The 56,536-nt window shown below is 68.2% G+C and carries 52 protein-coding genes and 1 riboswitch (1 of these 53 running past the window's edge); of the genes, 27 read left to right on the top strand and 25 right to left on the bottom strand.

Annotated elements, in window-relative coordinates; translation table 11 throughout:
* A protein-coding gene (locus ABD225_RS08675; protein ID WP_344083613.1) for a hypothetical protein crosses the window boundary here: on the bottom strand, positions 1-55 show its beginning. The gene continues 401 nt to the left of window position 1, outside the view; only the first 55 of its 456 coding nucleotides appear in the window; it begins with the start codon at positions 53-55; its stop codon lies off the left edge, out of view.
* A 75-nt stretch (positions 56-130) separates the two neighbouring features.
* Between ABD225_RS08675 and ABD225_RS08670 the strand changes: the two genes are divergently transcribed.
* Both ABD225_RS08670 and ABD225_RS08665 read left to right on the top strand, forming a co-directional pair.
* Positions 131-829, top strand: coding sequence for an HAD-IA family hydrolase (locus ABD225_RS08670; protein ID WP_344083610.1), 699 nt, complete (start codon positions 131-133; stop codon positions 827-829).
* 32 nt (positions 830-861) lie between these two features.
* Positions 862-2,523, top strand: coding sequence for an FAD-binding dehydrogenase (locus ABD225_RS08665; RefSeq protein ID WP_344083607.1), 1,662 nt, complete (start codon positions 862-864; stop codon positions 2,521-2,523).
* Between the two features lie 113 nt (positions 2,524-2,636).
* Here ABD225_RS08665 and ABD225_RS08660 read toward each other — a convergent pair whose 3' ends face one another.
* The 5 genes from ABD225_RS08660 to ABD225_RS08640 form a co-directional block, all read right to left on the bottom strand.
* Positions 2,637-3,218 carry a bacterial proteasome activator family protein gene (locus ABD225_RS08660; RefSeq protein WP_344083604.1) on the bottom strand — a complete coding sequence of 194 codons (582 nt, stop codon included), beginning with the start codon at positions 3,216-3,218 and terminating at the stop codon, positions 2,637-2,639.
* A 168-nt stretch (positions 3,219-3,386) separates the two neighbouring features.
* Complete coding sequence (locus tag ABD225_RS08655; RefSeq protein WP_344083601.1) at positions 3,387-4,325, bottom strand: acyl-ACP desaturase; 939 nt, start codon at positions 4,323-4,325, stop codon at positions 3,387-3,389.
* 163 nt (positions 4,326-4,488) lie between these two features.
* On the bottom strand, positions 4,489-7,332 hold the full coding sequence (locus ABD225_RS08650) for an FtsX-like permease family protein (protein WP_344083598.1): 2,844 nt from the start codon (positions 7,330-7,332) through the stop codon (positions 4,489-4,491).
* A gap of 2 nt (positions 7,333-7,334) precedes the next feature.
* On the bottom strand, positions 7,335-8,060 hold the full coding sequence (locus ABD225_RS08645) for an ABC transporter ATP-binding protein (protein WP_344083595.1): 726 nt from the start codon (positions 8,058-8,060) through the stop codon (positions 7,335-7,337).
* Complete coding sequence (locus tag ABD225_RS08640; protein ID WP_344083592.1) at positions 8,057-8,707, bottom strand: PadR family transcriptional regulator; 651 nt, start codon at positions 8,705-8,707, stop codon at positions 8,057-8,059. Before ABD225_RS08640 ends, ABD225_RS08645 begins: the two co-directional genes overlap by 4 nt.
* Positions 8,708-8,883: 176 nt before the next feature.
* On the opposite strand from ABD225_RS08640, the gene ABD225_RS08635 reads away from it, so the two are divergent.
* Positions 8,884-9,390, top strand: coding sequence for a SigE family RNA polymerase sigma factor (locus ABD225_RS08635; protein WP_344083589.1), 507 nt, complete (start codon positions 8,884-8,886; stop codon positions 9,388-9,390).
* Between the two features lie 1,049 nt (positions 9,391-10,439).
* Here ABD225_RS08635 and ABD225_RS08630 read toward each other — a convergent pair.
* Positions 10,440-11,417: an NAD(P)H-quinone oxidoreductase gene (locus ABD225_RS08630; RefSeq protein WP_344083586.1), complete on the bottom strand. Its 978-nt coding sequence runs from the start codon at positions 11,415-11,417 to the stop codon at positions 10,440-10,442.
* A 55-nt stretch (positions 11,418-11,472) separates the two neighbouring features.
* Between ABD225_RS08630 and ABD225_RS08625 the strand changes: the two genes are divergently transcribed.
* Complete coding sequence (locus tag ABD225_RS08625) at positions 11,473-12,390, top strand: DMT family transporter (protein ID WP_344083583.1); 918 nt, start codon at positions 11,473-11,475, stop codon at positions 12,388-12,390.
* Positions 12,391-12,480: 90 nt separating this feature from the next.
* On the opposite strand, the gene ABD225_RS08620 is transcribed toward ABD225_RS08625, so the two are convergent.
* Entirely contained in the window at positions 12,481-13,080 is a 600-nt protein-coding gene (locus ABD225_RS08620) for a TetR/AcrR family transcriptional regulator (RefSeq protein WP_344083580.1), read from the bottom strand.
* A 40-nt stretch (positions 13,081-13,120) separates the two neighbouring features.
* Between ABD225_RS08620 and ABD225_RS08615 the strand changes: the two genes are divergently transcribed.
* The 6 genes from ABD225_RS08615 to ABD225_RS08590 are packed head-to-tail and all read left to right on the top strand — an operon-like array spanning position 13,121 to position 18,269.
* Positions 13,121-14,401, top strand: a complete 1,281-nt coding sequence (locus ABD225_RS08615; protein ID WP_344083577.1) for an acyl-CoA dehydrogenase family protein — start codon at positions 13,121-13,123, stop codon at positions 14,399-14,401.
* Complete coding sequence (locus tag ABD225_RS08610) at positions 14,398-15,183, top strand: SDR family NAD(P)-dependent oxidoreductase (protein ID WP_344083574.1); 786 nt, start codon at positions 14,398-14,400, stop codon at positions 15,181-15,183. Before ABD225_RS08615 ends, ABD225_RS08610 begins: the two co-directional genes overlap by 4 nt.
* Positions 15,180-16,256 carry a phosphotransferase family protein gene (locus ABD225_RS08605; RefSeq protein ID WP_344083571.1) on the top strand — a complete coding sequence of 359 codons (1,077 nt, stop codon included), beginning with the start codon at positions 15,180-15,182 and terminating at the stop codon, positions 16,254-16,256. Before ABD225_RS08610 ends, ABD225_RS08605 begins: the two co-directional genes overlap by 4 nt.
* Positions 16,253-16,912, top strand: coding sequence for a histidine phosphatase family protein (locus tag ABD225_RS08600; RefSeq protein ID WP_344083568.1), 660 nt, complete (start codon positions 16,253-16,255; stop codon positions 16,910-16,912). Before ABD225_RS08605 ends, ABD225_RS08600 begins: the two co-directional genes overlap by 4 nt.
* 10 nt (positions 16,913-16,922) lie before the next feature.
* A complete protein-coding gene (locus tag ABD225_RS08595; protein WP_425564367.1) occupies positions 16,923-17,678 on the top strand; it encodes an SDR family oxidoreductase in 756 nt (251 codons plus the stop codon).
* 51 nt (positions 17,679-17,729) lie between these two features.
* The gene (locus tag ABD225_RS08590; protein WP_344083565.1) at positions 17,730-18,269 is read left to right on the top strand and encodes a mycothiol transferase; all 540 of its coding nucleotides are present in this window, start codon (positions 17,730-17,732) and stop codon (positions 18,267-18,269) included.
* A gap of 28 nt (positions 18,270-18,297) precedes the next feature.
* On the opposite strand, the gene ABD225_RS08585 is transcribed toward ABD225_RS08590, so the two are convergent.
* The 3 genes from ABD225_RS08585 to ABD225_RS08575 all read right to left on the bottom strand — a co-directional run bounded on the left by ABD225_RS08585 (position 18,298) and on the right by ABD225_RS08575 (position 20,559).
* Positions 18,298-19,047 (bottom strand): HNH endonuclease signature motif containing protein, encoded by a 750-nt coding sequence (locus ABD225_RS08585; protein WP_344083563.1) that lies wholly within the window; start codon positions 19,045-19,047, stop codon positions 18,298-18,300.
* Positions 18,978-19,568, bottom strand: a complete 591-nt coding sequence (locus ABD225_RS08580) for a 13E12 repeat family protein (protein WP_344083560.1) — start codon at positions 19,566-19,568, stop codon at positions 18,978-18,980. Before ABD225_RS08580 ends, ABD225_RS08585 begins: the two co-directional genes overlap by 70 nt.
* A 364-nt stretch (positions 19,569-19,932) precedes the next feature.
* On the bottom strand, positions 19,933-20,559 hold the full coding sequence (locus ABD225_RS08575; protein WP_344083557.1) for a hemerythrin domain-containing protein: 627 nt from the start codon (positions 20,557-20,559) through the stop codon (positions 19,933-19,935).
* Between the two features lie 76 nt (positions 20,560-20,635).
* Here ABD225_RS08575 and hutH point away from each other — a divergent pair, with 76 nt between their 5' ends.
* The 8 genes from hutH (at position 20,636) to hutI (ending at position 30,199) form a co-directional block, all read left to right on the top strand.
* Positions 20,636-22,222: a histidine ammonia-lyase gene (gene hutH, locus ABD225_RS08570; protein WP_344083554.1), complete on the top strand. Its 1,587-nt coding sequence runs from the start codon at positions 20,636-20,638 to the stop codon at positions 22,220-22,222.
* Positions 22,223-22,276: 54 nt separating this feature from the next.
* Positions 22,277-23,422: a type IV toxin-antitoxin system AbiEi family antitoxin gene (locus tag ABD225_RS08565; protein WP_344083551.1), complete on the top strand. Its 1,146-nt coding sequence runs from the start codon at positions 22,277-22,279 to the stop codon at positions 23,420-23,422.
* Positions 23,400-24,188, top strand: a complete 789-nt coding sequence (locus ABD225_RS08560; RefSeq protein ID WP_344083548.1) for a nucleotidyl transferase AbiEii/AbiGii toxin family protein — start codon at positions 23,400-23,402, stop codon at positions 24,186-24,188. The genes ABD225_RS08565 and ABD225_RS08560 overlap by 23 nt, the downstream gene beginning before the upstream one ends.
* A 119-nt stretch (positions 24,189-24,307) precedes the next feature.
* Positions 24,308-24,640: a hypothetical protein gene (locus tag ABD225_RS08555; RefSeq protein WP_344083545.1), complete on the top strand. Its 333-nt coding sequence runs from the start codon at positions 24,308-24,310 to the stop codon at positions 24,638-24,640.
* 83 nt (positions 24,641-24,723) lie between these two features.
* Positions 24,724-26,376 carry a urocanate hydratase gene (gene hutU, locus ABD225_RS08550; protein WP_344083542.1) on the top strand — a complete coding sequence of 551 codons (1,653 nt, stop codon included), beginning with the start codon at positions 24,724-24,726 and terminating at the stop codon, positions 26,374-26,376.
* Positions 26,377-26,511: 135 nt separating this feature from the next.
* Complete coding sequence (locus tag ABD225_RS08545; protein ID WP_344083539.1) at positions 26,512-27,717, top strand: allantoate amidohydrolase; 1,206 nt, start codon at positions 26,512-26,514, stop codon at positions 27,715-27,717.
* Positions 27,714-29,036, top strand: coding sequence for a formimidoylglutamate deiminase (locus ABD225_RS08540; RefSeq protein ID WP_344083536.1), 1,323 nt, complete (start codon positions 27,714-27,716; stop codon positions 29,034-29,036). Before ABD225_RS08545 ends, ABD225_RS08540 begins: the two co-directional genes overlap by 4 nt.
* Positions 29,033-30,199: an imidazolonepropionase gene (hutI, locus tag ABD225_RS08535; protein ID WP_344083533.1), complete on the top strand. Its 1,167-nt coding sequence runs from the start codon at positions 29,033-29,035 to the stop codon at positions 30,197-30,199. Before ABD225_RS08540 ends, hutI begins: the two co-directional genes overlap by 4 nt.
* Positions 30,200-30,290: 91 nt before the next feature.
* On the opposite strand, the gene ABD225_RS08530 is transcribed toward hutI, so the two are convergent.
* Positions 30,291-30,578 carry a DUF4235 domain-containing protein gene (locus ABD225_RS08530; RefSeq protein WP_344083530.1) on the bottom strand — a complete coding sequence of 96 codons (288 nt, stop codon included), beginning with the start codon at positions 30,576-30,578 and terminating at the stop codon, positions 30,291-30,293.
* A gap of 22 nt (positions 30,579-30,600) precedes the next feature.
* Here ABD225_RS08530 and ABD225_RS08525 point away from each other — a divergent pair, with 22 nt between their 5' ends.
* The 6 genes from ABD225_RS08525 to ABD225_RS08500 all read left to right on the top strand — a co-directional run bounded on the left by ABD225_RS08525 (position 30,601) and on the right by ABD225_RS08500 (position 38,769).
* A complete protein-coding gene (locus ABD225_RS08525; protein ID WP_344083527.1) occupies positions 30,601-31,260 on the top strand; it encodes a SanA/YdcF family protein in 660 nt (219 codons plus the stop codon).
* A gap of 171 nt (positions 31,261-31,431) precedes the next feature.
* Entirely contained in the window at positions 31,432-32,979 is a 1,548-nt protein-coding gene (gene mmsA / locus ABD225_RS08520; protein ID WP_344083524.1) for a multiple monosaccharide ABC transporter ATP-binding protein, read from the top strand.
* A gap of 27 nt (positions 32,980-33,006) precedes the next feature.
* The gene (mmsB, locus tag ABD225_RS08515; RefSeq protein ID WP_344083521.1) at positions 33,007-34,287 is read left to right on the top strand and encodes a multiple monosaccharide ABC transporter permease; all 1,281 of its coding nucleotides are present in this window, start codon (positions 33,007-33,009) and stop codon (positions 34,285-34,287) included.
* Positions 34,288-34,370: 83 nt separating this feature from the next.
* Positions 34,371-35,501, top strand: a complete 1,131-nt coding sequence (locus tag ABD225_RS08510; protein WP_344083519.1) for a substrate-binding domain-containing protein — start codon at positions 34,371-34,373, stop codon at positions 35,499-35,501.
* Between the two features lie 125 nt (positions 35,502-35,626).
* Positions 35,627-37,708: an elongation factor G-like protein EF-G2 gene (locus ABD225_RS08505; protein ID WP_344083516.1), complete on the top strand. Its 2,082-nt coding sequence runs from the start codon at positions 35,627-35,629 to the stop codon at positions 37,706-37,708.
* A gap of 8 nt (positions 37,709-37,716) precedes the next feature.
* The gene (locus tag ABD225_RS08500) at positions 37,717-38,769 is read left to right on the top strand and encodes a hypothetical protein (protein ID WP_344083513.1); all 1,053 of its coding nucleotides are present in this window, start codon (positions 37,717-37,719) and stop codon (positions 38,767-38,769) included.
* Between the two features lie 113 nt (positions 38,770-38,882).
* On the opposite strand, the gene ABD225_RS08495 is transcribed toward ABD225_RS08500, so the two are convergent.
* Genes ABD225_RS08495 through ABD225_RS08475 form a run of 5 tightly spaced genes read right to left on the bottom strand, consistent with a single transcriptional unit; the run spans position 38,883 to position 42,852 of the window.
* Positions 38,883-39,638 carry a trimeric intracellular cation channel family protein gene (locus tag ABD225_RS08495; RefSeq protein ID WP_344083510.1) on the bottom strand — a complete coding sequence of 252 codons (756 nt, stop codon included), beginning with the start codon at positions 39,636-39,638 and terminating at the stop codon, positions 38,883-38,885.
* Positions 39,639-39,657: 19 nt separating this feature from the next.
* Positions 39,658-40,779 (bottom strand): ABC transporter ATP-binding protein, encoded by a 1,122-nt coding sequence (locus ABD225_RS08490; protein ID WP_344083507.1) that lies wholly within the window; start codon positions 40,777-40,779, stop codon positions 39,658-39,660.
* A complete protein-coding gene (locus ABD225_RS08485) occupies positions 40,776-41,621 on the bottom strand; it encodes an ABC transporter permease (RefSeq protein ID WP_344083504.1) in 846 nt (281 codons plus the stop codon). The genes ABD225_RS08490 and ABD225_RS08485 overlap by 4 nt, the downstream gene beginning before the upstream one ends.
* A complete protein-coding gene (gene modA, locus ABD225_RS08480) occupies positions 41,621-42,445 on the bottom strand; it encodes a molybdate ABC transporter substrate-binding protein (protein ID WP_344083501.1) in 825 nt (274 codons plus the stop codon). Before modA ends, ABD225_RS08485 begins: the two co-directional genes overlap by 1 nt.
* Positions 42,442-42,852 carry a TOBE domain-containing protein gene (locus ABD225_RS08475; RefSeq protein ID WP_344083498.1) on the bottom strand — a complete coding sequence of 137 codons (411 nt, stop codon included), beginning with the start codon at positions 42,850-42,852 and terminating at the stop codon, positions 42,442-42,444. The genes modA and ABD225_RS08475 overlap by 4 nt, the downstream gene beginning before the upstream one ends.
* A gap of 70 nt (positions 42,853-42,922) precedes the next feature.
* On the opposite strand from ABD225_RS08475, the gene ABD225_RS08470 reads away from it, so the two are divergent.
* Entirely contained in the window at positions 42,923-43,843 is a 921-nt protein-coding gene (locus ABD225_RS08470; RefSeq protein WP_344083495.1) for a 2-hydroxyacid dehydrogenase, read from the top strand.
* Between the two features lie 14 nt (positions 43,844-43,857).
* Here ABD225_RS08470 and ABD225_RS08465 read toward each other — a convergent pair whose 3' ends face one another.
* From ABD225_RS08465 to ABD225_RS08435, 7 genes are all read right to left on the bottom strand, one after another.
* Positions 43,858-44,886: a hypothetical protein gene (locus tag ABD225_RS08465; protein WP_344083492.1), complete on the bottom strand. Its 1,029-nt coding sequence runs from the start codon at positions 44,884-44,886 to the stop codon at positions 43,858-43,860.
* Between the two features lie 48 nt (positions 44,887-44,934).
* Positions 44,935-45,069, bottom strand: a riboswitch (cobalamin riboswitch).
* Positions 45,070-47,532, bottom strand: coding sequence for an alpha-amylase family glycosyl hydrolase (locus tag ABD225_RS08460; protein WP_344083489.1), 2,463 nt, complete (start codon positions 47,530-47,532; stop codon positions 45,070-45,072). It abuts the riboswitch before it with no gap.
* A 26-nt stretch (positions 47,533-47,558) separates the two neighbouring features.
* The gene (locus ABD225_RS08455; protein ID WP_344083486.1) at positions 47,559-47,990 is read right to left on the bottom strand and encodes a Fur family transcriptional regulator; all 432 of its coding nucleotides are present in this window, start codon (positions 47,988-47,990) and stop codon (positions 47,559-47,561) included.
* Complete coding sequence (locus tag ABD225_RS08450) at positions 47,987-49,483, bottom strand: MFS transporter (RefSeq protein WP_344083483.1); 1,497 nt, start codon at positions 49,481-49,483, stop codon at positions 47,987-47,989. Before ABD225_RS08450 ends, ABD225_RS08455 begins: the two co-directional genes overlap by 4 nt.
* A gap of 46 nt (positions 49,484-49,529) precedes the next feature.
* Positions 49,530-51,116, bottom strand: coding sequence for a hypothetical protein (locus ABD225_RS08445; RefSeq protein ID WP_344083481.1), 1,587 nt, complete (start codon positions 51,114-51,116; stop codon positions 49,530-49,532).
* Positions 51,092-51,886, bottom strand: a complete 795-nt coding sequence (locus tag ABD225_RS08440) for an ABC transporter ATP-binding protein (RefSeq protein WP_344083479.1) — start codon at positions 51,884-51,886, stop codon at positions 51,092-51,094. Before ABD225_RS08440 ends, ABD225_RS08445 begins: the two co-directional genes overlap by 25 nt.
* Positions 51,887-51,897: 11 nt before the next feature.
* Positions 51,898-52,773: a PhzF family phenazine biosynthesis protein gene (locus ABD225_RS08435; RefSeq protein WP_425564373.1), complete on the bottom strand. Its 876-nt coding sequence runs from the start codon at positions 52,771-52,773 to the stop codon at positions 51,898-51,900.
* A 96-nt stretch (positions 52,774-52,869) separates the two neighbouring features.
* Between ABD225_RS08435 and ABD225_RS08430 the strand changes: the two genes are divergently transcribed.
* On the top strand, positions 52,870-54,060 hold the full coding sequence (locus ABD225_RS08430; protein ID WP_344083473.1) for a PQQ-dependent sugar dehydrogenase: 1,191 nt from the start codon (positions 52,870-52,872) through the stop codon (positions 54,058-54,060).
* Between the two features lie 15 nt (positions 54,061-54,075).
* Here ABD225_RS08430 and ABD225_RS08425 read toward each other — a convergent pair whose 3' ends face one another.
* Entirely contained in the window at positions 54,076-55,362 is a 1,287-nt protein-coding gene (locus tag ABD225_RS08425; protein WP_344083470.1) for a DUF1565 domain-containing protein, read from the bottom strand.
* A 192-nt stretch (positions 55,363-55,554) separates the two neighbouring features.
* Between ABD225_RS08425 and ABD225_RS08420 the strand changes: the two genes are divergently transcribed.
* On the top strand, positions 55,555-56,379 hold the full coding sequence (locus ABD225_RS08420; RefSeq protein ID WP_344083467.1) for a hypothetical protein: 825 nt from the start codon (positions 55,555-55,557) through the stop codon (positions 56,377-56,379).
* Positions 56,380-56,536 lie beyond the last annotated feature (157 nt).

The following is a 56,536-nucleotide window of genomic DNA, read 5'->3' as shown; positions in this document are numbered from 1 at the left end:
CGCCGAAAGCGCTATTGCGGATGGTTTCGTGCTCGGTGTCGGTGTATTCAGCCATGCCGTCAGTGTGACTCCTGACCGCCCGTTGGGCGCGGCGAACGGTCGAGGGAATCGGCGACCTAGGGTGATCCACATGTCCGCAACGCCAGGGCCCTTGGATGCTTTGACCGGTCGCGTTTTCGCCGCCGTGCTTTTCGATATGGACGGCACGCTCATCGATTCGACCCCGGCCGTCGAGCGCAGTTGGGCGGCGTGGGCCCCGACCTACGGGCTGGACGTGGCGGCACTGAGGGGGCTGCACGGCATACCCGCGCGCGGGGTCATCGCCCGATTGCTGGACCCGACCGTGCATGCGGAGGCCGAGCGGCATATCACCGAACTGGAGATCGCCGATGTCGAGGGGATCGAGGTGCTGCCCGGCGCGGTGGCGGCATTGACCGCGCTCGCGGCCAGCGGGCGCGCAGCGATTGCGACGTCGTGCACCGATGCGCTGGCGCAGGCGCGCCTGGCCGCCACCCGCCTGCCGCACCCGCGCGTGGTCGTCACGGCGTCCGATGTCACGCACGGAAAGCCCGACCCGGAGCCCTATCTGTTGGCGGCCGAGCGGCTCGGGGTCAACCCCGCCGACTGCCTGGTCGTCGAGGACGCGTCGGCTGGCCTGCGATCGGGGAAGGCGGCCGGCTGCACGACCCTCGCGGTCACGACGACCACGGCATCTGCCGACCTGCTCGCCAATCCCGATGCCGATGCCGTTGTCGGGACACTGGCCGAGGTGCGCTTCGTGGCCGGCCCTGACGGGGTGCGCGTGGAAGCGTTGTCGCCGGACCGCTGACCAGGCTGCTACCGACGGGTAGCATTCGCCGCATGGATGCGGATGTCATCGTTGTCGGCCATGGCCTAGCCGGTCTGGTCGCGACCAGCGAACTGCTCGCCGCGGGCAAGCGCGTCCTGCTCGTGGATCAGGAGAGTCGCGCCAATCTCGGTGGGCAGGCGTTCTGGTCTTTCGGTGGCCTCTTCTTCGTCGATAGCCCCGAGCAACGTCGAATGGGCATCAAGGACAGCGTCGATCTGGCGATGGCCGATTGGGCCGGGACCGCGGGTTTCGATCGCTTGGAGGATCACTGGCCGCGCGAGTGGGCCCGGGCGTATGTCGAGTTTGCCGCGGGGGAGAAGCGCGCCTGGCTGCACGGGCTGGGGATGCGCTGGTTCCCCCTCGTCGGCTGGGCGGAGCGGGGAGGCGGGTATGCCGATGCGCACGGCAACTCGGTCCCTCGGTTTCACGTCACCTGGGGCACCGGTCCGGGCGTCGTCGCGCCTTTCGAGGCGATCGTCCGACAGGGCATTCTTGACGGCAAAGTCCTTCTGCGCGAACGGCATCGAGTCACATCACTGATCGTTGACCAGGGAGCGGTGGCGGGTGTTCGTGGCGATGTGCTGGCGCCGGATGCCGCCGCGCGCGGGGTGGCGAGCTCGCGGGATGTCATCGGTGATTTCGAGCTGACCGCCGGGGCCGTCATCGTCACGGCCGGCGGCATCGGCGGCAATCACGACCTGGTCCGCGCGCACTGGCCGGCGCGGCTGGGCAACCCGCCCGCGCGCATGCATACCGGTGTCCCCGCATACGTCGACGGCTCGATGCACGCGGTCGCGGAGTCGGCGGGTGCGCGGCTGATCAATGGCGACCGGATGTGGCATTACGTCGAGGGCATCGAGAACTTCGACCCGATCTGGCCGGGCCATGCCATTCGAATTCTCGGCGGGCCGTCGTCGTTGTGGTTCGACGCGCTCGGCAACCGGCTGCCTGCGCCCCTGTGGCTGGGCTTCGACACGCTCGCAACGCTGAACTACTTGCGCCAGACGGGATTCGATCACTCGTGGCTGATCCTCAATCGCTCGATTGCTGGCAAGGAGTTCGCGCTTTCGGGGTCCGAGCAGAACCCGGACCTGACGGGAAAGTCCATCGGCGCGACGCTGGGCCGGGCGCGTCAGGACGTGCTGCCGCCGCTGCAGGCCTTCCTCGACAAGGGCGTGGATTTCGTCCAGGCCGACACCATCGGCGAACTGGTCGCGAAGATGAATGCGCTCGTCGCCGGTGCGCCGGACGTGCCGGTGCTCGATCCGGAGTTGATCGAGAAAGTCGTGGCCGATCGCGACGGCCAGATCGCCAATCCCTATGCCAAGGACGCGCAGGTCATGGCATTGCACAATGCGCGGGCCTATCGCGGCGACCGGATCAGCAAGCGAGCCTTCCCGCCGCACCGAATCCTCGACCCGGCATACGGCCCGCTCATCGCTGTGCGCCTGCATGTGCTCACCCGCAAGAGCCTCGGCGGCATCGAGACCGATCTTGGCTCGCGGGCGTTGTCGCTCTCCGGCTCGCCCGTGCCCGGCCTGTATGCCGCCGGCGAGAGCGCCGGTTTCGGCGGCGGTGGCGTGCATGGCTATCGCGCGCTGGAGGGCACCTTCCTCGGCGGCTGCCTCTTCTCCGGCCGTGCCGCCGGCCGCTCCGCCGCCGCCGACCTCTAACCCTGGCCGGCCGTGGCGGCGAGGCGTGGCTAGGCGCCTGACGGGACTAGGAACCTCTGCTAGCAGAAGTTAGTCGACTCCGCTGACGTGCGCGTTCCGAAAGCGGTTGGGCCTTAAAGGTATTGGCCCGTGCCGCCGGCGGCATCGGGCGGCACCATTCCGGTGATCGGGCCATTCGGGCGCGGACCCGGGCTGGGCGTTTCCTCGGCCGCCGGGTGGCCGGGCGGGAGGGTTCGGCGCAGCTGCTGGAGCTGGTTCTGCGCCGCCATCTGTTGCGCCACAAGCGCCGCTTGTATGCCGTGGAATAGCCCCTCGAGCCAGCCGACGAGCTGGGCCTGGGCGATCCGTAATTCGGCGTCGCTGGGCGTTGTCCCCGCGCCGAACGGCAGGGCGAGTCGGTCGAGTTCCTCGACCAACTCGGGCGCCAAGCCGTCCTTGAGTTCGGCGATCGACTGCTGGTGGATCTTCGCGAGGCGGGCGCGGCCAGCCTCGTCGAGCGGGGCGCTACGGACCTCTTCGAGCAACTGCTTGATCATCGACGCCACGCGCATGACCTTGGCGGGTTGCTCGACGAGTTCGGCCGGGCCACGCTCGTCGCTGTCCGACTCGTGCACGCCCATCCCTTCGGGCGTCAGCACGACGATCCGGTTGTCCGTGGCGGTCTCGTCGGGCTGCGGCTGCGGCTGGTCGCTCATGCCTGCCAATCCTGCCACCCCGCATACGGCAGCAGCTCAAGAGCCCGCGGGTGCCTTTGCCCCGGAAGTCTGCGCTAAGCCCCTGCTTTAGAGCAGGGTGAAGCGCACACTTTCGGCATCCGGAGAGAAACGAGTGACAGCTGGGGCGGGTGTGGCGGGCGCAAGCGGTCAGGCGACGCCCATGCGCTTCTTCAGCAGCTCGCGCTTGTCTTCGAACCGGGCGGCCTGCTTCTCGAGGTCGGCGAGGAAGGTGTCGAGTTCCTCGCGGGCGGCCTCACCCTCGGCGCCGAGGCCCTCGATGTCCCATACCTTCCAGAAGCGCAGCACGGGGGCGACGACCTCGTCCTTGTGCGAGCGCAGGTCGTAGATCCCGGCGAGCGCGATCTCGACGGCCTTGCGCTGGAAGCCGGGAATGTCGGTGCCGGGCATGGCGAAATTGACGACCACATCGCGGATCGCGCACATCGCCTGGTCGGGCGAGAGGTCTAGCGCACCCTTGAGCAGATTGCGATAGAAGATCATGTGCAGGTTCTCGTCGGCGGCGATCCGCTGCAGCAACTGCTCGCACAAGGGGTCGTTCGTATACGTCCCGGTGTTGCGGTGCGAAATGCGCGTCGCGAGCTCCTGGAAGCTGACATACGCGAGCGAACGCATCATGTCGCCGGAGTGCTGGGACTCATAGCCCGTCGACATGTGCGACATCCGATGCCGTTCCAGGTCAACGGGATCCACGAGCCGCTTGACCGACATATAGTCGCGCATCGCCACGCTGTGCCGGCCCTCCTCGGCGGTCCAGCGGTGCACCCATTCGCCCCACGCGTCATCGCGACCGAAGATGATCGCGATCTCGTGGTGATAGCTCGGCAGGTTGTCCTCGGTGAGCAGATTGACGATCAGCGCCGACCGCGCGACATCGGAGATCGGCGCGTCATCCGGGCTCCACGGCTCGCCGCCCATCAGCCCGTCGTAGTTGCGGCCGTCCGACCACGGCACATAGTCGTGCGGGAACCACTCCTTGGCCACCTTGATATGCCGGTTCAGCTCGCCCTCGACGACGGGGCTGAGCTCGTGCAGCAGCGCGGTCTGGGTCCATGCGGTCGTGCTCATCGGGGCTCCCTCGGAATCGATGGGCGGTGCCGGTGGCCACCGCAGTGGCCGTCCTCCAAGGCTATTGGTCCTAGCCGGTCCCCGCTACCGTCGCCCGCCAAGCAGTTCGTATGTCGTGACCGGACCCTCCCCTGCTGGGCCCGGTCACGACATACGGACGGGGTCAGTTCCCGCGGCGGGTGACGTGGGGGGCGCGGCGAATGCTGAGCGCGGCGATGAGGGCCGCGACGAGCGGGACGCCGAGCAGGATCATCGCCATCGGGATCAGGGGTATGCCGACCGTCGGGTCGACGGTGTGCTCTACCCCGCTCTGGTCCCACCACCTCGTCGTTGTCGGGTAGGCGATCGCGACGCCGGCGACGAGGCCGATGGCGATGCCGAGCACACCGCCGATGACGGCAACAGTCGCGGCCTGGGCGGCGGCGAAGCGCCGCCTCGTGCCCTTCGTCGCGCCGACCGCGGCCAGCGTGCCCATGTCCGCCTGCTGTTCGGCGAGCGCGAGTGCCGTGCTGATCAGCGTGACGACGACCAGCAGGAAGCCGGCGATGCCGAGCACACCGAGCATGAGCCACTTGTCGGGCCGCTCGTAGCCGCGCTCGACCTCCATATAGCCAGCGTCACCGAGGGCCTCCTGGACCTTCTTCTGGTCGGCCCGGGTGATGGCGCCGCGGGTGTCAAAGACCTGGAACTCGTTGATAACGGTGGGGATCTTGTGCTGCTGCGTGAACTCGGTGGACAAAACCATTCCGAGGCTCGACGAGGCAGCTCCCCGGTTGGTGGCATTCGCGGGCATCGGCACGGCCGCAACCTCGATCTCCCGAGGCTCGCTCACCAGCGTGCTCTTTCCGGACCTCTCGTCGTAGCGGAAGGAACCCGTGAGCAGGCGAGCCTTGCCGTCGGGGATGAGCTTCGCGTCATAGACCAAGACACCGTCCTTGGCGATCGTGGCGCCATCAGCTTTGTCGAGTTGGAAGCGGCGCACGATCTCGGCCGCCGGCATCACCGTGATTTGGCTGCGACCGGCGTTATAGATCCCCTGGTTGCCGACCTGCTGGCAGCGGTTTGCGGTTGGCTCGACCATGCCGTCTGGAGGGTCGAACTGAGGCAAAGATTCCTGGACCGAGCAGCCGGGCGTCATGAGCGACACCCACGGCTCGGCAGATGGTGCGGTGTTCCCCTGCCACTCGGCACCGATGTACGGCATGGGGACCAAGCGCCAGGTTGGAGCGATGCTGCGGATCTGCTCGGTCGTGCCCGTCAGATCGTTGGGGGCGACGCCGATCCGGCCCTCTCCGGCGATATTTCGTGGTTCGTAGTGGCTTGCCTCGAATTGGGTGTTGCTCTCCAACGCAATCGAGAAGGTGGCAAGCAAGGCCGAACCGGCCATCAGCGCCGCGACGGTGGGGGCCGCGCGATGCCGCTGGCGCGCGGCATCGCGGGTGGCCATCCGAATGGCGACGGGGAAACGCCCGGCCAGCCGGCCCGCCCATACGAGCAGCAGGGGGATCAGGCAGACGGCTCCGGTCACCAGACCGAAGACCCCCGCGACCCCCGCAGCCGTGGAGGTGCTGGTGACCGCGACGAAGACGCCGACGGCACCGAGGGCGAAGAGCACGACGCCGATGAGCGGCAGCAGGCGGTTGTGCGGGGGCGAGACGTTCTGGCCCTTCATCACTCCGACAATGTCCAAGCGGCCCAGGCGCAGCGCCGGGATCATGGCGGCCGTGAGGGCGGCCAGGATCGCGCAGATCAGCACGATGAGGGACGGCACGATGGGGATGTCCAGCGGCCCGAACAGGGTCGACCACGGTCGCATTCGGAACCAGATCGCCGTGCCCGCGGCGACGGCCAAGGCCCCGACGACGGCGCCGACGACGGCGGCGAGGACGCCCAGGACGAGCGCGGTGCCGAGCACGGAGCGGCGCAATTGCCGGACTTCGGCGCCATTGCTCGCGGCGAGGGCGAGGGAGCGGCGTTGCCGGCCGGCGCTGACCGCGAAGGCCGGACCGACGAGCAGGGCGGTGACCAGGAAGAGCACGGCACCGAACATGGCGGCCATCAACTTCGCCTCGTTGTCGAAGTTGTTCTGCTCGTCCCAGGCTTCCCCGGGCAGTTCGGACGCCGCCGGCGGGTGCTCGACGACATAGCGACTGGTCAGGGCCAGGCCGTAGTCGTTGAGGCGGCGGACCTCGGACCAGGTGACGGGATCACCGGTGATGATCCAGTTTGTGCTCCAGACGCTGCCCTCGGCGGCGGGCAGTGGCGCCGTCGACATCAGGTGTGGCATCCCGAAATCCGGGTCGAGGACCTTCGCCGTGCCGACGATGGTCAGCGGCGTCGTCTCCGTGCCCAGGCGCACGCCCAGCGTCCCGCTGGTCGGCATACCCTCGTGGATGCCGAGCGGGGTGACGACCACCTCGCTGCTTGTGGTCGGCCACCGGCCAGAGGTGAGGGTCAGCTTCGGGCCGAGGTTGGCGGTGGGATCGACATACATCACCAGTGCGCGGGGGAACTTCGTGCCGTTAACCCAACGCACTTCGCCGGTCTGGACGGACACGACCTTGCCGGGGATGAGCGCGTCGAGGGCCGCGGTGCGCTCGGCTGTCGTGCCGTCTTCGGTGAAGCCGGGGATGGGCTTAGCCTTGCGGCTCGCGTCGCTGTCGTCTTCGTTGTAACCCCATTGGCTCTGGCCGTCGATTCCTTGGATGACCTTTTCCGGTGAGATGGAATAGATGATCGCCTGCCCCGAGCCGACGGAGGCGTCGAGGCGCTCCGCAATGCTGCGCATCGACGTCGACGCGAAACTCAGGCCGCCGACGATGAGGGCCACCGGCAGGGCGACCATGACAAGTACGAGCGCGCTTCTGCCCTTGTAGCGCAAGGCATCTCGGCGCGCCATCTTCAACGAGACGCGCCAGCTGGAGAGCCAGCGCTGGAAGCGGCTGCTGCGTGCCGTGGGTGCTGGGCTGGGCGGCGCGGTCGGCCGCTCGGTGACGGTGGCGGACATCGTCAGGCCCCCGTGCCGGCGAGGATGTCTTCGGCGGACTCGGCGGAGCCGGTGGTGTCCACGACGACGCCATCGCGCAGGAAGACGACCCGGTCGGCCCAGGCCGCGTGGCGTGCCTCGTGGGTGACGAGCAGCCCGGCAGCGCCGGCATTGCAGCGGTCCCGCAGCACGCGCAGGACGCCCTCGCCGGTCTGGGAATCGAGCGCGCCGGTCGGCTCGTCGGCCAGGACCAGGCGCCGGTCGCCGACGAGCGCGCGGGCGATCGCGACGCGCTGTTGCTGGCCGCCGGACATCTTGTCGGGATAGCGGTCGGCGAGTTCCATGACCCCGACCACCTCGAGGATCTCGCGGGCGGCGCGGCGGCCATCGCGCACCGACATACCGTCCAGTTCCAGGGGAAGGGCGACATTCTCGGCTGCGGTGAGCGAGGGGATGAGGTTGAAGTCCTGGAAGACGAAGCCGACGCGGCGGCGGCGGAGCGCGGCGAGCTTGGTGGCATCGAGGCGCCCGACTTCGGCGTCCTCGATCCAGACCTCGCCGCTGGTGGCCTTGTCGAGGCTGCCGGCGAGGTTGAGCAGGGTGGACTTGCCGGAGCCGCTGGGGCCCATGACGGCGACGAGCTCGCCGGGCTGGACCTGCAGGCTCACCCCGCGCAGTGCGTGGACGGCCATCTCCCCCTCTCCGTGCGTGCGGACGACGTCGACCAGGCGAAGGATCGGTGCGGTCATTTCTGCTGGGCCCCCTTGGTGATGGATTCGTATGCCGTGCTCGTGTCGTGTGCCGTGTGCTCCCGGCCGGCTCCTGGGTCGGGGGCGGCCGGGGTCCTAGGGCGGGCGGCCTCTAGCGCCAACCGGGACTCGACGTGATCGAGCCAGCGGACCTCGGATTCGGCGGCGAAGATGAGGTTCTCCAGGACCAGCAGCCAGGCGAGGTCGTTGGAACTGGCGGCCTCCGCGGCCTGCCGGTCCGTCGCCTGGACCTTCAGCCGGGTCAGGTCGCGCAGATGTTTCAGGGTCGCGGTGCGCTGGGTCTGCACCACGCCCGGCACGTCGACGCCTGGCGTGGTGACGGCCAGGGCGAGCTTGATGACGAGTTCGTCGCGCGGCGTCTCGTCGCGGTCGACGGGGGTGCGCCACCAGGTGGTGACCTCTTCGAGGCCGAGCGGCGTCAGGTGATAGAGGATGCGCCCCTCGTCGTCGGCCTGCGGATCCTGCTCGACCAAGCCGTCGCGCTCCAGGCGGGCGAGGGTGGTGTAGACCTGCCCGACATTGAGCGGCCACGTCCCCCCCGTGCGCGCCTCGAACTCGCTGCGCAACTGCGCGCCATACATCGAACTCTCCGCCAGCAGCGCCAGCATTCCCAATTTGACCGACATGACATCCGCTCCCATCTGCCCGGCCGGGGCCGAGATACCGAGTATCAGGCCAGGTGAGGCAACCGTATACCGGGTATTGGCTTGCGTCAATACTGAGTAGGTGACCGAATGGACCCCTCCGTCGGGTGCGCCTCGGCCGTGTAATAGCGGTGGGGGCAATCCCGTGGGGAGGTGGCATGGAGGTCGAGGAGTTGGTGCGGGCGCGGTATGGCGCCCTGGTGCGGGCGGCCTTCCTCCTCACCGGCTCCCGCGAGGGTGCGGAGGATCTTGTGCAGGACGTGCTCGTGCGCGCCGGCACCCGCTGGCCCCGGATCACCGATCGCGGTCATCCGGAGGCTTATGTCCGGCGGATGCTCGTGACCCAGTCCATCGACACCTGGCGCAAATGGCACCGTGAGGTGCCCGCGGGGGAGGCCACGGCATACCTCCTGCAGAGCGCAGCGGAGCCGGTCGCGGTGCCCACGCGGGTCGCCCTCGCCCGGGCGCTCGCCCGGCTGACGCCCAAGCAGCGGGCGGTTCTGGTGCTGCGGTATGTCGAGGACCTGACCGAGGTGGCCACCGCCGAGGCGCTCGGGGTCGCCGTGGGGACGGTGAAGTCGCAGACGCGCGATGCGCTCGCGCGGCTGCGCGTCGTGGCGCCGGAATTGCTGGCCGTCGAGGACGGCGTGAAGGAGGAGTCATGAGTGACGTCTTGGAGACGGTGATCCGCGAGGCCGCGGACCGGCCCGGGGATCTCGACCTGCCCGCCGGCCCCGCACCGGACCTGGTCGTCTCGGCGATCACCACGCGCGTAGCCCGCTCCCGCCGCTCCCGTCGTATGCAGTGGCTCGGCGGCCTCGCCGCCGCCTCGGTCGCGCTCGGGGCGGGGATGTGGGTGGCAGTCGACCTGCGCCCACCTGGCAGTGATTCGCCCCAGGCCACGGTGCAGGCACCGCCGCTCCTGGTCATCCGGTGCCCGCAGGTGTCGGCGCCACTGCCGGCGACCGTCGAGCGGCTTGCGGCGATCGTGAGGACACGTGACGCGCGAGCCCTGTTGGTCGACGGTGACGGTCGATGCTGGTCCGAGCCGCAGGGTCTTGATCTGCGCCGGTGGGCCACGCTGTCCCCCGACGGACGCGTGCTGGGCGGGGCGATCGCCGATCCGGCCAGTGGGGCAGATCGCGTGGCCTTGCGTCACCTCGCGACCGGTGTGGTGGGCTCGTACGCCCTGGCGACACCCGGCAGCTTCGGCCTTTTCCAGATGACCGACCCGGCGGGCGAACGCTGGTCGGCCGACGCCACTGCCCTGTTCATCCCGGCAGGCCCCGGCCCCACCACAGACCTGGCCGTTGCGCCGAGCGGAGTCGTTCTGTCCGCTCCGCCGGGTGGCCGACGCGGGCCCGCCGGGCTGTATGCCCTCGGCAGTGGTGATCAGGCGCCGGAGCAGTGGAGATCCACCGCGGTGCTGCGATCCCACACTGCGTGTTGGGCGGACGGGTCGACGGGCTCGGTGGCCCCGGATGGATGGTCCGCCGGGTTGTGGGCCGGCCGGGGTTCTGGGGGGTCGCGGTGGTCCTCGATCAATGTGCTGGACGGCACGCTCGCGACGGCTCCGGCGGTGGCGGGCGGTTGGGTGCCGGGCGCGCCGACGGACTACAGGTATGCGCCACCCTGGCCGGGCGCACGGGCATACATGCAGGTCAGGGGCTTGCTCACGACCCGGCGCACTCAATTCTGTAGCCGGTTGGGCCGCTCAGGGCAGGAGCAGCAGCTTGCCGATGTGCTGGCTGGCCTCGAGGTCGCGGTGGGCCTGCGCGGCCTCGGCGAGCGGGTAGCTCGCCTGGATCACCGGCGTGACGTCGCCGGCGGCGATGAGCGGCCACACGTGCTCGCGGACCGCGGCGACGATCGTGGCCTTCTCACCGGCCGGCCGGGCGCGCAGCGAGGTGGCGATCACCGCGGCGCGCTTGGTCAGGAGTTGGCCGAGGTTCAGCTCGCCCACCGCCCCACCCTGCAGGCCGATGACGACGAGGCGGCCGTTGACGGCGAGGGCATCGACATTGCGCGGGAGGTACTTCGCGCCCATATTGTCGAGGATGACGTCCGCGCCCCGCCCGTCACTGGCCTCCTTGACCCGGGCGACGAAGTCCTCGTCCCGGTAGTTGATCAGCACCTCGGCGCCGAGGTCACGGCATACATCCAGCTTGTCCTGGGAGCCGGCGGTGACGGCGACCCGGGCGCCGACCGCGCGGGCCAACTGGATCGCCATCGTGCCGATGCCCGAGGAGCCACCGTGGCACAAAAAGAATTCTCCAGGTTGGAGATTCGCGGTGAGGAAGACATTGGACCAGACCGTGCACGTCACCTCGGGGAGAGCGGCCGCGTCCCGGAGCGAGATGCCGGCGGGTATGGGGAGGAGTTGCGTCGCGGGGACGGCGACCAGCTCGGCATACCCCCCGCCGGTCAGGAGCGCGCACACCTCGTCGCCGACCGCCCAGCCCTCAACCCCCTCCCCGAGGGCGTCGATGGTGCCGCTGACTTCCAAGCCGGGGTATGCCGATGCCCCCGCCGGCGGCGGATAGAACCCCTTGCGCTGCATGACATCCGCGCGATTCACTCCCGCCGCGGCGACCCGGATCCGCGCCTCTCCGGGGCCGGGGGTCGGGTCGGGCACGTCGGCCAGGATCAGCGCGTCGTGCTCGCCGGGGGTCGGGATCGTGATCGCCTTCATGCCTCCCGATCGTAGGCTCCGGGGAGCGGTGCGTCGGTGGGGCAGGATTCACCGCATGAGCGGCGACGTCGACCGAGCCAATGAGCCGCGGACGCTCGCGGCGGCCGTCGTCACGATGCTCTTCTGGGCGTCGGCCTTCATCGGGATCCGCGCGGCGGGCCAGCACTTCGATCCGGGCGCCTTGGCGCTGCTGCGGATGACGGTCGGGAGTGTCGTCCTCGGCGTCATCGCCGCGGTGCGGGGGATCCGGTGGCCGCCGCGCCGGTCGCTGCCGGGGATCGCGGCATGGGCCGTGGCGTGGTTCTGCGTCTACAACTTCGCGCTGAACACCGCCGAGCAGGCCATCGACGCCGGCACGGCGGCGCTGGTGGTCAACCTGGCGCCGCTGATGGTCGTCATCGTCGGCGGTCTCGTTCTCGGAGAAGGCTTTCCGCGAGCGCTGGTGATCGGTGCGCCGATCTCGTTCCTCGGCGTCGCGATCATCGCGACCCAGTCGCGCGGTGGGCTTGTCGCCCTGTCGGGGCTCGCTCTCGCGCTGCTCGCCGCCGTGATGTATGCCGGGTGCACCCTCGGCCAGAAGCGGCTCCTCGCGAGCGTGGACTCCACGACGCTGACCTGGCTCGGGGCGGTCGCCGGGACGATTGCGTTGCTCCCGTGGGCCGGCCGCCTGGTGTCGGATCTGCAGACGGCGCCGGCGACGGCGACGATGTGGGTGATCTATCTCGGGATCTTCCCCACCGCCCTGGCCTTCACGACGTGGGCTTATGTGCTGGCCCGCACCTCGGCCGGGCGCACGGCCGCGACGAGCTATATCGTCCCGGCCCTGGCGATCGCGATGTCGTGGCAGCTGCTGAGCGAAGCGCCCACGCTCCTGACTGTCCTCGGTGGCGTGCTGTGCCTGGTCGGGGTCGCGATCACGCGGCTCGGCGGGCCGGTTCGCGGCCGCGCGTCGGGTCGCGAGGTTGACGGCTAACCACCGACCTACCGCCTGGTATGAGCCGTGATCGCGGCCAGTACCAGGCGGTAGCCCGGGCGTTAGGGGTGCGGGGTCAGGGGTGCGCAGTCACGGGCGGAGAGCAAGCGCGGACAGCGCACCAAGGGCGGCGACGCAATGCGCCGCCTCGGTCTCAGCCTCGGTGCCGGGAGGCAACTGGAGGGCGCGGTCCTCGGCATACGCCACCCACGCGTGCGCGACGCGCGGGTCGATGCCGGGCAGGGCACGGCATACGAGATCGGCGATGCCGGAGCGCAGGCTGGTGGCCGTGGCGCCGGGGTCGTCGAGGTCGGCGAGCGGGCCGGACTGGCCATAGACGAGCGCGAGATAGAAGTCGTGCCGGCGCACGATCTGGGCGATGAAGCGCTCGGCGAGTTGGCGAACGGCCGCCTCGCCCGCGACCCCGGGATCGGGCCGAACCGTGCGCAACACCCGGCGCCCGGCTGCGGCGACCACGGCCTCGTGGAAGGCCGCCTTGGTCGGGAAGTAGTGGAAGAGCAGGCCGCGCGAGACGCCCGCTTCCGTCGCGACCTCGTCGAGGGAGAGGTCCATCGCGGGCCGCTCGACGAATTTGCGCAAGCCGATCCCGAGCAGCTGGCGGCGCCGCTCGTCCGGGCTCAGCCGCACCCGTCCCGGCGGTGAGGCGGTGTGATCGTCGCGACTCGGCACGCTATTGAGCATTGCTCAATAAGCCGTTATGGTCAAGGACATGGACTTCAGCCTCTCGCCCCGCGCCGCCGATCTGTCCGCCCGCGTTCGCGAGTTCGTGGACACCCACGTCGAGCCCCTGGAGGCCGAGCTGGTCGCGGACATCGCGGCCCGCCGGCTGCACGGGGAGGACCCGTGGCGCATCGATCCGCGGATCGAGGAGGCGAAGGCCGAGGCGCGCCGCCAGGGCCTGTGGAATCTCTTCCTGCCCGCCGGGCACGAGGGGCCGTATGCCGAGCGCTTCGGCACCGACGGCGGCGCCGGGTTGTCGAATCTCGACTATGCGCCGGTGGCCGAGCAGATGGGCCGTTCGTTCATCGCACCGCTGATCTTTAACTCCAACGCGCCGGACACCGGCAACATGGAGGTCTTGCTGAAGTACGGTTCGCAGGCTCAGAAGGACCGCTGGCTCGAGCCGCTGCTCGACGGCAAGGTCCGCTCGGCCTTCCTGATGACCGAGCCGGGAGTCGCGAGCTCGGATGCGACGAATATGCAGGCGCGCGCCGAGATCGACGGCGACGAGGTGGTCCTCAACGGCCGTAAGTGGTGGTCCTCCGGTGCCGGTCATCCCGACTGCAAGGTTGGCATCTATATGGCGGTCACCGACCCGAATGCCGATCGCCACCACCGGCATTCGATGGTCGTGGTCCCTATGGACCACCCCGGGGTCACGGTCGAGCGGATGCTCTCCACGCTTGGGCAGTATGACGAGCCGCTCGGGCACGGTGAGGTCACCTTGACCGATGTGCGGCTGCCCGTCGATCACATCATCGGCGGTCCGGGGCGGGCCTTCGAGATCGCGCAGGGCCGGCTCGGACCGGGGCGCGTGCACCACTGCATGCGGCTGATTGGCTTGACCGAGAAGTGCCTGGATCTGGCGCTGCAGCGCTCGGTCAGTCGCGTGGCGTTCGGCAAACCGCTCGCGCAATTGGGTGGCAACCGCGAGAAGTTCGCCGAGGCGCGGATCAAGATCAACCAGGCTCGCCTGCATGTCTTGCACGCCGCGTGGAAGCTCGACACCTTCGGCTCCGCCGCCTCGCTGAGCGAGGTCTCCGAGATCAAGGTCGCCGTGCCAAGAATGGCTTGCGAGGTCATCGATTTCGCGATCCAGATCCATGGCGGCGGCGGCACCGGTCCGGACTTCCCCCTCGCGGCGGCGTATGCCGGAGCGCGCTCCCTGCGCCTCGCCGACGGCCCTGACGAGGTCCACCTCGGAGTGGTCTCGCGGCTGATGCTGGCGCCCTACGCCAAGAAGGCGATGGCCGTTGGGGCGGCCCAGTGAGTCGGGTGCTCATCACCGGCGGGGCGTCCGGGCTTGGGCTCGCCTTGGCCACGGCGATGCTCGCTCGCGGGGACGAGGTCCTCGTCGGGGACCTCGCGGAGGAGCGGCCGGACAGCGTGCCGGAGGGGGCGGCATACCTGCGGCTCAACGTGCGCATCCAGCAGGACTGGGATGCGGCGCTCGCAGACGTGCGCGAGCGGTGGGGCGGGCTGGACCTGCTGGTTAACAACGCCGGCGTGGCCACCGGTGGGCGGATCGACGTCGAGGCCTTCGCGGACTGGGAGCGGGTCATCGACATCAATCTGCTTGGTGTGGTGCGGGGCTGCCAGACGTTCGTGCCGCTGCTCAAGGAGCAGGGTTCGGGGCGGATCGTCAATGTCGCCTCACTCGCCGGGCTCGTGCATGGGCCGGCCATGTCGTCCTACAACGCGGCGAAGGCCGGGGTCGTGGCGCTGTCGGAGACACTGCGATTTGAGTTGGCGCCCTTCGGTATTGCCGTCAATGTCGTCTGTCCGTCCTTCTTCCGGACCAACCTGCACACCTCGCTGCAGGGGAAGGACGAGGAGATGGAAAAGACGGCGGCTCGGCTGATCACCAAGGCTGGCGCGAGCGCGGACGACATCGCGGCCAAGGTACTGCGCGGCATCGAGAAGGACCGGCCGGTCATCCTCACCGACCGGCAGGGGTATGCCGCCTACGCGGCCAAGCGGTTCGCTCGCCCGTTGTATGACCGCGCCTTCGGCAAGGGTGCGCAAGCGCTGGCCAGGAGAGTGGCGCGGTGAGTGGCGAGCCGGTAGCCGGTGCGGGTGCCGTGCGGGACGAGGATGCCTTCGATGCCGCCATTGTCACGGAATGGTTGCGCGGCAACGCTATTGACGCTTCTGGTCTGGACGGTTTGCCGCAGGTGCAGCAGTTCGGAGGTGGCGCCTCCAACCTGACGTACCTGCTGCGCTGGCCCGAACGCGACCTCATTCTGCGGCGTCCGCCGTCGGGCACCAAGGCCAAAGGCGCGCACGATATGGCGCGCGAGTACCGCATCCAGGATGCCCTCGCGCCGGTCTATCCGCTCGTGCCTCGGATGATCGGCTATTGCGGCGACGAGTCGGTCATCGGCTCTGAGTTCTATGTCATGGAGCGCGTCGAGGGGTTGATCCTGCGGCGTGACTTCCCTAAGGGTGTCGGGCTCGATGACGAGGCCGCGCGAGATCGCTTGTGCGGCACCTTTGTTGACGCGCTCGTCGCCCTCCATGCGGCCGACCTCGACTCCTCAGGTTTGCGGGAGCTCGACCGCGGATCAGGCTATGTCGTCCGCCAGGTCGGCGGCTGGATCGAGCGCTTCCGGCGAGCGCGCACGGAGGATGTCGGAGATTTCGCCGACGTCATCGCGTGGCTTCAGGACAACCAGCCGGCCGATCAGCCGCACACGATGATCCACAACGATTTCCGCTTCGACAATCTGGTGCTGGCCGCAGATGATCTCAGTCGCGTGGCGGGAGTGCTGGATTGGGAGCTGTCGACGGTCGGGGATCCCCTGATGGATGTCGGCTCGGCGCTGGCCTACTGGTCGCAGGCCGACGATCCCGAGCCGATGCAGGCGATCCGGTTGCAGCCGACGAATGCGCCCGGTATGTGGACCCGGGAGCAGGTGTGGGCGGCATACGCCGAGCGCCGCGGGCTGACGATCGGCGCGCAGGACCGGCGCTTCTATGAACTCTTCGGCACCTTCCGGCTCGCCGTCATCGCGCAGCAGATCTATTACCGCGCCTTCCATGGACAGACGACCAATCCGAAGGCCGCTGGCATGGGAATGTTTGTGCGGATTCTCGACGCCCGATGCATGGAGTTGCTCGGATGAGCCGGATCTTCCTGGTTCGGCACGGGCAGGCATCCTGGGGTGCCGAGAACTATGACGCGCTGAGTGAGCTCGGTCGCCGCCAGGCCGCGGCGACGGGTTGGTGGCTCGGCGGGCGGGGCATCGTGCCTGCACGACTCATCTCGGGTGAGCTTGTCCGGCAACGCGATTCACTGTCCGTCATGGCGACGGGCGCCGGCTGGGAGGTGCCGTTGGAGTGCAGCGGTGGGTGGGATGAATACGACCACCTCGCCGTGCTGGCGGCCCTGCCCACCGATGATCCGGTGTATGCAGCGAGCGCCGGCCTGGATGAGCGCCGCGCCTTCGATGCGGTGTACGCCGCGGCGCTGCGCCGCTGGGTGCTCGGGCGCGGCGACTATCGAGAGTCGTACGCCGCCTTCACCGACCGCACCACCACCGCCATGGAGTCGCTCGCGGCGGCCCTGGCCCCCGGCGAGGATGCCGTCGTGGCCACCTCCGGCGGCGTCATCAGCGTCATCGGCGCGCACCTGCTCGATGGTGGCCCGCGGGTGTGGGACCGCCTGCAGCGGACGGTGGTCAATGCCTCGGTGACCCAGGTGCGGGTGGGAGCACGCGGCATACACCTGATGAGCTTCAACGAGGCGAGCCACCTGGGCGACCTGTGGTCGGCGCGCTGAAAGGACAATCATGACAACGGTTTTGATCACGGGCGCCAGCTCCGGACTGGGCGCGGAGATGGCGCGACAGATGGCCGGTCTCGGCCACGATCTGGCCCTCGCTGCGCGGCGGACTGAGCGGCTGGAGGAGCTACGCGACGAGATCGAGAATGCGCACCCCGAGTGCCGCGTTGAGATCCGCGCCCTCGACGTCAACAATGACGACCAAGTCTTTGAGGTCTTCCGCGCGTTCCGTGACGACTTCGGCACGATCGATCGCGTCATCGTCAACGCCGGCCTCGGCAAGGGCGCCCCCATCGGGACGGGTCGCTACGACGCGAACAAGGCCACGGCGATGACGAATTTCGTTGCGGCACTGGCACAATGCGAGGCGGCGATGGAGATCTTCCGCGCCCAGAAGGCCGGGCACCTGGTCATGATCTCGTCCATGTCCGCGATGCGGGGCATGCCCAAGACCATCACGACGTATGCCGCGACCAAGGCCGGCGTCGCCGCGCTCGCCGAGGGCATCCGCCACGAGATGGCCGGCGAGCCCGACCTCGCCATCGACGTCTCGGTCATCTATCCGGGCTACATCCGCTCGGAGATGAACGACCACGTGAAGAAGCCGATGCCCTTCATGGTCGACACCGCGACCGGCGTCGCCGCGATGGTCGAGGCGATCGAGACGCGCAAGCCCCACGCCCGCGTCCCGTCATGGCCCTGGGTCCCCATGGGCACCCTGCTGCGCCACGCCCCCCTTCCGGTCGTCCGCAAGCTCACCTGACAGCGCACCTTGTCGCCCGCGGGGTGGGGTCGTCTCGCTAGCGTGGCCGTCATGACGACGGACCTGCCGCACCGCATACCCATTTCGGCGGCGCCGGACGAGCGAGAGGCGGTCCTGACGGTCCTGGCGCGCAACCGGCGGACCTTCGCATGGAAGTGCTTCGGTCTCGCTCACGAGGAGATGAACCGGCGGCTGGCGCCGTCGGCGCTGACGCTCGCCGGGCTGGTCAAGCACATGGCCCTGGTTGAAGATCACTACCTGACGCATCAAGTTCTCGGTCGTGACTATCCGGCGGTGTGGGCGCCGTTGCAGCACAACGAAAACTGGGACTTCGAGTCCGCGGGCGAGGATTCGCCGGAGGAACTGCATACGTTGTGGTCGGCAGCCGTTGGCCGGTCCGAGGCTGCCACCGACGAGGCGCTCGCCGACGGCGGGCTCGATCGGCTCGTCGTCGACTCCGGCGGGGGCGAGCCCTACAACCTGCGCCGCGTGCTGATCGACCTGATCGAGGAGTATGCCCGGCACACCGGCCACGCGGATCTCATCCGCGAGTCCATCGATGGACTGGTCGGAGAGAACGCGCCCGACTGAATCGCGGTGGCCTCGATCGCGCGCAGGGCTAGCCGGCGCGTTTGCGGAAGTAGACCCACTGGCTGTTGAGGCGTTCGCCGAGCGGGGGTCGGTAGGTGCTCTGGCTGCCTGGCGGTGCGGAATCTTCGGGCTGTTTGCTCACCGGGTCGGGTGGTTCGACGTGGATCGGGTGGCCCTTGCGCGTGTGAAAGGCGAAGGGCTGCAGCGGGTTACGGCGCTCGGTGATGGTGAAGCGGCCGGCGTGGTGGGCGTCGTGGTGGTGCGGGCACAGGCTGATCAGGTTGGCGTAGTCGGTGTCGCCGCCGTCGGCCCAGTGCTCGATGTGATGGATCTCGACGAATCGGGTCGCCGTGCAGCCGGGATAGGCACAGCCACGATCCCGGTCCTCGACGAGTCGGCGCAGCCGCTCCGGGATGGCCCGCTGGCTGCGCCCGACAGACACCGAGTGGCCCTTGGTGTGCCAGTCGATGGCGGTGTCGGCGGTGCAGCCGAGCCGGGCGGCGAGGTGCGCGGCCAGCGTCCTGCGCGCGTTGACCCAGGCGCCTTCGGTGTCGAGGTGGACGTGGACGCGGTAGTGGCTGGTGCGGGCCGGTGACTCGACGGCACCGAGGCTGCGAGAAGCGATCTCGATCAGCCCGTCCGCATATGTCGCGTCCGGATTGCCGGCGGTGAAGAGCGCATCCTTGGCCTCGCGAAGAGCGTTCTCCATCAAGGCGCCATCGGCGGCATCGAGATCGGCCCGGAGCACGAACCGGCCGTCGTCCCACTGCAGGGACACGGAACTCGGCTGGTCGGCTCGGTCGGGAAGGCCAGCGGAGCAGCAGCTACCGTCGGCTCTTCGGTCTTTGATGCATCCTCGGCACGGTCGGGCTCATCGGGCTCTAACGGGTAGCGGTTGACGATCCGCCGCAGGTGGGTGACGGTCATCAGCGGGGCGAGCTCGCAGACCGCTTCCTCGTATGCCGCAGGCACCCGCCCCGCGACCGCCGCTGCCTGGTCGAGGGAGAGCCGCCCCTGCTCCACCAAACCCGACAGCACAGGCAACCGGTCCCGGGCTCGGGCGAGCGTGGTGATCTGCGCCGCCGTCGCCGGGGAGAGTCCGGCCCGCAGCGCCAGCCAATGCTCGGGCGACCGGACGCCACCATTCCCGCCCCAGCAGTCCAGCTCAATCGCCTCCGCCGTCAACTCCACCAGCTCGGCATGCAAGGCATTGAGCTGCCCCGCGACCTGCGTCGCGCGCTCCCAGATCGCGTCCGGATCGGGGCTGGGCGCAGCGAGCGGAAAAGCCACAACACTCATGCCCACACCCCGTATCGCTCGCCTTTGCCCCGATGCGAATTGCTGGCTCTATCGCACGCGCGTTCTACCGCCTGTCAAGCGATTCTCGCACTCCGCCAACGGTTTTCGCCGATTCGATAGGTCGCACGAGCCAGTCGATTGACCCCTAACAGCCATGTCACGCGGCCCACTTACGTGCGCCGACTATCGGGGCAATCATCCGGCCTCGTAGCCGACGATCTCGTCTTCTGGCCGATCGTCGCGCACAGCTCGTGCGCGCCTCGTCGGATGATCGACATCAGTTCGTCATCCGCACGGTCGCTGCGTCGAACCAGGCGCTCCAATCGTTCCCGCAGAACTGTCCTGGTCGAATCCTGGTGCTTTCTCACTCCTTCGAGGTCGCCTCCTCCTCGAGTGCCTTGGTCTTGGCCTTCGCCTCGGCCTCGATCGCCTCCATCTGCTCCCGCACCTCGGCAGGCGGCAAGACCTTCTCGCGCACCGCCTCGGCGAGCAGCTGCGCAACCTGGGCTCGGGAGGCGCAGCCATTCGCCAGAAGGGCATTGCGCTTGGTGCACCAGGCGGCACCCAGCTCGTGGCGGATGGTCGCCGACACATCGGCGCGCGCGGGGTTGAGTATGGACAGTTCCTCCTCGCCACTGTGGTGGGCGACGACCTTGCTCAGTTCCTCGAGGGCGTCCTCATACTTCTGCGTCGTCGTGCCCTTCGCATCCAAGAACGCGAGCAGCGCCTCCAGGATCTCCGCGTGTTCGTGCTCGCCGTGCTCCTCCTTGTCGGCGCTAATGGCCCGCTTGGCGCGCAGCGACGGATAGACCTCACTCTCCTCCGCCTCGGCATGCGCGACCAACAACTCCGCAAGAGCTGTGCGGGCAGCGTCACGATCCCGGTCGTCGCGGCGGCACTCGCGCAGGAGGTCTTCGAAGGTGCGGTGATCGGCGAGGATCAGCTCGACGACATCGCCATTGGTGGGCTGCTGGATCCAGGACATATTCATCAGGCCATCGTGCCCACCCGACCACGGCTGTCGGGTTCTTGTGGCCTGGTGGATTTCGCGGCGCGTCTCGGATTTGATGAACCTTGTGACGTCAACGGTGACCCTCGGCAACGAACCCCTAACCATCGAACAGGTGGTCCACATCGCCCGCTCCGCGCCGCCGGGCACGGACTACCTCGGCGGGCCCGTGCGCGTTGAGGTGAGCGAGGCCGCGTGGGGGAGGGTTCGGCATACCCGCGGGGTGATCGACGCCCTCGCCGACGACTCCGTCGCGCACTACGGAATCTCCACCGGATTTGGTGCGCTCGCCAACACAAGCATTCCCCCTGAGAAGCGAACGCAATTGCAGCGCAGTCTGATTCGCTCCCACGCGGCCGGCTCGGGCGCGGAGGTCGAGCGCGAAGTCGTGCGCGCCCTCATGCTGCTGAGGATCCAGACTCTCGCGACCGGCCGCACCGGCATACGCGAGGAAACACTGCGCGCGTATGTCGCTATGCTCAACGCCGGCATCACCCCCGTGGTGCGTGAGTATGGCTCGCTCGGCTGCTCCGGCGACCTCGCGCCGCTCTCGCATTGCGCACTCGCGCTCATGGGGGAGGGGTGGGTGCGGGACGCCAGCGGCGAGCTGCTGGCGGCTGGCGACGCGCTCGCCACGGCGGGCATCACGCCGGTCGAGCTGCGCGAGAAGGAGGGCCTCGCCCTCATCAATGGCACCGACGGCATGCTCGGGATGCTTTGTATGGCGATCACGGACCTCCGCGCGCTCGTCACCATCGCGGACCTCGCCGCCGCGATGAGTGTCGAGGGCCTGCTCGGAACGGACGATGTTTTCGCCGCCGATCTGCACGCTCTGCGGCCGCAGCCGGGCCAAGCGCTCAGCGCCGCGAACATGCGGAAAGTCCTGGCCGTCAGCGGTATTCGCGATTCGCACCGCGACCCGGAGGCATGCACACGCGTCCAGGACGCCTACTCGTTGCGATGCGCGCCACAGGTCGCGGGCGCGGTTCGCGACACCCTCGACCACGCCGCCCGGGTCGCGGGCTGGGAGTTGGCGAGCGCCGTCGACAACCCGGTCGTGACCCTTGACGACCGGGTGGAGTCCAATGGCAACTTCCATGGCGCGCCGGTCGCCTATGTGCTCGACTTCCTGGCGATTGCCGCCGCCGACCTCGCGAGTATGAGCGAGCGGCGCACGGATCGCTTCCTCGACAAGGCCCGCAACCACGGGTTGAACGCCTTCCTCGCCGATGATCCGGGTGTCGACTCCGGCCTCATGATCGCCCAATACACCGCTGCCGGAATGGTTTCCGAGATGAAGCGGCTCGCGGTGCCCGCGAGCGTCGACTCGATCCCCAGCAGCGCGATGCAGGAAGATCACGTCTCGATGGGCTGGGGCGCTGCGCGCAAACTGCGGCGCTCCGTCGACGCCCTGACCCAGGTGCTGACGATCGAACTGCTCACGGCCGCGCGCGGTATACAACTGCGGGCGCCCCTGACCCCCTCCCCGGTGAGCGCGGCGATCATCGCCGCCCTCGACGAGGTCTCCCGCACCGCCCCCGGCCCCGACCGCTTCCTCGCCGACGACATCGCCGCGGCCGTGTATGCCGTGGCCGACGGCTCCGTCCGCCACGCCGCCGAGTCCGTCGCCGGCCCGCTGAACTAACCCCGCCGCCGTCGAGTTCGGGAAACACGCCGGCGAAGGGGCGTCCCGTTCGGCGTGTTTCCCGAACTCGATGCCGCCAGGCAGGGAGCTGTTCAAAAAAGGATTGTGTTCAGATATTCTGAACGCGTGGAACTTTTGAACAGCCATGAAACTGGTGCGCTTGAGGAGGAAGCGCTATCGGCGCTCGTGCGCGCCGGGGTGCCTGTGACGCCGACTCGTCGAGGATTCATCGCTATCGGTTCGAAGGGGGGTGAGCGCCTTCTTGAATTGCGACTCGCGGGTGATCTCGCGACGGCGGATTTTGATGCCCTGTCGAGGGAACGCGATGTGCTGTGGCTTGCGGAGCGGGTGGCCGACGACATCGCAGTGGCACTGCGAGCCAGGGGAATCCACTATGCCGACGCGTCCGGAAATGTCTTCGTGACGGGGCCCGGAGGGCTCTATGTCTCAGTGCAAGGCAAGACGGGGCGGAGGATCGAGTTCGAACCGTTGCGTCTCACGTGGGACGTGGAGCGCGATGAGGGCGATCCGTCCGGCGCCCGGCGGAGTTTCGCCCAGGCCTACGGTTGGGCCGGGATGCCGGTGGTTCTTGCTCTCCTGGTGCGCCCGGAGTTGTGCCGAGCCTCCGTTCGAGAGATCGCGAGTGTCGTTCCGTCATCGATCGGGACCGTGCATCGAGTCGTCACCGCGTTGGCCGAGAATGGCGACATCACGACGGGCGAGGCCGGAGCCCTGGTGCATCCACGCGTCATCCTCGACCGCTTCACCGACGTCTGGTTGACCAAAATGATTGCGCGAAGTCGACGCACTTCCCGTCGTTTTGCGCCGGGACTCGACCCGCGTCAGCTCCGGCCGGAACAGCTGAGCGCACTCGGTGTAGAGGCGAGCGGCGAGTACGCCGTGGACCTCCAGGGCTACAGTCTCCGTTCCGTAACGGCTTTGCTGTATGCGGACGAGCCGCGATCGATCCCTCTCGTCAAGCAGCTGCGACTCAGGGCTGATCCACTCGGGAAACTCGAAGTGCGCGAGCGGCTTTGGCTTCCAGAGATCGTTGCCGGTCCGTGGGCGCCCGCGCCGGTTATCCGCGCTGACCTCCTGGCACTCGACGACCCGAGAACGGACGAGATCGCCGCCGACATGTTGGTCAACGATCCGGTGCTCAAGAGGCTCTCGGGAGGTGGCCCAGTTGGCGGCCCTTGACCAGCGCCGTGCACACGAGGTGCTTGCGACCCTGAAGAACCGTGCCGACGAACTCGGCCTTGAGCTCCTGGTTATCGGTGCGACGGCACGTGATATCAAGGTCGCGCTGGAACTCGGGTTGGGGGTAGAGCGGGCCACGAAAGACGTGGACGTGGCCGTTCATGTCGACAGTTTCGCGATCTACCACCGATTCATGTCCGCCTTCACTCGTACGACCGCCCCGCAACGTGTCCTCGTTCAGGAGGTCTCGGTCGACGTCGTCCCCTTCGGCGATATCGAGCGCGATCGCAAAGTCCAGCTTGAGGAGGGCGTGGTGCTGGATGTTGTGGGACTTCGCGAAGCATCGCGGGCAGCAGATCTCACCGAGATCACTCCGGGGGTGATGGTGCGCGTTGCTTCGCTGGAGGCGCAGATGGTCCTTAAGGCCACGGCCTGGCGAGACCGCGCGCATGGCCGGAGAAACAAGGATGCCGTCGACCTGGCCAGCCTATTAGAAGCAGCCGACGAGGGGCGACATGCCGAAGCAACGTGGGCGGACGAGGAGACGATGGAACGCTTTGATTACGACCCGCTTCAAGCGGCGGCCTTCCGTCTGGGTCTCGGCGGCGCTCGACTCTTTGAGACTCGGACTGTTGCTCTCAGGGTGCTTGAGACCTTCGAGAGCCCTGAGTGGCAAAGCGCAGTGTCTAGGGGGCTCAGCGCCTTGACGGCTCGCGAGCGCCTCGACGCATACACCGAGGGGTTCCGCGCTGGCCTCCCCCTGTAGAGCACGTGCCGCTGCTGGTGGGGAAGTTCACTGTCGCCCTAGCGACAGCAACCTTCCCCACGACCCGTTGCGCCCGCCCAACCCCGGCGCGACCAGACTGAATGCGGCATCGTGTAGCTATGCCGTCGAAGTGGTCCATCGCCTCCGAAGACTCGATCCTGTGCATCGCGAGTCGCGGGTCGGTGCTCAGCATCGGGTCCGTCGGCAGCGCCTTGTCGATCGGGTCCATCGGGTCGATCGCGTCGGCCTTCAGCATCGCCTCGGCGGCCAGCGCGGGGTCCCTGATGTCCGCCGCCAGTGCGGGATCGGTGATGTCCGCAGCCGCGGCCGGCGAGGTGCAGGGGGCGGCCACGAGTGGGGGACGGCGGCATACGGTCGGGCAGAGCCTGGGCATCGCGGCGGCGACCCTCGCGATCCTGGCCCTCACCGCGCGCGGCCGGCGCACGACCTGACCAACCCCGCCGACCGGGCAGCGGCGACCGGGTGGGCAGGCGTCATACGATCGGCATACGACTCAAGGATGAGGAGATCCGGTATGGACGGGGCACGCCCGGTCCGCGCGGCGCGCGGGAGCACGTTGACGGCCAAGCAATGGAGCACCGAGGCGCCGCTGCGGATGCTGATGAACAACCTCGATCCGGAGGTGGCCGAGCGGCCTGACGATCTCGTCGTCTATGGCGGCACCGGGCGGGCGGCGCGCGATTGGCGCAGCTTCGATGCCATGGTGCGCACCCTCACCGACCTCAACCCAGACGAGACAATGCTCGTGCAATCGGGCCGGCCGGTCGGGGTCTTCCGCACCCACGAATGGGCGCCGCGCGTGCTCATCGCGAACTCGAATCTCGTTCCGGACTGGGCGAATTGGCCCGAGTTCCGGCGGCTGGAGCATCTCGGGCTGACGATGTACGGGCAGATGACGGCGGGCTCGTGGATCTATATCGGGACCCAGGGGATCGTCCAGGGCACCTATGAGACCTTCGCCGCGATCGCCGAGAAGAGGTATGGCGGCACCCTCGCCGGCACGCTGACCCTCACCGGCGGCTGCGGCGGGATGGGCGGCGCGCAGCCGCTCGCCGTCACCCTCAACGAGGGCGCGTGCCTGATCGTCGACGTCGATCCGCACCGGCTGCAACGTCGCGTCGAGCACCGCTATCTCGATGAGGTGGCCGACGACCTCGACGATGCGATCGCCAAGGCGCTCAAGGCCAAAGAGGAGCGCCGCGGCTGGTCCGTTGGCGTCGTCGGCAATGCCGCCGAGGTCTTCCCCGAGCTGCTACGCCGCGGCATCCCGATCGACATCGTCACCGATCAGACCAGCGCCCACGACCCACTGTCCTATCTGCCCGTCGGCATCGAATTGGACCAGTGGGACGAGTACGCCACCAAGAAGCCGGAGGAGTTCACCGACCGCGCCCGCGAGTCGATGGCCCGCCACGTCGAGGCGATGGTCGGCTTCCAGGACGGCGGCGCCGAGACCTTCGACTATGGCAACAGCATCCGGGACGAGGCCCGGCTGGGGGGGTATGACCGGGCCTTCGCCTTCCCGGGGTTCGTCCCGGCATACATCCGGCCGTTGTTTTGCGAGGGCAAAGGCCCGTTCCGCTGGGTCGCGCTCTCCGGTGACCCGAAGGACATCGCCGAGACCGATCGGGCCGTCCTCGACCTCTTCCCGGACAACGACCGACTGCACAAGTGGATCCGCGGCGCGCAGGATCGCATTGCGTGGCAAGGACTTCCGGCGCGCATCTGCTGGCTGGGGTATGGCGAGCGCGACCAGGCCGGCCTGGCCTTCAACGATCTCGTCGCCTCCGGCAAGGTGAGCGCCCCCATCGTCATCGGGCGCGACCACCTCGACTGCGGCTCGGTCGCCAGCCCCTATCGCGAGACCGAAGCGATGGCCGACGGTTCCGATGCGATCGCCGACTGGCCGCTCCTCAACGCGCTCGTCAACACGGCCAGCGGCGCTAGTTGGGTCTCGCTGCACCACGGTGGCGGCGTCGGCATCGGCCGCTCGATGCACGCCGGCCAGGTCTCCGTCGCTGACGGCACCCCGCTCGCGGCCGAGAAACTCGCTCGCGTGCTCACCAACGACCCGGGGATGGGTGTCATCCGCCACGTCGACGCCGGCTACGAGATCGCCGAGGACGTCGCCCGCGACCGAGGCGTCCGCATACCCATGGCTGAGTAACCCTGGCGCATCACGGGAGAGAACCTGGACATACGCAACGGTAATGATCCGTTGCGTATGTCCACGTTCCGGCAATGGGCGGAAAAGTGCACTCCACCACAGCGGCGAGTGGGGGCGATCTGATTGGGTGCAGGTATGTCGGTGCTGACGTTCCCAGGGATGTGGGCTGCCCTGCTGCCCGTGGGGCGGGACGACGGGACGGGGGGCTATCGACGGTTCGCGTGGAGCCGGGCCGATCACGACTTGCGCGAGTGGTTCGCCCAGGAGGCGCAGGTCAGGGGGCTGGACTTGACCGAGGACCGAATGGGCAACCAGTGGGCGTGGTGGGGTAACCCTGACCGCGACGGGCCCGGGCTCGTCTTCGGCAGTCACCTCGACTCGGTCCCCGACGGCGGGGCGTATGACGGCCCGCTGGGTGTCGTGTCCGCCTTCGCCGCCCTCGACCACCTCCGCGACACCGGACACCAGCCCGACAAGCCCATCGCCATCGCCAATTTCGTCGACGAGGAGGGCGCCCGCTTCGGGATCGCGCTGGCCGGGTCACGCGTGATCACCGGGCTTCTCGACGCCGACCGCGCCCGCGGGCTCACGGATGAGGATGGCGTGACGATGGCCGAGGCCATGCGCGCCGCCGGCCGCGATCCGGCGCAGATCGGCCAAGACCCAGAAACCCTCGCCCGCGTCGGCACCTATGTCGAACTACACGTCGAGCAGGGCCGAGCACTCGCCGACCTCAACGCCGCCGTCGCCATCGGCACCGACATCTGGCCGCACGGCCGCTGGCGGATCGACCTGCCGGGCGAGGCCAATCACGCAGGCACGACCCGTCTTCAAGACCGGCGCGATGCCGTGCTGTCCCTGGCGGGCGTCATACAGCAGACCCGCAGCGCAGCCGAGCAGCGCGGCTGCCTCGCCACCATCGGCAAGGTGCGTATCGAGCCTGGCGGCGTCAACGCCATCGCGAGCCACGCCACCGCCTGGCTGGACGCTCGCGGAGACAACCCGGAGGCAGTGCGGGGCGTCATAGACGATGTGACCGCCACGACGCGCGCCCTCGGAGGCGAGGTGCACGAGGAGTCCTGGACCCCCGTGACCGCCTTCGCGCCCGACCTCATCGCCCAACTCAGCCGCGCACTCCCCGGCGCACCGACCCTCGGCACCGGCGCCGGCCACGATGCGGGCGTGCTGGCCCAGGCCGGCATACCCACCGCAATGCTGTTCGTGCGCAACCCAACCGGCGTCTCGCATTCGCCCGCGGAGTATGCCGAGGAGCCGGACTGCCTCGCGGGCGTCGAGGCGCTCGCCACCGTTGCGGCAGACCTCACCGGAGGAAGCCCATGACCACCACGATTTGGGCGCGTCACGCCCAACTGCCGACGGGGATGACCGCCAAGGTCCGCATCACCATCGCCGGCGATCGCATCCGTTCGATCGACCGGGCGGACGACCCACGAGCGGGCGATATCGTTCTGCCCCTTGTGCTTCCGGGCAATGCCAATGGACACTCGCATGCCTTCCACCGCGCGATCCGTGGCCGAGTCCAGGACACCTCGGGCAATTTCTGGACCTGGCGCGACCAGATGTATGCCGCCGCGTCCATCCTCAATCCCGAGCTCTATTTCGGCCTTGCGCATGCCGTTTTCGTCGAGATGGTCAGCGCCGGCTTCACCGCGGTCGGGGAGTTCCATTACCTCCACCATGGGCCCGAGGGCCGGCCCTATGACAACCCCAACGCTATGGGGGAGGCGGTCATCGCGGCCGCCCAAGCCGCGGGCATCCGACTCACTCTCCTGGACACCCTGTATCTCGCTGGCGGGCTGTCCGGCTCGGGTCACCTCCCGCTCGACCCGGTGCAGGAGCGTTTCGCCGATCCCGATATCGCCGCCTGGGCGCGCCGGGTGGGTGACCTGTCGGACAGCCCCGGCTGCCGCATCGGTGTGGCCGCCCACTCGGTGCGGGCCGTGCCGCGCGAGGCCCTGCTGCAACTCGCCTCCGTCGCCGGACCGCGCGTCATCCACGCCCACGTCAGCGAGCAGCCGGCCGAGAATGCCGCGAGCACCCTCGTCCACGGCCTGACCCCGACTCAGTTGTTCGACCATTCCGGCCTGCTCAGCGAGCGCTTCACCGCCGTCCACGCCACCCACCTGACCCGCGATGACATCCGCCGACTCGGCCAGGCCCGCGCCTTCATCTGCATGTGCCCCACCACCGAACGCGACCTCGCCGATGGCATCGGCCCGGCGCGCCGGCTCGCCGACGCCGGCGCGCGGATCACCTTGGGATCCGACGAGCACGCGATCATCGACCCCTTCATCGAGGCCCGCGCCTTGGAAATGCACGAGCGGTTGGAGAGCGGGGAGCGCGGCCGGTTCACCCTTGACGAGTTGTCGGTCGCGATGAGCAGCGCCGGGTATGCCAGCATCGGCTGGCCCGAGGGCGGCGCGCTTGCTCCGGGCGCCCTCGCCGATCTCGTTGCGGTGCGGCGGGATTCGGTTCGCACGGTGGGCACCCGGGCCGCTCAGATCGTCTACACCGCCAGCGCCGGCGATGTCACCGATGTCATGGTCGGCGGCGAATTCGTCGTCCGGGACGGCACTCACCGCGCCGGGAACCCCGCCCTCCTGTTGGGCAAAGCGCTCCAGCGCCTGCGCACGGCATGAACGCCACCCTCGTCACCGGCATCGGTGAACTCATCACCGCCGACGGCCCAGCCGGTGACCCCGAAGCCGAACTCGGCGTCCGCCGCGACGCGGCAATCATCTTCTCGAACAACACGATCGACTGGATTGGGGATGCGGCGCACACCCCGCCCGCTGACCATCGCATCGACTGCGAAGGTCGCACGGTCATCCCCGGCTTCGTCGACAGCCACACGCACCTGGTGTATGCCGGGGACCGCTCCGCCGAGTTCGCCGCCCGCATGACCGGCGTCCCCTATGACGGCGGCGGCATCGCCACCACGGTGGCCGCAACCCGGGTTGCCGACGACGACACCCTGCGCCGCCTCCTCGCCGCCCGGGTTCAGGAGGCCCGCTCGCAAGGCACGACGACGCTGGAGATCAAGTCCGGCTATGGCCTCGACGTCGACACCGAGGCACGCATCCTGCGCCTCGCCCGCGAGGTCACCGACGAGACCACCTATCTCGGGGCACACGTCATACCCCCCGAGTTCCGGGACTCAAGGGCGGAGTATGTCGCGCTAGTCACCGGCGACATGCTGCGGGCCTGCGCGCCGCAGGCCCGCTGGATCGATGTCTTCTGCGAGCCCAACTCCCCGCACGCCTTCGACGGCGACGAGGCACGCACCGTCCTGCTTGCCGGGATTGAAGAAGGCCTGCTGCCCCGCGTACACGGCAACCAACTCGGCCCGGGGCCCGGCGTGCAACTGGCCGTCGAACTTCGGGCCGCATCCGTCGACCACTGCACTTTCCTTCGTCCCGCGGATGTCGACGCGCTCGCCAGCACCGACGACACCATCGCCACCTTGCTCCCTGGTGTCGAGTTCTCCACGCGCTCGCCCTATCCCGACGCTCGTGCGCTCCTCGATGCCGGCGTGCAAATCGCCCTCGCGAGTGACTGCAATCCGGGCACCTGCAATTCCACGTCAATGCCGCTGATGATCGCGCTCGCCGTCCGCGAGATGGGGCTCACGCCTGCGGAGGCGCTCCTGGCAGCCACGAAGGGCGCAGCAAAAGCACTGCGACGCAGCGATATTGGCATTATCCGTGTGGGTGGCCGAGCGGACCTGACGGTGCTGGACGCTCCGTCATACCTCCACTTGGCCTATCGCCCCGGCGTCCCGATCGCGCGCGCCCTCGGCTGACGCAAGCGACTAGGACCTTGTCAAACTCTTGGACGGGGTCCCCGCGAATTACCTTAGCGAGCTTGCGAGCGAGGAAACTTCGTGGGGTGTTTTAGGCGCGGGCTTCTTCGCGATCGCGGAGCGGCTGGGGCAGATGACCGGCGGAGTTCTCGTAATACTGCGCCGCCTTGCGCGTCAGCACCGTCTTGGCAACGGCCGCGACGAGCGCACTGACCGCAGCCAGCGCGAGCGCCTCACCGAGTGGGGTGTGCGGATTCTGCGGGTCGATGTCTTGGTCCTTGCCGGTCCTGCTCCAGATCGCGGTGACCGACTTATTGGCTACCGTTCCCGCCGCGATCGCCGCACCCGCGGCGAGGGCCTTCCACACAATTCCACCCATGCGCACACGTTAGCCTGTCGCCATGCGCTGGAAGCGGCTGATCGGGGGATCTCTGGTAGTCGGAGCCGCCACCGCCAGCCTGGCTGTGGGCGGCGCGAATCTGTGGATCTCACGCGGGAGCGCCGGGGATCGGTATGCCGTGGCCGACGCCCCCACCCGGCCCGTCGCCTTGGTCCTCGGAGCCGGCCTGACCGCGTCGGGCGCCCCCACGCCATACCTCGCCTATCGCCTCGACATCGCGAAGCAACTCTTCGACGAGGGGAAGGTCGAGGTCCTCCTGGTGTCGGGCGACAACCGCACCCACAGTTATGACGAGCCGACGGCGATGGCGGATTACCTGGTAGCGCACGGCATACCCGCGACCAAGATCGTGCGGGACTTCGCCGGCCGCGACACCTATGACTCGTGCGCCCGTGCCAAGCGGATCTTCGGTGTCGACGCGCTGACCGTCGTCACTCAGGACTACCACCTGCCGCGGGCGGTCGCGACCTGCCGGGCGCTCGGCATCGACGCCATCGGCGTGGGCGACACCGAGGGCCGGAAGTATGCCGATGCCTGGGCCTCGGGGAGCCGCCGCGAGAAGCTCGCGGCCGTAAAAGCCGTGTGGGACATCAGGACTGCCCGCGACCCCATCCTGGGCAATCGCGAGTCCGGCGTGCAGGACGCACTCGCCGCGCCCTGAGTCCGCCCGAGACCACGAGCCGTCGACTGCGCCCTGACACGGCGGCTGACTGCCCATAACGAATCGGCGTAGGTTGTCTCATGGCCGGTACGGCCGCTTGACGTAGGTCAAGAACGCGAGGAATGTTGCCGCGGCAATTTTCCTGCATTCACACCAGCGAAGGGGAGATCCATGGCGGATCCGGATGTCATCCTCGAGATGCGTGACATCAGCAAGTCCTTCCCTGGCGTCAAAGCTCTGCAGCACGTGAACTTCACCGTCAAACGCGGTGAAGTTCATGCCATCTGTGGGGAGAATGGCGCCGGCAAGTCGACCCTGATGAAGGTCCTGTCCGGGGTCTGGCCCTATGGCACCTACGAAGGCGACATCTACTACAACGGCGATCTGTGCACCTTCAAGGACATCCGAGCCTCGGAGCACGCCGGCATCGTCATCATCCACCAGGAACTCGCGCTCATCCCCGAACTCTCCATCGCCGAGAACATGTTCATCGGCAACGAGAACGCCAAGAGCGGTGTCATCGACTGGGTCGCGACGAACAACAAGGCGCGTGAACTTCTCGCCCGTGTCGGGCTTCGCGAAGACCCCGAGACGCCGATCAAGAACATCGGTGTCGGCAAGCAGCAACTCGTCGAGATCGCCAAGGCGCTCAACAAGGACGTCAAGCTGCTCATCCTCGATGAGCCGACGGCCGCGCTGAACGAAGAGGACTCCCAGCACCTGCTCGACCTGATTCGCGGCTTGCGATCCAAGGGCATCACCTGCGTGATCATCAGCCACAAGCTCAACGAGATCGAAGCGATCGCCAATAGCATCACGATCATTCGGGACGGCCAGACGGTCGAGACCCTCGACGTCGACGCAGGCGGCGTCAACGAGGACCGCATCATCAAGGGCATGGTCGGCCGCTCTCTGGAGTCGCGCTTCCCCGAGCACACGCCCAAGATTGGTGAGAAGTTTTTCGAAATCTCCGGCTGGACGGTCCGCCACCCGCAAGTGCCCGAGCGCCTGGTGTGCAAAGGTTCGAACTTCTTTGTCCGCCAAGGCGAGATCGTCGGCTTCGCCGGCCTGATGGGCGCAGGGCGCACCGAGCTGATGCGTTCGATCTTCGGTCGCTCCTATGGCACCTTCGTCAGCGGCCGGATGGTCCTGGACGGCAAGGAGGTCGTCCTCGACTCGGTGTCCAAGGCCATCGATGCCGGCATCGGCTATGTCACCGAGGACCGCAAGGTGCTCGGGCTGAATCTGCTCGACAGCATCAAGACGACCACCGTCTCGGCCGAGTTGAGCAAGATCGCCAGCAAGATGGGCATCATCGACCGGCACGCCGAGTTCTCTGCGGCCGAGGACTACCGCAAGCAATTGCGGACCAAGACCCCGTCGGTGGACTACGGCGTGAGCAAGCTCTCCGGTGGCAACCAGCAGAAGGTCGTCCTGGCCAAGTGGCTCTTCACCGATCCCGAGCTGCTCATCCTTGACGAGCCGACGCGAGGCATCGATGTCGGAGCGAAGTACGAGATCTACGGCATCATCCAGCGCCTCGCCGAGCAAGGCAAAGGCGTCATCGTCGTCTCCTCCGAACTCCCGGAGCTGCTCGGCCTTTCGGACCGGATCTACACGATCTGTGAAGGCGCGATCACCGGCGTCCTGGACAAGGCCGAGGCCAACCAGGAATCCCTCATGCGCCTGATGACCACGACCACCGCGAAGTCGGCCTGACCCCGGCACTGCCGAGAAAGAACGGACATGGACAAGCTCAAGCAGATCTTCGGCGGTGACACGCGCCAGTTCGGGATGATTTTCGCGCTCGTCGCGCTGATCATCTTCTTCCAGATATGGACCGGCGGGCTGACCCTCAAGCCGGACAATGTCATCAACATCTTCCAGGGCAATGCCTACATCCTGGTCCTGGCCATCGGCATGGTGCTGGTCATCATCGCCGGCCATATCGACCTCTCCGTCGGCTCGGTCGCGGCCGCCGTCGGCATCTCCGTCGCCATGGCGATCCGAGACTGGAGCCTGCCGTGGCCGGTCGGCATCCTCTTCGGCCTGCTCGTCGGCGCGCTCATCGGTGCGTGGCAAGGCTTTTGGGTCGCGTATGTCGGCATCCCCGCCTTCATCGTCACCCTCGCCGGCATGCTCATCTTCCGCGGCTTGAACCAGTACATCGGCAAGTCCAACACCGTGCCCGTCCCGGAGGGCTTCCAGAAGATCGGTGCCGGCTACCTGCCGGAGGTCGGCCCCAACACCACATACAACAATCTGACGATCTTGCTCGGTCTGCTCGTCGTCGGCGCGATCATCTTCGGAGCCCTGCGCACCCGTCGCAATCAAGCCAAGATCGGCGCCCACATGGAGCCGATGAGCATTCTCGGCCTGCGCCTGGCCCTGATCGCCGCCGCGATCATGGCCGCGATGTTCTTGATGGCCTCGGGGCGCAAGGGCACCTCGCTGCCCTACTCCGCCCTCATCCTCGGCCTGCTCGTCATCATCTATGGCTTCATCTCCACGCGCACCGTCACCGGCCGGCATGTGTATGCCGTTGGCGGCAACCGGCACGCTGCTGAACTCTCCGGTGTCAAGACGAAGAAGGTCGACTTTCTCGTCATGATGAATATGTCGATCCTCGCCGCGCTCGCGGGCATGATGTTCGTCGCGCGTTCCACCTCATCCGGCCCCTTCGATGGCGTCGGCTGGGAGTTGGACGCCATCGCCGCCGTCTTCATCGGTGGCGCAGCGGTCTCCGGCGGTGTCGGCACGGTCGTCGGGTCGATGATCGGTGGTCTGGTCATGGCCGTCCTCAATAACGGCCTCCAACTCAAGGGCATCGGCGCCGACATGACCCAGATCATCAAGGGTCTGGTCCTGTTGACCGCTGTCGCTTTCGATGTCTTCCAGAAGTCCCAGGGCCGGCCCTCGCTGATCGGCCGGTTGATGCGCAACAAACCGCAAGATGTCGCTGCGCCGGCCCAGACCGATCTCGGCCGGGAAGCCCCGGTCGACCAGGTCGTGCGCACCGAGTCCTGATTCCCACCGGCCAGACCGGCCGGCCACCCCATTCCCGCAAGGGATCCCGCTCCCGCAAGGGAATCCGAAAGAAAGAAGAAAGAATGCGATCCTTCGCAAAGGTCCTGGCGCTCTCCTCGGTCGCCGCCCTCGCTCTGACCGGGTGTGGCCGCTCCGACAGCGGCACCAGCTCGACCAGCTCCGCCTCTGGTTCCGGCACCGGCTCCGCCTCCAGCGGTGCCGCGGGCGGCGGCTTCGCGGCTGACTCCCTCATCGGTGTGGCTCTGCCGCAGAAGACGTCCGAGAACTGGGTGCTCGCCGAGCAGCTGTTCAAGGACGGCCTCGCCTCCGCGGGCTTCAAGGCGGACGTCCAGTTCGCCAATGGTGGTGTCGGTGAGCAGCAGAACCAGATCCAGTCGATGGTCACCAAGGGCGCCAAGGTCATCGTCGTCGGTGCTATCGACGGTTCGCAGCTCGGCACCCAGTTGAAGGCGGCTGCGGACTCCGGCGCCAAGGTCATCGCCTACGACCGGCTCGTCAAGAACACCCCGGCCGTCGACTACTACGTCGCCTATGACAACTTCAAGGTCGGTGTGCTGCAGGGCAATGCGCTGCTTGAGGGCATGGCCAAGAAGAAGGCCAATGGTCCCTACAACATCGAGCTCTTCGCCGGTTCGCCCGATGACGCCAACGCCAAGGTCTTCTTCGATGGCGCGATGAGCGTGCTGCAGCCGAAGATCGACGACGGCACCCTGAAGGTCACCTCCGGTCAGGTGAAGTTCGAGCAGGCCGTCACCCAGGGCTGGAAGGCCGAGAACGCGCAGAAGCGCATGGACACCCTCGTCTCGGCCAATTACTCCTCCGGCACCGCCCTCGACGGCGTGCTGTCCCCGAATGACACCCTGGCTCGCGCCGTCATCACCTCGGTCAAGGCTGCTGGTTTGCCGGTCCCGGTCGTCACCGGCCAGGACTCCGAGGTCGAGTCGGTCAAGTCGATCATGGCGGGCGAGCAGTACTCCACGATCAACAAGGACACCCGCAACCTCGTCAAGGCCACCATCGAAATGGTGCAGGCGCTGCAGAAGGGCACCGAGCCGACCGTCAACGACACCAAGTCCTACGACAATGGCGTCAAGGTCGTCCCGGCCAACCTGCTCGAGCCGGTCATCGTGACCAAGGAGAACGCCGCTGAGGCCTACGCCAATGACCCCACCCTGGAGCCGTTGACCAAGTGATTCACCGCCGCGGGCGCGCGTGAGGCGAGCCCACGGCATACCCCAAGAGGGTCCATGATCGGGCCGGTGACCGCAGGGTCACCGGCCCGATCTGCGTTCTGGGACACGGGACTAAGGTTGGGCGTATGAGCCGTTCCACCGCTGCAGCGCTCCCTGTCCCGACCACCCCCGCGCAGATCCGCAATGTCGTGCTCGTCGGGCCGAGCGGCGGCGGCAAGAGCACGCTCTTCGACCGGTTGGTCCACGGAGAACTCTTGCGGCGCAAGGAAGACGAGGGCGCCTCGACTGCTCTGCGCGTCGCCACGATTGGCCACGGCGAGTTGGCCATCACCTTGCTCGACACCCCCGGCGCCTCGGACTTCGTCGGTGAGGTGCGCGCCGGATTGCGCGCCGCGGATGCCGCGCTCTTTGTCATTGCCGCAGGCTCCTCCGTCGACGAGGCATCACGGATGTTGTGGCGCGAGTGCGCCGCCGTGGGTATGCCGCGCGCCGTCGCCCTGACCAAGCTCGAGCAGTGCCAAGACGATTACGCCACCGTCGTCGAGGCCTCGCGCCGCGCCTTCGGCGACGCCCAACCGCTGCAAGTGCCGATCCTCGAGGGCGACAAGGTGACCGGCCTGATCGACCTGCTCGACAGCGAGATCCACGGTCCCGACGGCAGCGTCCAGGGCGAACCGTCCGCGGAGCAGCAGGCCATCCTCGACGACCTGCGCGGCGGGGTGCTCGAGGCGATTATCGAGGAGTCTGAGGACGAGTCGGCCCTTGATCGCTACCTCTCCGGCGAGGAACTCGACGCGGCCACTTTGCGGGACACGCTGCGCGCCGCCATCGCGACGGCCCGCTTCTTCCCGATCATCCCGACCCACTGGGCCAGCGGCGTTGGCGTGAGCGAACTGCTGCGGCTGTTCGAAGCCGGCTTCCCCTCGCCGGCCGATGCGTGGCTGCCCGAGGTGACCACTCCGGACTTCGACGAGTTCGGCGAGGTCCGCTGCGACCCGGCCGGGCCCCTGGTCGCCGAGGTCATCAGGACGACGAGCGATCAGTATGTCGGCCGCCTCTCGTTGGTCCGCGTCTTCTCGGGCACGCTCAGCCCCGATGCCCCCGTGCACGTCTCGGGCCATCTGGAACATGTCGTCGGGCACGAGGTCGAAGGTCACCCGGGCCACGACACCGATGCCGACCGGATCGGCGCCATCTCGGCGCCGACGTCCGGCGACCCGCAGTCCAAGACCTCGGCCATTGCCGGCGAAGTGGTGCTCGTGACCAAGCTCGCCCACGCCGAGACCGCGGACACCATCTCCACACCGGACCAGCCCGCGCTGGTGCAGGCCTGGCTGCTGCCCGAGCCGCTGCTGCCTGTCGCCATCCACGCGGCGAGCAAGAATGACGAGGACAAGCTCGCGACGGCCCTGCAGCGCCTCGTCGCCGAGGACGTCACGATGCGGCTGGAACACAATGTCGAGACGCACCAACTCGTCCTGTGGGCACTCGGCCCGGCGCATGTCGATGACCTGCTGGCGCGCCTCAAGGACCGCTATCACGTCAATGTCGAGGTCGAGCCGCTGAAGACCTCGCTGCGCGAGACGTTCGTCCGCGCCTGCGATGTGCAGGGCCGGCTGGTCAAGCAGTCCGGCGGCCACGGGCAGTATGCCGTCGTCAAGGTCAAGATCGAGCCGCTTGAGCGCGGTGCCGGTATCGAGTTCGTCGACAAGGTCGTCGGGGGTGCGGTCCCGCGCCAGTTCATCCCCTCAGTCGAGAAGGGCGCCCGCAACCAACTCGAGAAGGGTGTCCTCGCCGGCTATCCGGTGGTCGATGTCCGAATCACCTTGTATGACGGCAAGGCCCACTCGGTCGACTCCTCGGACATGGCCTTCCAGACCGCCGCCGCGCAGGCGCTGCGAGAGGCGGCCACCGAGTCCACGGTGCAGCTCTTGGAGCCGGTCGATGAGATTGTCGTGACGGTCGCCGACGACTCAGTCGGCGCCGTGATGGCCGACCTGCGCGGTCGCCGCGGCCAGGTGCATGGCACCGAGCCGGCGCAGACCGAGGGCTTCACGACCGTGCGCGCCGAGGTGCCGCAGCACGAACTTTCGCGCTATCCGATCGATCTGCGCTCAGTCTCCCACGGCACTGGCAGCTTCACCCGATCCTTCGTCCGCTACGACTACATGCCGGCCGCTCAGGCGCGCGAAATCATCGGGAGCTGAAGGCTTTCATGCCCCGAGTGGCCCCCGGCGCCCGCCCGACGATGCGTCGCTGGTCGGTGGTCGTCGGCGGTCTCGCGGTGGCGGGGATCCTCGCGATCCTGTTGCTGTATGCCGTGATCCGCACCGATCTGCCCGAGCGCGTCGCTTCCCACTGGGGCACTGACGGCGTGGATGCGACCCAGACTCCCCGCGCGTTTGTCACCTCGCTCGTGCTCTTGGAGGGCGGGATTGTCGCCTTCCTTGGGATGCTCTCGGCGGCCCTTCCGGTGGAGGCTCGTCGCATCCTCGGGGCCACGGCGGGCGGCCTGACCGGCCTCTTTGTCGTCGGCATCGGTGGCTCCTTGTATGCCCAGCGCGGGCTGACCGATCCGTATGCCGCACAGGATGTCGGCGGCTGGATCGCGCTCGGGCTGGCGGCTGGGGTGGTCCTCGCTGGCCTGATCGCCTGGCTCTTGCCCACCCACATTCCGGCCGCGAATGACGCACTGCTGAGCCCGATCCCGGCACGCAGCCGGGCAACTGGTGACATCACGCCGATCGCTGGGTCTGCGGCGTCGGCGAGCGACGAGGACGCGACGGTGCCGGATGGCAGCTCGCGGGAGGGGGCGGCATACGGCCTGCCCTGGTCGGCCCCGGTCCCGGCCGGCACGGGCGGGTACGTCGTGATCGGCCTGCTGGCTCTGCTCGCCGTTGGCCTGGCCGCCACGCCCGCGCGCTGGGTTGCGGCCCCGGTCATCCTGGCCGTGGGTCTGCTGGTCTTCGCGATGACGCGTTGCCGTGTCCTCATCGACGCGGAGGGCGTGCGGGTGCGCGGCTTCGGCATCACCTGGCTGCGTGTCCAGGCCCCGACGATCAGCAGTGCGGAGGCGTCGACCGCCCGGCCGATGGCCGAGTTCGGCGGCTATGGCCTGCGGTATTCGCTGCACGGTCGAGGATTCGTCACGACGTCCGGTCCGGCGCTGCGCTTGCGTATCCCGCATGGCACCGACACGTGGATTTCGGTGCGCGAGGAAGACCTGCCAGGCGCGCTCGCCGCGGTGCGCCAAATCACCGAACCCTGATCACTCGGTGCGCAGGGGCTCGGTCGAGTTCGGGAAACACGCCCACGTGGGGCCCGATTCATCGGCGTGTTTCCCGAACTCGACGGACTCCCGAAGTCGGTGGCCGACCCGCGTCAGCTGTCGACGTCGTCGTCGCGATCGTGGCGTGGGACGACATGGCCAGCGCGGCGAGCGCCCGCGCGTTCGCTGCGGCGCATGAGCGCGCGCAACTGTTGACGCGAAAGGTGCACTCCCGCATCGGGATCCGCGGTGGGCAAGGCCCAGCCGAGGCGACGCGACGAGAGGCTGATGCCGCTGCCGACGACGATGCCGATCGCCATACCCCAGGTGGGGCGGGCGGGAGCGGGTGTGAGCAGGACGGCGAGCGAGGCCGCCGCCGCCGGCGTGGCCAGCAGGGTCGAGCCGCCGAGCACGGCGGGCACTTGCCCGAGGCACAGGTCGCGGACCATGCCGCCACCAACGGCGGTGATCACGCCGAGGAAGAGCGAGGACAGCAGTCCGAGACCGGCCAGTTGGGCCTTGATGGTGCCGGTTGCGGCCCAGCACCCGAGTGCCAGGGCGTCGATGACGAGCAGTGGCCAGCGCCAGCGCCGGCCGTCGATGGCGAAGATGAGCGCCACCAGCGCGCCCGCGAGCGCGGTGAATAAATACGCGGGATCCGTGATCGCCACCGGCCGGGTGTTGAGCATGACATCGCGCAGCACGCCACCCGCCAGGCCGCTCGCCACGCCCAGCACGACGAAGCCGACGATATCGAAGCGCCGCTGCCGGGCAATGCTCGCGCCGAGGATCCCATTGCAGAGCACGCCGGCGAGGTCGACGACCCGGAAAGCCTCCGTGACATCAAGTTCGGTCAATGCGCTGTGCACGCCGAAAGTATCCGCCATCTCAGGAAGCGGGATATGCCGTCACCTCGGTCGCCTTGGCGCTAAGCCACACCGATGACCCGGGGGCAAGATGCAATTGCGCGACGGCCGCCGCGGTGACGTCCACGAGCGCGCTCGGCTCGGCAACGACATCCAGGCGAGCCCGGTCGCCGAGTTGTTGCACGGATCGCACGGTGCCCGGCCAGGTGTTACGGGCCGAGCCGACCGGGGGCCGCTCTGTGTGCACCGTGATCGCGCTCGGAGCCAGGGCGAGCAGCACCTCTTCGGTCGTTGTCGGGAGGCTGGCGGGGACAAGCCGACCGCCGCCCTCGAGGCGGACCGCGCCATCAGCGCGATCGGCGCGTCCGCGGTAGTGGTTCAGGCCGGACAGGCCGGCGATATAGGCCGTAGCGGGCTGGCTCGCGATCGTCGCTGGGTCGGCTTCCTGGGTTACGCGCCCGTCCTCGATGACGACGACGCGATCGGCGAGGAGGAGCGCATCCAACGGGTCATGGGTGACGAGCAGCGTCGGGCCGGCGAAGGAGGCGACATACGACCGCAATTCGTCCCGGGTGACGCCTCGAATCGACGCATCCAAGGCGGCCAGGGGTTCATCGAGGAGCAGCAGCGCGGGTTCCCTGGCGAGCGCTCGCAGCAAGGCGATGCGTTGTGCCTGGCCGCCGCTGAGCTGGGAGGGGCGCCGATCGGCATATGCGGTCATCTCGAATCGGGAGAGCCACTGATCGGCCGACTCGCGCGAGCTGTTCTTGGACGCACCGCGCGAGCGCGCTGCGAAGGCGACATTGTCGCGGACCGTCATCGTCGGGAAGAGCCGGTAGTCCTGGAAGACGACGCCGATGGAGCGCGCGGCCGCGGGGAGTCGGACGCCTGCGGCTGGGTCCTCGATCACGCTGTCGCCCAACTGGATTCGGCCTGCATCCAGTCTGCTCAAGCCGGCGATGGCTCGCAGCAGCGTGGTCTTGCCCGCACCATTCGGTCCGAGGATCGCCACGACCGATCCCGGCTCGGCGGCCAGGTCGACTGCCAGCCGGAAGGTGCGTTCGCCGGGACGGGTGATCTCGACGTGCGCGCGAAGCGCAGGGCCAGGGGCGGAGCCGGACGACGGCTGCTGCTGGCGTCTCATCGGGCGGCTCCGGTCAGCCACCGGCCCCGCAGAAGCAGCAAGACCAGAACGCACACCAGCAGCAGGATCAGGGAAAGCGCGATGGCGGCATCGGGATCGCGTTCCATCGCAAGATAGACCGCGAGCGGCATGGTCTGGGTGCGGCCGGGGGAGTTGCCGGCGAAGGTGATCGTGGCCCCGAACTCCCCGAGCGCTCGAGCCCAGGCGAGCACGCTGCCCGCGAGCACCGCCGGAGCGAGGAGTGGCAGGACGACGGTGCGGAAGGTGAACCACCGGGAGGCGCCCAGGGTGGCGGCGGCCTCGGCATACCCCGAATCCAGGGTGCGGAAGGCTCCCTCCACCGTCAGGACGAGAAAGGGCAGGGCGACGAAGGTCTCGGCGAGCACGACGGCAATCGGTGTGAACGGCAAGGTGATGCCGAAGAGGTCATCGAGGGGCCGACCGAGCACCCCTCGGCGCCCGAAGGCTGCCAGCAAGGCGACACCACCGACGACCGGGGGCAAGACGAGAGGCACCGTGACCAAGGCCCGGAGCAGGTTGACCAGCGGCCCGCTCGCGTGAGCAAGAACCCAGGCAAGAGGTATGCCGAAGAGCATCGAGAGTCCGGCGGCGGCGGAGGCACAGATCAGGGACAGCCGCAGCGCCTCGCCGACGATCGGCTCGGTGAGCAGGTGCGGCAGGGTCGACCACGGCACCCGGACGAGCAAGGCGAGCAGGGGCAGCACCAGAAAGGCGGCGGCGATAGCGGCCGGCACGCGCAATTGCCATGGCGCGCGACCCAGTGCGGCATCCTGCGCCGCTCGGCTGCCTCGGTCACGCCTCGTCGTTGTCGGGCTCGTCATCACCCGGCGCTTTGGAAACCCGCATCCGCGAGAACTTTGGCGGCGGTCGGTTGGAGGACGAAGTCGGCAAATTGTTGGGCCAAGTCGTGATGGGCGCTGTCCTTGACGACCGCGATGGGATAGTCCGTCGTGGCATTGTCGGCTGCCGGGATGTCGATGGTGCCGACTTTGTCCTGCGCGCCGCTGGCGTCCGTGACATAGACGATGCCAGCGTCCACCTCACCGAGTGTCACCTTGGTTAGCACCGCGGTGACATCGGCCTCTTCGCTGATCGGCTTCACGGTCAGCTTCGCGGTGTCGAAGACTTTGTGCGCGGCGACACCACAGGGCACCTCGGCCGCGCAGATCGCCACCTTGACGTTGCTGTCGGCGAGATCGGAGAGCTCGTCCACCTTGGCCGGATTGTCCTGTGGCACAACGATAGTCATCGAATTACGGGCAAAGAGGCGAGCCGTGTCGACGGCGCCCGCATCGGCGGCGGTCTTCATGGTCCCGGCACTCGCCGACGCAAAGACGTCGGCCGGTGAGCCATTGACGATTTGGGTCGCCAGCCCAGAGGACGGGCCGAAGCTGAAGGTGATCTTGGTGCCCGGGTGGGCCGCCTCGAAGTCCTTGCCGATCGTCACGAAGACATCGCGCAGAGATGCCGCAGCGAGAACGGTCAGCTCACCCGTGGCGCCGGCTTGGGTTGAGGAGCTCGACGAACTCGAGGACGACGATGTCGAGGTGGACGAGGTCGTGGCGGTCGATCCACTGGAACAGCCGGCGAGGCCCGTCAGGGCAAGGAGGCTGGCGCCGAGCAGGATTCGGGTGGGACGGGTCATGGCTGCTCCGGGAGTTCGATGATGACATTGGTGGACTTCACGGAGGCGGTGGCGAGCACGCCGGGCTCGAGTCCCAGCTCATCGGCCGCCTCGCGGCTCATGAGCGAGACGATGCGGTGGGGGCCGGATTGCATCTCAACCTGAGCCATGACCGTGTCCTTGACGACGCGGGTGACCAGGCCGACGAAGCGATTGCGCGCGGACTCCGCGACGACCGGGCGGGGCTTGGGCCGCGGCGTTTCCTCGGCCAGGGTGTGGGCGAGCCGGGCCAGATCATCGCCGGCAATGGCGAGCTTGCCGGAGTCATCGGCTGTCGCGGACACTCGGTCTTGCTCGACCCAACGACGCATGGTGTCGTCCGAGACGCCGAGCAGGTCGGCAGCCTCTTTAATCCGAAAGTGCGGCATGAGAGAGAGCATATGTCCGCAGATGCGGATAGCCAAGCAGAGGTATGCCGATTCCTCATAGGCTCGGGTTGTGGCCCGTGTCTCCTTTCCCAGTCCTGGTTGGGTGCGCGATGTCGGGGAGATCGAGGGCATCGAACCTCTCGTCTGGCATCCCGACGATCCCGTCCCAGACGGCCCGATCGATGTCGTCGTCGCCCCGTACATCGGGGCGGCCGGGTGCATTGCCTCGGTCGCTCACGTGGACGGGGTGCGGTTGGTGCAACTGCTGACCGCTGGCTATGACGGCATCTTCGAGCGAGTGCCGGAGCGCATCGCGGTGGCGAATGCCGCTGGCGTGCATGATGATTCGACGGCCGAACTCACGCTGGCCCTGATCCTGGCCGCCCAGCGCGGCATCCCCGACTTCGCGCGGGCGCAAACCGAAGGAGCCTGGCTGCGCCTTGGCTTCCTGCCCTCGCTCGCCGACCGGCGGGTGGTCGTCATCGGCTATGGCGGGGTCGGTCGGGCAATCGTCGCCCGGCTGCTGCCTTTCCGGGCCGAGGTGATCGCGGTCGCCTCGACTGCACGCGATGGTGACGAATTCGTCGACCAGGTGCACGGGATGACCGACCTCGCGAGCCTGCTGCCGACGGCCGAGGTCGTCGTCCTTGCGCTGCCCTTGACCGAGGCCACGCGGGGGCTCGTCGACGACGACTTCCTCGGGGCTTTGCCCGATGACGCGCTCGTCGTGAACATCGCCCGCGGCGCGGTGGTGGACACCGAAGCCGTTCTGCGGCATACCGATCGGCTGCGCTTCGCCTTGGACGTCACAGAGCCTGAGCCGCTCCCACCCGACCATCCGTTGTGGACGGCACCAGGTGTTCTCATCACCCCCCATGTCGGCGGCCCGTCGACGGCCTTCCGTCCACGAGCCGTCGCCATGCTGCGCGAGCAGTTGACGCGGATCGCGTCAGGGCAGCCACCGATCCATCTCGTGCGCGGCGGCGCCTGACGGCCCCCGCTAACTCAGCAGGACAGCGTCGGGGCGAAGTCGATGCTTCCGCGGCTGGTCAGCGTTGTGAGGTTCGCGCCGGCGAGTCCGAGAATGGCCTGGGTCGTGGCCCGAGGGGCCGCGGCGGCGTCATAGGGCACGGCATACGCGATGGCCGCGCGTCGGCTGAAGGGCGTGGCGCAGCCCTGCTGGTTGGCGAGCACGGTGCCGCGGGCCAGGCGCGCAGCGGCCGGCATGCGAACGCGGTCCAGGGCAGCGGCTGCCAGCCCGGCCGTGTTGGCGTTGGTCTGCTCCGCTGCTTTGACATAGGCCGAGAGCCAACTCCCGGCCTTCCGGGCGGCACCCGTGTTGTCGGTCGCCGCAAAGGCCTGGATGGCGAGTGCTGTCGCGTCCGGGTCACCGACGCAGGGCGTGGTGTCGAAGGCGATCGGCACGCTGCCATTGGCGCAGGCCTGGTTTGCGAGGAAGGCGGAGGCGGAGTTCGCGCGGGCCGTCAGTCCGGCACGCTTCAGGGCGATGGCCCCGAAGCTCTGACCAAAGCTGTTGGAATAGTCACCCCACTGCGAAGCATCCGAGATACGTCCCGAACGGCCTTGCAGTGCAACCAATTCGGCGATCACATCACGACCGCCAAAGGCGCGGGCATCCTGGCCCGTGACCTGCAGCGTGAGCGCCAATTTGGCGTGGGCGCCGGCATACGACTCGCTCCCGCTGCCGATATAGCCACCGAGCGTGGCCGGCTCACTCAGCCACTCGATCGCTGCGCGGCTGCGCGCGCCATTGGTCTTGGCCGCGGCGAAGGCGAGGATCGCGTCGAGGGTCAGGCCGGGGTCGTCATAGGACGTGCCCCCGAAGTCGGTCTGCAGGTGGGTGCCGTCGACGAACTGGCGAGCGAGCCAGCCGGCGGCAGCGCGGCCAGCGAAACGGTCATCGGGAGTGGGGGCGGCCGAAGCAGGGGTGGCGAGTGCGATGCCAGCCAGGGCGGCGGTTGCCAGCGCGCCGGCTCGGGTCACGGTCGCACGGCGGGATGAGGCGTGGTTCATTGGGGGTCCTTCCTCCGCATACCTCGGCGGGGAAAATCGGGGAACGAATCAGTGGTCGTGACGCTCGCGGGCATTCGGGCTGGCGACCGAGGTCGCATCACCGCTGCGGGTCAGCGCCGGATTCGCACCGGACTTCCCCCGTGAGGTCGTCCCCGAACCTAGCACGGGCTAAGGAGGCGCCGGTCAGCGCTTCCGGCGGAACCAATCGCGCACCGTGTCGACGATCACGTCGGCGACTTCGGTGATCATGCTGGACGCCGGTGGGCCGTCGGGCGAGTGCTCAGGCTGCTCGGATCCCGGCGGGCCCTCGGAGAGCACGACGATCGACCATGGCGCGGCGACATAATCGCCGGCGATCACATCGGACTTCGCGAGCGACCAGCAGTTATATCCCGCTTCGAAATGCGTTGCGGTGTCGATGATTCGGCGCCACGCCACCGTCTCCGGGCCGGCGGGAACGCCGAAGCGAACCGGCTCATCCGCCATATTGATCAGCACGAGCAGATCAGCCGCACCGACCGCCGTCCCGTCGATCCATAGCCGCAGCGCCCGGTCCCCATTCGCCGGGTGGTCGGCTGCGTCCGGCTGGAAGTAGACATAGCTGACGTCATCGCCGCCGAGTTCGTCATCGCCATACGAGCGCTGCCGCAGGCCGGGGTGGTCGCGGCGCAAGGTCGCGAGGAAGGTGGTGAAGACCAGCTGAGGGTTGACCCCAGCCGGTGAGCCGGCGGTCCCGAAGGTGTCGTGGTATGCCGCCCCGTCGACCCCCACCGGAACCTGCGTCGGGGCGTTGGTGGCCACTGCGGACCAGTTGTTCCACATGCCGATCGTGTTGAGGTTGTAGGGGTTGTTGTTGCCATTTTGGGTGCGCGCGAATTCGTCGCCGGAGCACAGCATCGGCACGCCGCGGGCGAGAAAGAGCGCGACGACGAAATTGCGCATCCGCTGCCGAACCAGGGCCTGATTGCCGCCGCTGCCCCAGGAATCATTGCTATCGCTGCCGCCGTCGGAGGGGCCGAAGGGCCAGGGCTGGCCGTTGAGTTTGCCGTCATAACCGACCAGATCGAGCAGGCAAAAACCGTCGTGGGCGGTGACGAAGTTGATGGATCGCTGCGGGCCGCCTTGGTCGCGGAAGCCCTGATAGTCGCCATTCATCATCGCCATGAAGTCGCCGGTATTGCCATCGCCCTTGAGGAAGCGCCGCACCCCGTCGCGATAGCGACCGTTCCACTCCGCCCAGCCATCGGGGAAGTTCCCGACCTCATAACCCCACAAGTCCCACGCCTCGGCGATCACCTCGATCTCGCGGGCGTTGGCGAAGTCCCGGATCGCCAGCAGCAACGGGTGATCGGTAAAGAAGCGCCGCTGGTGATCCCACGCCTCACGCGGGGCCGCATCGGGCATCCGGCCGAGAACGGGCGCGAGATCGAAGCGGAATCCGTCGACGCCCATCTCGTCGCACCAGTAGGCCAGCGACTCCAGAACCAGACGCTGCGTGACCGGGCTCGATAGATCGGTCTGGTTGCCGCAGCCGGTGGCGCCGTCGACGAGCACGCCCTCGTCGGTGAGGACGTAATAGTCGGTTGTCGAGAAGCCGCCGAAGCTCGTGAAGCCGACCGTGTCGAGGTCACCCCAGGTGCCACCCTCGCCTGTGTGGTTGTACACAACATCGAGGTAGACCTCGATGCCGGCCTCGTGGAAGTCCGCGACCATCGCCTTGAACTCGCGGGTGGGGCCGCCCGGGCTCTGGTCGGCGGCATACTGCCGGTTCGGGGCGAAGAAGCCGAGGGTCATATAGCCCCAGTGGTTCGACGCGCCGGAGGTATGCAGTTCGCTCCCGCTGCTCTCGTGCACCGGCAACAACTCGATCGCCGTGACGCCGAGCGCCTTGAGGTAGGGCGCCAGCAGCGCGGCACCGGCATAGGTGCCTTGCAGCCGCTCGGGGATATCGCCGACCGCCCCGAAGCCAGGCATCGCGCGCAGGTGGCTGGCCAACTGCCGCGCGCTCGGGTGCAGCGTCAGATTGCGGACATGGGCTTCGTAGACGACGGCATCCTGGGCCTCGATCCGCGGCGTGGTCCCGGTCGAGGTCGCGTCCGCCACGACGATTGCCTTCGGGGCATATGGCCCGGTGTCCCACTCCCGCAAGGCTTTTCCGCGGTAGTCGCGCGGACCCCAGCCGAAGACCCCGCCATCGGCCCCGGCCTCGACGACCGCCGGGCTGGCCGGCGAATGCGAGATCTCGCGGGCATACGGATCGGTGAGCAGCTTATTGGGGTTGAACCGCTCACCACGCGGCCCGAGGTCGCTGACAAAGCCCGCCGTGCTGCCGGGAGTCCACGCAGGATCAACCTCCCAGCCCGGGCCCCACACGCGATAGCCATAGTGCGCGCCGGCGCCAACTCCGCCCATCCGGGACCGCCAGATGCCGTCCTCGCCCCGGTGCAGATCGACCGTCGACACCGGCTCCGTGCCGGTCGGGCGTGAGTAGAGATCGAGCCGCACCCGCGCTGCGCTTGGAGCGGCCACCGCAAAGGTGGTCGAGGAGCTGGCGGCGTCATAGTGGGCACCGAGCGGCCAGTTCGCGCCGGCCCAGGTGTCCGCGTCGAGGGCGGCGGGCATGCCGGCGATGGGGTGTGAAGTCATGGTCGCTTCCGGTGGGGGTTGACGATTCAGCGGCAGTCGGCGCAGCGGCCCGAGACAGAAGTATGCGCCGCGTCGAGTCGGAAACCGAGCGAGGCGAGGTGCTCAACCACCGGATCGAGGGCGTTCGCGGGCAGGTCGAGCACCGCCCCGCAACCGCGGCACTCCGCGTGCACATGGGCCGGGTCGGTGTCGCGCAGGTGGTATGCCGTGGCCCCGTGCCCGAGGTGGATGTGCTGGACGACCCCCAGGGCTGAGAGCGCCTCCAGGGCTCGGTAGACGCTGCTGCGGGGGAGTCGGCCGCCGTCCGCGACGGCATGGATATCCTCCACGCTCGGGTGGCCGGGGAGACTGGCCAGCGCGAGCAGGACGGCGCGCCGAGGGCCCGTCATCCGCTCACCGCGTTCGCGCAATTCCGCTCCCACCTGCTCGACGAGCGCGGCGGCGCGAGTCTGGCTCATAGGGCGCGCTCGGTCGTGGCGTGGCCCGGCAGGGCTGCCGTGCCGGCCGCCGTTGCCCGCGACCGCAGTGCCGCTGCGGCGGCCAGCACTACGAGCGCCGAGACGACGCCGAAACCCAGCTGTGGCTTCAACGGGATGGCGATGCCCACACCGCCGCCGATCACCCAGAAGGTCTGCAGGAGGGTTTCGGACCAGGCGAAGACCCGCCCGCGAAGGTGGTCCTGGACTTCCTGCTGGATCAGCGCATCGAGGCTGAGCTTGCCGAGCTGACCGAACAGGCCGGTGCAGAGGCCGAGGGCGACCAGACTCCATACCGAATAGAGGAAGGCCGCGGTCAGGGCCGCGGCGAGCGCGAGACACAGCAGGATCGTCGCGAGCACGGGCGGGGGCGGATTGTGCTTGCGATTGCCGACGAAGCTGCCGAGCGCGCTGCCGATGGCGGCGGCACCGGCGACCAAGCCGAGGACGAGGGAGCCGTGCAGGCCGGGGATCGGATGCTCGCGCATCAGGAAGGCGAGGAAGAGCGTCAGGAAGCCGGACAGCATCCGGGCGCCCGTGAGCAGCCACAGCACATAACGCACATTGACCGGCAGCGCCCGCAGCCGCCGCGCCGGCGACGAGCCGTCGCCACCGGCAAAAACGCCCTCACCGCGGTCGGAGTCGACGGCGGCGGGCAGGCGGATGGCGAGGATGGTGGCGATGACATAGATGACGAAAGCAGCCCGCAAGGACCACTCGGGACCGATGCGCGACAACGCCCCCGCGATCCCGCCGCCGGCCATCATGCCGAGCAGGCCGGCGATCGTCAGCCGGGAATTGGCCTTGACCAGCGTGATCCCGTCCGGGAGCAGGCGGGGCACTGCGGCGGCCCGGGTGACGGCATACGCCTTGCTCGCGACGAGGGCGCCGAGGGCGACGGGGAAGAGCCAGGCCGAGTCGGCGACGATCGCCCCCGCGAGCACCCACGCGAGGAAGGCGCGGCTGGCGACGGTGGTGCCGATCGCCCAGCGCCGACCGTGCCGGAAACGGTCCAGCAGCGGCCCGATGAGCGGGGCGAGAATGACGAAGGGCGCCATCGTCAAGGCCAGGAAGAGGGCGACTTGCCCGCGGGCCTCGTCGGTGGGCAGGGCAAAAACGGTGCCGGCGAGGGAGACGGTCAGAGCCGCATCGCCCGCGACGTTGACCGTATGCAGTTGGATCAGCCGCGAGAGCCCGGTCGCGTCCGCGCCATGCGCCCCGGTGAAGGCTTGATAGCGCCGGGCGCCGGCGCGCGTCCCGGCGCCGACGACCTTGGCGGCGCCGCGACCGCCGCGCGCCGCGACCTGACCGACCCGATGCACGCGACGGTTGGCCTCCGCAGGCGAGGAGGTCGGCTCGACGTCGGCATCCGGCTCATAACCCCATTCGGGGTCACCCCACTGCGGCGACTGCTGGCCCTCATCGGCCGCAGCGCGCCGCCAGCCCGGAGGCGGAGGAGGGGGCGGCTTGCTCACGGCCCCTATCCTGGCAAATCGTTCCGACAATGGGGAGCCGCAAGGGTCATACGCGATCGCCGGCGACCACCGTTTGGAAGATCTCGGGCGCACTGCGCACATAGTGCTCCGAGGCCAGCCGCACGCCCCACCACAGCGCGAGCGCGCCCACGATCGGCCCCACGATCAGCGTCACCCAACGAAAGAGTGGGTTGACGGTTTCACCCAGCACCGCAAGGACGGCGACCGGTGCCGTGCCGATCAGCCCGGTGAACATCACGCCCAGGGAGGAAGCGGCCGCGCGACCTCCCTGTCCCGGCACGCGGGAGGCGAACATCGAGGTCCGGCTTTGGGGGACGGCATAGGGCAGGCGCGCGCCGAAGTAGATCGCGGCGGCGCACGAGGTGCCCAAGCCGGCCGCGCATAGGCCGACAACGGCGGGCACGTGCACCCACCCGTGCCGCACGGTGGCCTGGATCAGGATCGACACCACGGTCACGATCCCGCCCACCAGGACGGCGGTCGCCGCGTGCCCCCACAATTCGCCGCGCGCTCGCATCCGGTCGCCGAAGGCGACGAGGTGCAGCCACAGGCCTGATCCCTCGATGGCATACGCGCCAGCGGCCTGGGTTCCGCTGATGACCGCGGCGAAGAGGCACGCGTAGGCCGCCCGCAGACTCTGGAGGACCACGAATGGCCAGCCGATCCCGACCAGGGCCACCATCAGAATCGGCATCCGGCGCATCGGGTCGCGCCACATCATCGTCAGGTCTCGGCCGAGCACCAGCCGTGCCGTGCCGCGCAGCGAGGTCGCCGTCGCCGTCGGGTCGATCAAGCCGTGGGCCGCGGCGGAGTTCTCGGTCTGTGAACCGACCGTGGTCAAGCTGCGTTCGAGTGCCCAGCCCCACCACCGCCAGCCGACGACGAAGGCGGCGACGATCAGGGCACCTCGAATGGCGGCCTGCGGCCAGTTGCCGTCGACGAGATCGCTGGGCAGCACGGCTAAGGCGCCCGGCGGGGTGTATGCCAGCACCCGCCCGATCGAGCCCGCCGCACCGCCCGCGAAGCTCTCGGCGCGCTGGGAGCCGAGCATGGTGGAGAAAATGTAATAGACGGCAAACAAGGCGAAGCTGAGCAGCATGCCCAGGTCGCGGCCGCGGCGCGAACCGAGCAGGCCGGCCATGGTCGCAGCCAGGGCGCGGGAGCCGATGACGCACATGAACAGCAGCCCAAGCGCTGCGGTCAGCGTGAGCGGAAGCATGCTCCAGGAGCGGGCGAGACCGACCGCCATACCCACCAAGGCCACCAGATTGGCCAACGGGAGATAGCCGACGAGGGCCGCGGCGAGCAGGCCCCGCTGCAGGGCCGGTCGGGGGATCGGCAACAGAGCGAACCTGCGGGGATCGACGGTTTCATCGACCCCGAAGGCGACCATCGGCATGATCATCCAGGCCAGCAACAACGAGGCGAAGACATTGGCCATCACGACGATTGCCGCCTCGGGACTGCCGCGCAGCAGCGAAAAGCCGAGGCCCACGAGGCCGCCGATCGCGACCGCGAGGACCAGGGCAATGATCTGGCCGGCGAGGCCGAGGCCCATCGTGCGGCGGTTGCGCAGCAGCCGCAGTTTCAGCCCTGCGAGGAGCGCAACCACTCCAGACCCCCCTGCCCGATGTCGCGGCCGCCGACGATATGGAAGAAGGCGTCATCGAGCGTCGCTGCGTCGCCGCGCACCTGGGCGACCGGGCCGGAGGTGACGATCACGCCGTCATTCATGACGGCGACATGGCTGCACAACTCCTCGACAAGGGCCATGACGTGCGAGGAGAGGACCACGGTTCGCCCGCCTGCGACATACGCCTGAAGCACCTCGCGGATGATGCGCGCGGATACCGGGTCGACGGCTTCCAGGGGTTCATCGAGCAGCAGCAGCGGCGGCGAGTGCAGCAGCGCGGTGGCAAGGGTGATCTTCTTGCGCATCCCGGTGGAGTAGTCAGCGACGAGCTTGTCCCCGGCGCTGGTGAGGTCGAGGACATCGAGCAGTTCGCGGCTTCGGCTGTCGACGACATCGACCGGCATACCCCGCAGGCGGCCTAGATAGGACAGCAATTCGGTGCCGGAGAGGCGCTCGAAAAGCCGCAGGCCGTCCGGCAGTACGCCCATCAATTGCTTGGCGCGGACCGGGTCGGCCCAGACATCAACGCCGTGGATCCATACTTGACCCTGGTTCGGCCGCAACAGCCCGGTGACCATTGACAGGGTCGTCGTCTTGCCGGCCCCATTCGGCCCGACGAGTCCATAGAACGAGCCCGTGGGCACGTCCAGATCGATGCCCCTGACGACGACCTTGTCGCCGTAGGCCTTGGCCAGGCCGCGGAAGGCGAGTGCTGGAGCGCCCGTGGTGTTCCCCTGCTCGGTGCTCATGGGGGCCATCCTTACATCGGCGCCTGAAGGTCCGCCTCACCACGCAAAACGGTGACCGTCTCGCCGCCGACCCAGATCTCGCCGCCGGCCGAATGCACGTGAACCCGCCCGTCCCGGCCCAGGGCGGTGCCCTGCCGGGCGACATACTGCTGCGGCAGGCGACCGGAGCCGATCAACCATTGCGCGAGACCGGCATTGAGTGAGCCGGTGACGGGGTCCTCGGCCACGGCGGGTCCATCCGAATAGAAGGCGCGCACCTCGACATCAACGCTGTCCGGCCCGCCGGAGGTATGCCGTCCCACCACCCCGATCTGGTGGCCGCGGAGCGCGACGGGGTCGGGATCGAGGGCGAGAACCGCTGCAGCATCAGTCAATTCGACGCCGATCCAGCCGGGACCATTGTCGATCCACTGCATACCCACGACATCGGCCTCGATGATTCCCAAGGCGGTGCGGACGCGCTCCGCATCCGCAGGCTCGACGGCGCCGGCGCGCAGGAGAGTTGGCGCGGCAAAAGCGAGCCGCTCGCTGCGGTCAATAGTGACTAGGCCGATCCCGCACTGCTGCAACACTTTCCCCGGGTCCTGGGGTATGCCGCCCGCCTCCAGCCAGGCGTGCGCGGACCCAAGCGTCGGGTGCCCGGCGAAAGGCAGCTCACCCGCGGTCGTGAAGATGCGGACGCGGTAGTCCGCGGCTGGATCGGTGGGGTGCATCAAGAAGGTCGTCTCTGACAGATTCGTCCAATTCGCGAAGCGCGCCATCTGCTCGGTCGACCAATCGTCGGCATCGTGGATCACGGCAAGAGGGTTGCCGCGCAACGGAATCCGAGTGAAGACATCGACCTGACGGAAGGCTGGCACACGCCCAGCCTGCCAGGTATGCGCCATCCGTGGCCTGGACTTTCGCAACGACGGGAGGTTTGAGCTGGTGGGCAGCAGCGGCGGACTCTTCCCACATCGCGGACATGGCGCTATGCATAGGCCATGACCCGACTCCGTTGGACCACGACCGCCGCGTGCGCGCTGACTGTGCTTGCCGCGTCGGCTGCCGTGCCCGCCAGCTCGGCAGACCCGTCCTCCTCCGCCAGCAGTCCGTCGTGGACGCGCACGATCCCGGCGCTGACCGTGGAGACGGTGGCATCCGGGCTCGACATTCCGTGGGATATCGCCTGGATCGACTCCACGCGATTCTTGGTGACGGAGCGCCCTGGGCGGCTGTGGCTCGGTAGCACCGAACCGGGCGTGACCTTGCAGCGGGTGAGTGCCGGTTTCGCCGATCTCAACCTGCTCGCGCCCGGTGGATTGCTCGGCTTGACCGTCGACCCGAGGTTCGCGACGAACCGGATCTTCTACACCTGCCAGACCCACAAGGCGCCGAATGATGTGCGCGTCATCCGGTGGCGCCTCTCGGCGGATCGTCGATCCGCCGTTCGTGTGGGGGCGCCGGTCATCGCCGGAATTCCTTTCCAGCATTCGCATTTCGGCTGCCGATTGCTCATCATGCCGGACGGTCGCATGCTTGTCGGGACCGGCGATGGGGCGCTGCCGAAGGCACCGCAGGCCCGCGACAATTTGGCGGGCAAGATCCTGCGCGTTGGGCTGGACGGGAGCGTGCCGAAAGACAACCCGTGGGCGACGAGCACCGGGAAGCGTCGCTTTGTGTGGAACTACGGGCATCGCAATGTCCAAGGTCTCGCGCTCCGGCCGGGAACGAATCAGGTCTTTAACGCGGAGCACGGTCCGGACCGTGACGACGAGATCAACCTGGTGCTCAAGGGCCGCAACTATGGCTGGAATCCGGTCGATCCGTCGGGCTCGGGCACCTACTACCAAAGTGTCCCGATGACGGACCTCGTGAAGTACCCGAATGCCGTTCGGGCGGCCTGGTCTTCGGGCTTTCCAACGGTCGCGACGAGCGGTCTGGGGTTCGTCACCGGTCCGGCCTGGGGGGAGTATGCCGGGGCCGCCTTCGTCGCCGAGCTCAAGGGCTCCGGAGTGATGGCCTTGACCCTCGACGCCGCGGGGGCGGTCGTCGCGAGCGCGCAGGTTCCTGAACTCGACGATGCATACGGCCGGATCCGCACGGTCCAGCAAGCTCCCGACGGGGCGCTCTATGTGCTGACATCTAATGGCGGGCGCGCCGACGTGATCCTGCGGGTCACGCCGGTCGCGTGAGCCGCATACCCTCGATCAGCTCGGGGGCTTGGTGGTGCCATTCCAGGTGTTGCCCTGCTTGGCCCAGTAGCCCGCGACATACGCGCCGAGGTTGATCTTGCCAAAGGTGTTGCCGGAGAACTTGCTTCCAGCGATCGCCCCGATCGACAGGCCTGCCGCACCCTTGCGTCCACCGCTGGCGATGTTGTTGGTGACGATCGACATGTGCGTGCTTGTGTCCTTGGACGGCAGCTTGAGGACGCGGTCCTTCATGCGGAACCCGAAGCCAAGGATGGAGAAGTTGGAGACGGTGTTGTTGCGCCAGATATTGCCCCAGCCCGACATCTCGTCGTTGTAGCCGATCGGGACATTGGTGACCGTGTTGTACTCGAAGGTGTTGAAGCTCGCATCGACATCCGTCGCGATGCCCCGGCCGTCGTCGCCGAGGTCGTGGACCTTGTTGCGCGAGACCAGGTTGTAGTTCGACGCGGTGCCCAGGCGGATGCCTTCTTGCATGAAATGGGTGTCGCCGGAGTCGGCGATATGCGAGACGTCATTGCCGGTGACCTGCCAGAAGTTGCTGAAGGTGATCAGCCAGATGCCGGGACCGGTGCCGCACGTCACCTCGGTGATGACATTGTCCTTGATAACGCCATTTCGGGTGAAGGTGGCGTGGATGCCGCGGCCGGTAATGCGGTTGCCGATGAACTGGTTGCCGTCGGCCGGGTTCAGGGAGCGGCCGAGAACCTTCTCCATGTAGGCCACCGCCGTCTTAGCGGCCACCGGGTCATTCTTCGAGGCGCCTGGGACGGCCCGGCGCGGCTGCCAGTTCCGATCATCCACGAGATCGTCGTGCCAGGTGTAGACCTCATGGCCGCCGCCGCCATTGATGTAGATCCCGTTGTGGATCGACAGACCCTGGAAAGTCCAGTAGTCCGATCCGGCCTGCATCAAGATCGTGCGCCGCGGGGAGGGCTGGCGCGAGTCACAAGATTCGGCCGGCTGATCGGAGGTGATCATGACGGGCCCGTCACCGGCCGTCGTCACGGTGATGGGGGCAGTGGCCGTGCCGGACTTGCGGATGATCAGCTGCTGGTTGTAGGTGCCCTTGTGGATGCGGATCGTCGTGCCGGGTTTGGCCTTGTTGATCGCGGCCTGCACGGTCTTCAGCGGCGCGCTCGGTGTGCCGGCATTGGTGTCCTTGCCGGTGGTCGCGACGTCGAGCGTGGTGGGCGCGGCGCTGGCCGGCGTGGCCATGGCACCCGCGACGAGCAGTGGGCCGACGACAAGGCCCGCAAGAACGCGGGATGAGCGTGAGGACATGGACATGGGACCCCCGGGGAAGTGTGACGTGCAGGAATGCGCTGCAAGCTATCGCGAGAACGGCCCCGGATGGAAGCCCGATCCAAGAGCCAAGTCATATTTCCAGCACAGCTACGTGACAGGTTCGGAGCCGACTCTGGAGGCAGAACAGCGGGCGGAAGGGCCGCCCGAGACTCCGAAGGAGCACATGACATGGCTTCCAACAAGATCGGCAAAGGCGCAGTTATCGCGAGCGCTGCGGGTCTGCTGATGGCAGGCGGCGGGGCGATTGCGTACGCCGCGTCCGGCGACACCTCGTCCGCCAGCTCGTCCAGCACGAAGACCTCCAGTGGCCTGCCCAGCCTGTCTAGCGGCCAGGGCGGCAGCACCGCCCCCGGCCAGAACGGCATGGGTCAGGGCCGGATGGGTAAGGGCGATGGCGACCACGGCATGGGCGGCGGGCACGGGCATACCCCGGTCACGGGCGATGAGTTGACCAAGGTCAAGGCCGCGATCACCGCGAAGGATTCGGCGATTACCGTCACCTCGGTGGTCAAGGACGACGATGGGTCGTATGACGCCTTCGGCACCAAGGATGGCTCGCCCGTCATGGTGCAGGTGTCTGCGGACCTGAAGACCGTTGAGGTCGGCCAGGGCGGCAGAGGCCCCGGCGGCATGGGCGGTGGCATGGGCGGTCACGACCACACCCCGGTCACCGGCGATGAGCTGACCAAGGTCAAGGCCGCCATCACCGCGAAGGACTCCGCCGTCACCGTGACGTCGGTGGTCAAAGATGAGGACGGGTCCTATGACGCCTTCGGCACCAAGGACGGCCAGCCCGTTCGTGTCGAGGTCTCCGCGGACCTGAAGACCGTCGAGATCGGTCAGGGCGGCATGGGCCGTGGCCCACGCGGCGGCATGGGCGGTCCGGGCATGGGTATGCCGGGTGCCCCAGGCCAGCAGGGCCAGCAAGGCGGTCAGGGCACGCTGCCCGTGCCCACCCCGAGCGGCTCGGCGACCAACTCCGCCACTACCTGAGCGCCAATCAACCCCTGCCGGTGAGGCTGTGCCTCACCTGGTCGCGGCCGACCCTCCCCCTTCGGGCCGCGACCGGCGCCGCCTCGACACCCCCCATGCGTCGAGGCGGCGCCCTTGCGCGTGCGCGTTGTCACTCATTTTTCTCCGGATGCCGGAA

The sequence above is a fragment of the Nostocoides veronense genome (assembly GCF_039531185.1).
GTDB classification, from domain to species: domain Bacteria; phylum Actinomycetota; class Actinomycetes; order Actinomycetales; family Dermatophilaceae; genus Nostocoides_A; species Nostocoides_A veronense.
The sequence above is the reverse complement of the archived record's forward strand: the minus strand, read 5'-3'. Positions and strand labels throughout refer to the sequence as shown.

Coding starts and splice junctions, on each gene's coding strand:
- ABD225_RS08670 (WP_344083610.1), top strand. CDS start 131: ATGTCCGCAACGCCAGGGCCCTTGGATGCTTTGACCGGTCGCGTTTTC.
- ABD225_RS08665 (WP_344083607.1), top strand. CDS start 862: ATGGATGCGGATGTCATCGTTGTCGGCCATGGCCTAGCCGGTCTGGTC.
- ABD225_RS08660 (WP_344083604.1), bottom strand. CDS start 3,218: ATGAGCGACCAGCCGCAGCCGCAGCCCGACGAGACCGCCACGGACAAC.
- ABD225_RS08655 (WP_344083601.1), bottom strand. CDS start 4,325: ATGAGCACGACCGCATGGACCCAGACCGCGCTGCTGCACGAGCTCAGC.
- ABD225_RS08650 (WP_344083598.1), bottom strand. CDS start 7,332: ATGTCCGCCACCGTCACCGAGCGGCCGACCGCGCCGCCCAGCCCAGCA.
- ABD225_RS08645 (WP_344083595.1), bottom strand. CDS start 8,060: ATGACCGCACCGATCCTTCGCCTGGTCGACGTCGTCCGCACGCACGGA.
- ABD225_RS08640 (WP_344083592.1), bottom strand. CDS start 8,707: ATGTCGGTCAAATTGGGAATGCTGGCGCTGCTGGCGGAGAGTTCGATG.
- ABD225_RS08635 (WP_344083589.1), top strand. CDS start 8,884: ATGGAGGTCGAGGAGTTGGTGCGGGCGCGGTATGGCGCCCTGGTGCGG.
- ABD225_RS08630 (WP_344083586.1), bottom strand. CDS start 11,417: ATGAAGGCGATCACGATCCCGACCCCCGGCGAGCACGACGCGCTGATC.
- ABD225_RS08625 (WP_344083583.1), top strand. CDS start 11,473: ATGAGCGGCGACGTCGACCGAGCCAATGAGCCGCGGACGCTCGCGGCG.
- ABD225_RS08615 (WP_344083577.1), top strand. CDS start 13,121: ATGGACTTCAGCCTCTCGCCCCGCGCCGCCGATCTGTCCGCCCGCGTT.
- ABD225_RS08600 (WP_344083568.1), top strand. CDS start 16,253: ATGAGCCGGATCTTCCTGGTTCGGCACGGGCAGGCATCCTGGGGTGCC.
- ABD225_RS08595 (WP_425564367.1), top strand. CDS start 16,923: ATGACAACGGTTTTGATCACGGGCGCCAGCTCCGGACTGGGCGCGGAG.
- ABD225_RS08590 (WP_344083565.1), top strand. CDS start 17,730: ATGACGACGGACCTGCCGCACCGCATACCCATTTCGGCGGCGCCGGAC.
- ABD225_RS08580 (WP_344083560.1), bottom strand. CDS start 19,568: ATGAGTGTTGTGGCTTTTCCGCTCGCTGCGCCCAGCCCCGATCCGGAC.
- ABD225_RS08575 (WP_344083557.1), bottom strand. CDS start 20,559: ATGAATATGTCCTGGATCCAGCAGCCCACCAATGGCGATGTCGTCGAG.
- hutH (WP_344083554.1), top strand. CDS start 20,636: ATGAACCTTGTGACGTCAACGGTGACCCTCGGCAACGAACCCCTAACC.
- ABD225_RS08555 (WP_344083545.1), top strand. CDS start 24,308: ATGCCGTCGAAGTGGTCCATCGCCTCCGAAGACTCGATCCTGTGCATC.
- hutU (WP_344083542.1), top strand. CDS start 24,724: ATGGACGGGGCACGCCCGGTCCGCGCGGCGCGCGGGAGCACGTTGACG.
- ABD225_RS08545 (WP_344083539.1), top strand. CDS start 26,512: ATGTCGGTGCTGACGTTCCCAGGGATGTGGGCTGCCCTGCTGCCCGTG.
- ABD225_RS08540 (WP_344083536.1), top strand. CDS start 27,714: ATGACCACCACGATTTGGGCGCGTCACGCCCAACTGCCGACGGGGATG.
- hutI (WP_344083533.1), top strand. CDS start 29,033: ATGAACGCCACCCTCGTCACCGGCATCGGTGAACTCATCACCGCCGAC.
- ABD225_RS08530 (WP_344083530.1), bottom strand. CDS start 30,578: ATGGGTGGAATTGTGTGGAAGGCCCTCGCCGCGGGTGCGGCGATCGCG.
- ABD225_RS08525 (WP_344083527.1), top strand. CDS start 30,601: ATGCGCTGGAAGCGGCTGATCGGGGGATCTCTGGTAGTCGGAGCCGCC.
- mmsA (WP_344083524.1), top strand. CDS start 31,432: ATGGCGGATCCGGATGTCATCCTCGAGATGCGTGACATCAGCAAGTCC.
- mmsB (WP_344083521.1), top strand. CDS start 33,007: ATGGACAAGCTCAAGCAGATCTTCGGCGGTGACACGCGCCAGTTCGGG.
- ABD225_RS08510 (WP_344083519.1), top strand. CDS start 34,371: ATGCGATCCTTCGCAAAGGTCCTGGCGCTCTCCTCGGTCGCCGCCCTC.
- ABD225_RS08505 (WP_344083516.1), top strand. CDS start 35,627: ATGAGCCGTTCCACCGCTGCAGCGCTCCCTGTCCCGACCACCCCCGCG.
- ABD225_RS08500 (WP_344083513.1), top strand. CDS start 37,717: ATGCCCCGAGTGGCCCCCGGCGCCCGCCCGACGATGCGTCGCTGGTCG.
- ABD225_RS08490 (WP_344083507.1), bottom strand. CDS start 40,779: ATGAGACGCCAGCAGCAGCCGTCGTCCGGCTCCGCCCCTGGCCCTGCG.
- ABD225_RS08485 (WP_344083504.1), bottom strand. CDS start 41,621: ATGACGAGCCCGACAACGACGAGGCGTGACCGAGGCAGCCGAGCGGCG.
- modA (WP_344083501.1), bottom strand. CDS start 42,445: ATGACCCGTCCCACCCGAATCCTGCTCGGCGCCAGCCTCCTTGCCCTG.
- ABD225_RS08475 (WP_344083498.1), bottom strand. CDS start 42,852: ATGCCGCACTTTCGGATTAAAGAGGCTGCCGACCTGCTCGGCGTCTCG.
- ABD225_RS08465 (WP_344083492.1), bottom strand. CDS start 44,886: ATGAACCACGCCTCATCCCGCCGTGCGACCGTGACCCGAGCCGGCGCG.
- ABD225_RS08460 (WP_344083489.1), bottom strand. CDS start 47,532: ATGACTTCACACCCCATCGCCGGCATGCCCGCCGCCCTCGACGCGGAC.
- ABD225_RS08455 (WP_344083486.1), bottom strand. CDS start 47,990: ATGAGCCAGACTCGCGCCGCCGCGCTCGTCGAGCAGGTGGGAGCGGAA.
- ABD225_RS08440 (WP_344083479.1), bottom strand. CDS start 51,886: ATGAGCACCGAGCAGGGGAACACCACGGGCGCTCCAGCACTCGCCTTC.
- ABD225_RS08435 (WP_425564373.1), bottom strand. CDS start 52,773: ATGGCGCATACCTGGCAGGCTGGGCGTGTGCCAGCCTTCCGTCAGGTC.
- ABD225_RS08430 (WP_344083473.1), top strand. CDS start 52,870: ATGACCCGACTCCGTTGGACCACGACCGCCGCGTGCGCGCTGACTGTG.
- ABD225_RS08425 (WP_344083470.1), bottom strand. CDS start 55,362: ATGTCCTCACGCTCATCCCGCGTTCTTGCGGGCCTTGTCGTCGGCCCA.
- ABD225_RS08420 (WP_344083467.1), top strand. CDS start 55,555: ATGGCTTCCAACAAGATCGGCAAAGGCGCAGTTATCGCGAGCGCTGCG.